The sequence below is a fragment of the Niveispirillum sp. genome (assembly GCF_017996735.1).
In the GTDB taxonomy this organism is placed as follows: Bacteria; Pseudomonadota; Alphaproteobacteria; order Azospirillales; family Azospirillaceae; genus Niveispirillum.
The window spans coordinates 1-46757 of sequence record NZ_JAGOGJ010000046.1; the positions used below are offsets into that span (position 1 = coordinate 1).

The 46757-nt window shown below is 64.5% G+C and carries 36 protein-coding genes; 16 read left to right on the forward strand and 20 right to left on the reverse strand.

The window, feature by feature from the left end:
- A partial coding sequence (locus tag KBA48_RS15640) for a DUF4347 domain-containing protein (protein ID WP_292907987.1) occupies positions 1–5470 on the reverse strand: 5470 nt, incomplete at its 3' end.
- A 922-nt stretch (positions 5471–6392) separates the two neighbouring features.
- Between KBA48_RS15640 and KBA48_RS15645 the strand changes: the two genes are divergently transcribed.
- Positions 6393–7004, forward strand: a complete 612-nt coding sequence (locus KBA48_RS15645; RefSeq protein WP_292907989.1) for a helix-turn-helix transcriptional regulator — start codon at positions 6393–6395, stop codon at positions 7002–7004.
- A 47-nt stretch (positions 7005–7051) separates the two neighbouring features.
- On the opposite strand, the gene KBA48_RS15650 is transcribed toward KBA48_RS15645, so the two are convergent.
- Positions 7052–7819 carry a helix-turn-helix domain-containing protein gene (locus KBA48_RS15650; RefSeq protein ID WP_292907991.1) on the reverse strand — a complete coding sequence of 256 codons (768 nt, stop codon included), beginning with the start codon at positions 7817–7819 and terminating at the stop codon, positions 7052–7054.
- Positions 7820–7995: 176 nt separating this feature from the next.
- Between KBA48_RS15650 and KBA48_RS15655 the strand changes: the two genes are divergently transcribed.
- The 4 genes from KBA48_RS15655 to KBA48_RS15670 all read left to right on the forward strand — a co-directional run bounded on the left by KBA48_RS15655 (position 7996) and on the right by KBA48_RS15670 (position 15007).
- Positions 7996–8955, forward strand: a complete 960-nt coding sequence (locus KBA48_RS15655) for an alpha/beta hydrolase (protein ID WP_292907993.1) — start codon at positions 7996–7998, stop codon at positions 8953–8955.
- Between the two features lie 264 nt (positions 8956–9219).
- A complete protein-coding gene (locus tag KBA48_RS15660) occupies positions 9220–11445 on the forward strand; it encodes a TonB-dependent receptor (RefSeq protein WP_292907995.1) in 2226 nt (741 codons plus the stop codon).
- A gap of 20 nt (positions 11446–11465) precedes the next feature.
- A complete protein-coding gene (locus KBA48_RS15665) occupies positions 11466–13628 on the forward strand; it encodes a S9 family peptidase (RefSeq protein ID WP_292907997.1) in 2163 nt (720 codons plus the stop codon).
- Entirely contained in the window at positions 13625–15007 is a 1383-nt protein-coding gene (locus tag KBA48_RS15670; RefSeq protein ID WP_292907999.1) for an amidase family protein, read from the forward strand. The genes KBA48_RS15665 and KBA48_RS15670 overlap by 4 nt, the downstream gene beginning before the upstream one ends.
- 144 nt (positions 15008–15151) lie before the next feature.
- Here the strand turns inward: KBA48_RS15670 and KBA48_RS15675 are convergent, their stop codons facing one another.
- From KBA48_RS15675 to KBA48_RS15690, 4 genes are read right to left on the reverse strand one after another with little or no spacing between them, the layout of a single operon-like run.
- A complete protein-coding gene (locus KBA48_RS15675) occupies positions 15152–18718 on the reverse strand; it encodes a hydantoinase B/oxoprolinase family protein (protein ID WP_292908001.1) in 3567 nt (1188 codons plus the stop codon).
- Entirely contained in the window at positions 18718–19737 is a 1020-nt protein-coding gene (locus KBA48_RS15680; protein WP_292908003.1) for a DUF2891 domain-containing protein, read from the reverse strand. Before KBA48_RS15680 ends, KBA48_RS15675 begins: the two co-directional genes overlap by 1 nt.
- Positions 19738–19745: 8 nt before the next feature.
- The gene (locus KBA48_RS15685; protein WP_292908005.1) at positions 19746–20693 is read right to left on the reverse strand and encodes a DUF979 family protein; all 948 of its coding nucleotides are present in this window, start codon (positions 20691–20693) and stop codon (positions 19746–19748) included.
- On the reverse strand, positions 20690–21424 hold the full coding sequence (locus KBA48_RS15690; protein WP_292908007.1) for a DUF969 domain-containing protein: 735 nt from the start codon (positions 21422–21424) through the stop codon (positions 20690–20692). Before KBA48_RS15690 ends, KBA48_RS15685 begins: the two co-directional genes overlap by 4 nt.
- An 80-nt stretch (positions 21425–21504) precedes the next feature.
- Here KBA48_RS15690 and KBA48_RS15695 point away from each other — a divergent pair, with 80 nt between their 5' ends.
- Complete coding sequence (locus tag KBA48_RS15695; protein WP_292908008.1) at positions 21505–22017, forward strand: winged helix DNA-binding protein; 513 nt, start codon at positions 21505–21507, stop codon at positions 22015–22017.
- Positions 22018–22092: 75 nt separating this feature from the next.
- Here KBA48_RS15695 and cydX read toward each other — a convergent pair whose 3' ends face one another.
- The 12 genes from cydX to KBA48_RS15755 all read right to left on the reverse strand — a co-directional run bounded on the left by cydX (position 22093) and on the right by KBA48_RS15755 (position 35772).
- Entirely contained in the window at positions 22093–22203 is a 111-nt protein-coding gene (gene cydX, locus KBA48_RS15700) for a cytochrome bd-I oxidase subunit CydX (protein ID WP_292908010.1), read from the reverse strand.
- An 18-nt stretch (positions 22204–22221) separates the two neighbouring features.
- Positions 22222–23376, reverse strand: coding sequence for a cytochrome d ubiquinol oxidase subunit II (gene cydB / locus KBA48_RS15705; RefSeq protein ID WP_292908012.1), 1155 nt, complete (start codon positions 23374–23376; stop codon positions 22222–22224).
- A gap of 5 nt (positions 23377–23381) precedes the next feature.
- Positions 23382–24956, reverse strand: coding sequence for a cytochrome ubiquinol oxidase subunit I (locus tag KBA48_RS15710; protein ID WP_292908014.1), 1575 nt, complete (start codon positions 24954–24956; stop codon positions 23382–23384).
- Between the two features lie 91 nt (positions 24957–25047).
- The gene (locus tag KBA48_RS15715; protein WP_292908016.1) at positions 25048–26724 is read right to left on the reverse strand and encodes an amino acid ABC transporter ATP-binding/permease protein; all 1677 of its coding nucleotides are present in this window, start codon (positions 26722–26724) and stop codon (positions 25048–25050) included.
- Positions 26721–28292 carry an ABC transporter transmembrane domain-containing protein gene (locus KBA48_RS15720; protein WP_292908018.1) on the reverse strand — a complete coding sequence of 524 codons (1572 nt, stop codon included), beginning with the start codon at positions 28290–28292 and terminating at the stop codon, positions 26721–26723. Before KBA48_RS15720 ends, KBA48_RS15715 begins: the two co-directional genes overlap by 4 nt.
- Before the next feature lie 103 nt (positions 28293–28395).
- Positions 28396–29373 (reverse strand): PDR/VanB family oxidoreductase, encoded by a 978-nt coding sequence (locus tag KBA48_RS15725; protein WP_292908020.1) that lies wholly within the window; start codon positions 29371–29373, stop codon positions 28396–28398.
- 26 nt (positions 29374–29399) lie between these two features.
- Positions 29400–30131 carry a GntR family transcriptional regulator gene (locus KBA48_RS15730; protein WP_292908022.1) on the reverse strand — a complete coding sequence of 244 codons (732 nt, stop codon included), beginning with the start codon at positions 30129–30131 and terminating at the stop codon, positions 29400–29402.
- A 12-nt stretch (positions 30132–30143) separates the two neighbouring features.
- Positions 30144–31187 carry an aromatic ring-hydroxylating dioxygenase subunit alpha gene (locus tag KBA48_RS15735; RefSeq protein ID WP_292908024.1) on the reverse strand — a complete coding sequence of 348 codons (1044 nt, stop codon included), beginning with the start codon at positions 31185–31187 and terminating at the stop codon, positions 30144–30146.
- A gap of 118 nt (positions 31188–31305) precedes the next feature.
- Positions 31306–31770, reverse strand: coding sequence for a MarR family winged helix-turn-helix transcriptional regulator (locus KBA48_RS15740; RefSeq protein WP_292908026.1), 465 nt, complete (start codon positions 31768–31770; stop codon positions 31306–31308).
- Positions 31771–31818: 48 nt separating this feature from the next.
- On the reverse strand, positions 31819–33372 hold the full coding sequence (locus tag KBA48_RS15745; protein WP_292908028.1) for an AMP-binding protein: 1554 nt from the start codon (positions 33370–33372) through the stop codon (positions 31819–31821).
- Positions 33373–33468: 96 nt separating this feature from the next.
- Positions 33469–34284 (reverse strand): p-hydroxycinnamoyl CoA hydratase/lyase, encoded by an 816-nt coding sequence (locus KBA48_RS15750; RefSeq protein ID WP_292908030.1) that lies wholly within the window; start codon positions 34282–34284, stop codon positions 33469–33471.
- A gap of 27 nt (positions 34285–34311) precedes the next feature.
- Positions 34312–35772 (reverse strand): aldehyde dehydrogenase, encoded by a 1461-nt coding sequence (locus tag KBA48_RS15755; protein WP_292908032.1) that lies wholly within the window; start codon positions 35770–35772, stop codon positions 34312–34314.
- Between the two features lie 295 nt (positions 35773–36067).
- On the opposite strand from KBA48_RS15755, the gene KBA48_RS15760 reads away from it, so the two are divergent.
- Positions 36068–37267 carry an MFS transporter gene (locus KBA48_RS15760; protein WP_292908034.1) on the forward strand — a complete coding sequence of 400 codons (1200 nt, stop codon included), beginning with the start codon at positions 36068–36070 and terminating at the stop codon, positions 37265–37267.
- Between the two features lie 21 nt (positions 37268–37288).
- Here the strand turns inward: KBA48_RS15760 and KBA48_RS15765 are convergent, their stop codons facing one another.
- Positions 37289–38170, reverse strand: coding sequence for a helix-turn-helix domain-containing protein (locus KBA48_RS15765; RefSeq protein ID WP_292908036.1), 882 nt, complete (start codon positions 38168–38170; stop codon positions 37289–37291).
- Positions 38171–38295: 125 nt separating this feature from the next.
- Here KBA48_RS15765 and pobA point away from each other — a divergent pair, with 125 nt between their 5' ends.
- The 9 genes from pobA (at position 38296) to pcaC (ending at position 46111) form a co-directional block, all read left to right on the forward strand.
- Positions 38296–39465, forward strand: coding sequence for a 4-hydroxybenzoate 3-monooxygenase (pobA, locus tag KBA48_RS15770; protein ID WP_292908038.1), 1170 nt, complete (start codon positions 38296–38298; stop codon positions 39463–39465).
- 40 nt (positions 39466–39505) lie between these two features.
- Positions 39506–40228: a CoA transferase subunit A gene (locus KBA48_RS15775; RefSeq protein WP_292908040.1), complete on the forward strand. Its 723-nt coding sequence runs from the start codon at positions 39506–39508 to the stop codon at positions 40226–40228.
- A gap of 3 nt (positions 40229–40231) precedes the next feature.
- Complete coding sequence (locus tag KBA48_RS15780) at positions 40232–40882, forward strand: 3-oxoacid CoA-transferase subunit B (RefSeq protein WP_292908042.1); 651 nt, start codon at positions 40232–40234, stop codon at positions 40880–40882.
- Positions 40879–42084: a 3-oxoadipyl-CoA thiolase gene (gene pcaF / locus KBA48_RS15785; protein ID WP_292908044.1), complete on the forward strand. Its 1206-nt coding sequence runs from the start codon at positions 40879–40881 to the stop codon at positions 42082–42084. The genes KBA48_RS15780 and pcaF overlap by 4 nt, the downstream gene beginning before the upstream one ends.
- A 14-nt stretch (positions 42085–42098) precedes the next feature.
- Positions 42099–42803 carry a protocatechuate 3,4-dioxygenase subunit beta gene (gene pcaH, locus KBA48_RS15790; RefSeq protein WP_292908046.1) on the forward strand — a complete coding sequence of 235 codons (705 nt, stop codon included), beginning with the start codon at positions 42099–42101 and terminating at the stop codon, positions 42801–42803.
- 3 nt (positions 42804–42806) lie between these two features.
- A complete protein-coding gene (pcaG, locus tag KBA48_RS15795; RefSeq protein ID WP_292908048.1) occupies positions 42807–43448 on the forward strand; it encodes a protocatechuate 3,4-dioxygenase subunit alpha in 642 nt (213 codons plus the stop codon).
- Between the two features lie 125 nt (positions 43449–43573).
- Entirely contained in the window at positions 43574–44926 is a 1353-nt protein-coding gene (gene pcaB / locus KBA48_RS15800; protein ID WP_292908050.1) for a 3-carboxy-cis,cis-muconate cycloisomerase, read from the forward strand.
- Positions 44926–45711, forward strand: a complete 786-nt coding sequence (pcaD, locus tag KBA48_RS15805; RefSeq protein WP_292908052.1) for a 3-oxoadipate enol-lactonase — start codon at positions 44926–44928, stop codon at positions 45709–45711. The genes pcaB and pcaD overlap by 1 nt, the downstream gene beginning before the upstream one ends.
- 4 nt (positions 45712–45715) lie before the next feature.
- Positions 45716–46111, forward strand: coding sequence for a 4-carboxymuconolactone decarboxylase (pcaC, locus tag KBA48_RS15810; RefSeq protein WP_292908054.1), 396 nt, complete (start codon positions 45716–45718; stop codon positions 46109–46111).
- Here pcaC and KBA48_RS15815 read toward each other — a convergent pair.
- Positions 46077–46757 (reverse strand): type II secretion system protein GspD (locus KBA48_RS15815; RefSeq protein WP_367273839.1); only part of this gene is annotated, 681 nt, incomplete at its 5' end. The two genes, pcaC and KBA48_RS15815, sit on opposite strands and share 35 nt — an antisense overlap.

The following is a 46757-nucleotide window of genomic DNA, read 5'->3' on the forward strand; positions in this document are numbered from 1 at the left end:
CGAAATAGACGTCGTAATCCGTGCCGGCGGTCAGGCCGGTGATGGCGCTGAAGCTGCTGTCGAAGCTGCCCGTGGTGGCGGACGAGTTGCCGGACTTCAGCGCCGTGGCGCCCGTGGAATCCTGGCCTGCCTTCACCTGCGACGCAGAGGGGGCGCCGGCATTGTTGGCGACGACGACATAATAGACGGTGCCGGCCTCATCAATGCTGGCCGATGGCGTGAAGCCGCTGCTGGTGGCGCTGCCGACCGAGGGGGCGACGTCGAAGGTGGGGGGCGTGGTGTCGCCGCCGCCGACGACATTCAAAGTCGCTACAGCGCTGCTGGAGGTGGCGTCGTCGGTGGCCTGCAAGGTGACCGTGCGGGCCCCGGTTGAAATGGTGGTGGCCGTGTTCTTGTACTGGATATTGCGCAGCACGGTCTGGAAAGCAGCATCAGTGGCGCCGCCTTCCAGGGTCAGGCTGGACGTGCCGTTACCCGAAACACGGATTCCGGCCGTGTGCGCGCTCAGCAGGTCCGCATCGGACAGGAAAAGCTCCTCGTTGCCCGTGTTCAGGATACCGCTCAGCGTGGCGGTCACCTTCCAGACACGGCCTTCGCCGTCCGTCACCGTGGCCGCACTGCTGCTGCCCGTTACCAGAACGCCCGAACCGAAACCGGTCGTTGCCGGGTTGGTGTAATCGACCCCCGACGTGCCACCATTCAGGTCGACCGACGGTGCCGTGCCATTGGTCCAGCTTTCATAAGCGCCGATATCGACGCCGCCATTGCGGACACGCAGCAAGCCGCGCACATCCAGATCACCGATGACGTAGAAGGCGTCACCCTGGTTCAGCGCATTGGAGGCCGTGGAGGCCAGACGATAATCCCCACCTGCGGAATTGACGAAATTCACAGACGAATTCGTCGTGATGCTGTTGATGGTGCTTATTGTTCCTGTTGCATTTGCAGATATATTGTCAGTGATGATTGAATTTCGCACCACATATGAGGACGACGTCGAGTACCCGTCGCTCAGAAGAACGCCATTGCTGTTTCCGGCGACGGTCGAGTTATTAATGGACAGCTTTAAATTCGCAGCAGCGGCGCCGATGAACGAATTTATTGCGGGCGTGGTTGATGAGCCGTTGGTGTAGAACGCAGAATTGTTAATAGATACAGAAGCCGCAGTCGTATTGCTGTTGCCGACATCAAAGTAAACACCTGCTGCCGTCCCGGTGCCGCCGTCGCCGGCATTTCCAAAGAACGTCCCATTATCGACCTGGAAGGACAGTTTCGCGCCCGCCCGGGCGGCTTGTCCCATGACTGGGCCGAAATAGACGAAGGTGCCCGCCTGGCTGTTGCTGACTGTCACATTCCTGATGGAACCGGACGCATTCGAATTATCCGCGCCGACCCCGACATAGACCGCACTGGCACTATTGCCGGACTGGTCGCTGAAGTTTGTCAGGATACCATTCTGAAGGGCAAATCTGGATTCAACGCCAATAAAGAAGAAACCTGCCTTGGAACCGCCATCGACGGTAAAGCCATTCAGATCTACCAACAAACTTTTGGTCAGGCTTATCAGTGTGGCGTCGCTTCCGGGGTCTCCGGTGAGATCCCCGCTCAACGTGACATTGGTTGCCAGCTTGATGGTGTCGGCATCGTTGGTTTGCTCCGCCCAGTAGAGGGCCTCGCGCAGGCTGAGGCCGCCGCCATCATTTATGTCCGTGGTCAGATCGGCCCCCACCGTATCGGTGTCGGTCCCAACCGTGACGGTCAGCGTGCTGGCGCTGGCCATCACATTGACAGTATTGGCAATGTTGAGCGAGGCGGTATTGTTGCTGCCGCCATTGTCGCTGATGCCGGTCAGCGTCACGGTGCGGGTGCCGGCAGTGACGCTGGCATCGCTGTTGAAATACTGGATGCCATCGATGAGGCCCGCCATCTGGTCGTCGCTGGCGGTTATGCCGCTCAGCGTGACGGTGGCGGTGGAGCCGCTCATGGAGACGGCATAGTTGCCGACACCGCTGATGCTGCCGCTGGTGCCGTTGGTCAGGGCGATCCTGGTCCCGGCCACCACCAGATACTCAGTCGTGTCGGCGACATTGGTGACGGTCAGGGTAGCGCCGGCAAAGGTCTGACCAACATCGTTGGTCGCGGCCGTCACCCCGGAGAACAGGTCGACACCACCGGATTCACCTTGGATGAATCCCGTCGGGACATGCGTGGCTGACAGCGTTGGGGTCGTGCCGGACGCACCTGCACTGGTGCTGGCATCCACCTTGACCGGCGTGGTCATCAGGTTGGTGGCGCTGTCCTCTGCCACGAAATAGACGTCGTAATCCGTGCCGGCGGTCAGGCCGGTGATGGCGCTGAAGCTGCTGTCGAAGCTGCCCGTGGTGGCGGACGAGTTGCCGGACTTCAGCGCCGTGGCGCCCGTGGAATCCTGGCCGGCCTTCACCTGTGCCGCCGTGGGGGCGCCGGCATTGTTGGCGACGACGACATAATAGACGGTGCCGGCCTCATCCAGGCTGGCCGATGGTGTGAAGCCACTGCTGGTGGCGCTGCCGACCGATGGGGCGACGTCGAAGGTGGGAGGTGTGGTGTCCCCGGACGAGGCAGAGACGGTCACGGAGGAAGCGGCGACACTGGAACTGGTGTCGTCCGTTGCGGAGACAGTCACCGTGCGAATGCCTGCCGTGGGGGATGCGGCCGTGTTCTTGTACGCGATCAGCCCCAGAATGGTCTGGTAGCTGACAAGCGAGCTGCCGCCGGTCAGGGTTAAGGTCGCACTGTTATTGCCGGTAACGCCGATGCCAAGGGTGCGGGCGGTCTGCACCTGCGCGTCGGTGAGGAACAGGACCTCGGACGTTGAGTCGGCCAAGCCACCGCTGATCGTGGCAACCATCGAGGTGATACGGGTGTCCGCGTCCAACTGACCAACAGACGGCGCGGGCGCGATTGCACCGCCGGTTGACGGCACACTAATGGTCACCGACGCATTGACGCCGCTGGTTCCGGTGTCAAGATCAACCGTGGGCGCGTTGCCAGCGCCCCAGACGACCTCATAGGCACCCAGATCGACTTTGGTGCCGCGGATACGTTCCAGCCCGCGGATGTCGCCATTGCTGGAATAATAGGCCGCGTCGCTATCATCGCCTGCGTCAATAAAATCTGTGGCACCATCAGCCGGTCGGTAATCCGCAGTACTACCAGTTGTCGCATTCACGAACTTCGCGGTGGTTCCATTGGTCGCGCCGATGAAGTTCTCACCCAAACTCGTAAGAGTAGCCGCCCCGGTTGCCTTTGCAACACCGTTGATGCTTACAGAGTCTGAGGCGCTATCTCTTTTATAGGAGATGCCATCCGCATTCGTAACGCTGGCAGAGCTGCCATTCTTGAGGGTGTTATTCGCTATAATCGAATTATGGATACTAACGTCGGCCGACCCGTAAACGTTCGAAGATACGTTCGCAGCTATGCCGATGGCGAGACCTGAATTAATGGTGAAAGTTGCATGTGTATTGTTGGCGTAGTTGTCAGCGATGGTCAATCCATTTCCGGTAAAGGTAATTGGCCTTCCAGATCCGACCAACTGAATAAGGCCGATGTTTGTCTGATCTTGATTCGGGTTGTAATTGATGGTGTTATTTACAATAATCACATTCTCAAAATTATGCGTACCACCCTGTATGCGGAATGGCGCCAGCCAGGCTGTGGGGCTTGTTGTAGAGCTGACATTGTCGCGGACAATCGTATTGGAGATATTGGATCCGCTGCCTCTGATGAGGCTTATCTGGCCCATATTATCGTGGAACACTGAATTCGAAATCGTAAGCGTTCCTGCCGTGGCAGTGATGACACCGGTCGTGGCAACCGCCCCGCCATAGAACCGCTCGAAATTCAAGCTGTTCAGTGTCAGATCCGCACCGGCCGTGAAGGCGGCCACATCGGTGGATGTGGTTGTGTTGCTGTTGTCCTTATCACCGCTGAGCGTGATATCGGCAATACCATCGCCGTCCACATCACCATCAATGATCAGCGCCTGTGAGGCACTGACAGCCATGGCCGACGAAAATTTAATCGTCGAGCCCTTCAGGACGCTGGAGAAGGTAATCTTATCCAGCCCGGCGGTGTTATTGGCCCAATAGAGAGCCTCCCGCAAACTGAGGCCGCCGCCATCGGTGATATCTGCCGACAGGCTGGCGCCGTTGGTGGCGTCGTCACCACTGTCAAGGCTGGTTGTGACCACCAAGGCTGCGTTGGCCGACACAGTCACCGTGGCGGCCAAGCCAGGGCTGGCGGTGTTATTGCTGGCGCCACTGTCGGTAATGCCGGCAAGGGTGACCGTGCGTGTACCAGTGGTAACGCTGGCATCGCTGTTCTTGTACGTCATGCCATCGACAAGCACCGCCATCTGGGCATTGCTGAGGGCCATGCCAGACAAGGTAAGGGTGGCTGTGCCGCCGCTGACGCTCACAGAATAGCTACCGACATTCGCAATGGTACCGCTGGCGCCATTGGTCAGCGCCACATCAGTCCCGCCAATGGTCAGATATTCGGTTATATCGGCAACATTGCTGACCGTGATGCTGGCACCCGCAAAGCTCTGCCCGGTGTCCTCTGTGCTTGCGACAACATTCCGGAAAAGGTCTACGCTGACCGTACTACCCTGGTTCACGAAGCCGGTGCCGGCCGTGGCCGTCAGGGTGGGAGAGGTGTCTGCGGCGCCAAGAAGCTGTGAGTAGCCTCTCTGTGCAACAGCTTCGATAACATCTCCGCTGTTAATAATGCCCGCCGATGCTTCCAATTCCCAGTCGCCACCCAGCCGCGTTGCCCCCGTCGCATCGTCCGACGCTGCCACGTCCGCGCCCGTACGCGCCGCCATCACAGAAATGAAACCTTTGCCTTCGCCGGACGCGACTGAGCAACCATACAGCAGCAGATCGCCGTCAGCCGTCAGTGCGGCGCCCAGTGCCGACAGATCGGCACTTCGCGCACCGGCTGTGGCGGTGTCGAGTGTCAGAGCGCCGAGTTGCACCTGACCTTCCGCCCCATGGCTCAGCACATGGATAGCGTCATACCCGCTTTTACCCTCAGCCCATTCTGCCATCTGGGCCAAACCGTCCTTGCTGCCATCCAGCAGGACAATTTCCACCCCTTCCTTCACGCCATCGCGCAGGGTCTGCCAATCGGTGACGGAGGTGTCGATGAAGGCCACCTCACGACGGGCAGGTTCTGCCGCGCTTGCCGCCGGTGTGGGCGAGACGTCGGTCAGGCTTGCCAGAAGACTTGTCACCGCGGGGTCATCAACGGTGTGATCGGGCAAGGGCTTTGTCGCTGCTTCCTGTACGACATCGGCCGCCGTGGCTACCGCCGCCGCATCGAACATCATGCGCGGTTCAAGGGCAATACTGTTGGCCACGCGCTTTGAACGACGGGGGGAGGGGGTCTTGGTCTTACCGCCGTTACCCTTGTTGGTGGCCATCAGAAAATCTCCTCAGGAAGCGACATGAACCGGCCGGGCCGGATCGGTGTTGAATTGCAGGTCAGGATTGCAGTTTTGGCGGCGCGGCCAGTTCAATGGCGCGCCGCCGATACTCTTCAGAAAGGTGGGCCGAATGGGGCATGGCCGTCGGCGAATACATTCAACAGCTTTCCGCGACAAACCAAGTATGGGGTCGTCCAGCCGTTAATATGGTTAGGGTGATATTCCAACTGAACCATTTTTCCCTCGACTGGACCCCAATTCGCCGGGAGTATAAAAAATCAATAGCTGGAAAAAAAGAGATATATGCATGTAGAGTGAGGATTTTGCATTAATGTGGCGTTAATATGACCGGTTAAGCAAACATGTTAATATGGAATTACTGTAAAAAATCTTAAAATAAAGATCCCCACAAGGGACGCTTCAGGTTCCTTGTGGGGATTTTCATGATTTCAGTGGATTGATGCAGATGGTGTATTGTTTCATCTGGATAAGTAATTTAACGAAAGTCATTTAAATAGTAATGTTACTTCTTTTGTAGTGCGAAAGTCATATATGACGCATCCAGTCTTTATATGCAACTTAAACAAATAGATCGCTGAAAAATTCAGATAATATGGATAAATTTAAGACCAATAAAGATGATGTGTAATCAAGTACGAGATAGGTCATGATGATTTGGAAAAAAATGCTTTTTGCGACTTTGAGTTTCCTCCTTGTGCTGGGTCCCGTCTGAAACCCGTGATAACCCACCGCCCTTTTTATGCTGGTCAGACGTTACACGTATCTTGTGATCCACGGAAAGCCTGTATGTGTAACAGCATTTTAATAAAATGCTGTATAATGTTAACCTTTACGTGGCCTGTTTGCCTGTGGCAGCGTGAAGACGGGTCGGGGACATGGGTATCCGGGGCGATGTCCAATGGATGATTGGTCAAGGCTGTTGGCAGTCGCGCGCCGTATGGCGAATCTCACGCAGGAGGATTTTGCATCTGACCTGGGTGTTGGACGTGCAACCCTTGCCCATTGGGAAAATGGCCGCCGGCCGGTGCCCGCCAAGGTGAAGCGGTGGATCCTGGATTTTATGGGCGGATATTACCGCGACAGGGCCGATTTCAAGAATATGCTGGCCGTGGCGGAGGCGTCCGATGGTTTCGTCACGCTGTATCGCCCGGGACTTATCATTCAGGGGGCCACGTCCTATGCACGGCGCACCTGGAAACAGGCCATGAACACCGAAATGGTGGGGCAGCAGGTACTGCCCTTGATGCGCCGGGACATGAAGTTCCTGGAGTTTTACGAAAAATACTACAGGACCATGCTGAGTGGCCAGAGTGAGGTCGTCTCAGTCTCCTATGTTGATGAATCTCTTCTGTTTCCCGGCCGCTTGGTGAAGGCGTCTGTCACTGCGGTGGACGTCGGGGAGGGGCGTATCCTGCGTATGGAGAATGCCTATCTGCCCGACCTTCCGGGGCGTGCGCCGCCGGATCAGGGTGTGAACATCATCACCATGGACGATGTCGGATACAATTGACCCCTATGGCAGGGTTTAAGGACCGATCGCCGCGGGATATTTGACCGTCAGGTCCCTTCGCGCATCTGATACAGGCTGGGCGGCACGCCGAAGGTGCGATGGAACATGGCGGTGAAGGCGCTGGGGCTGTCATAGCCGACATCGAAGGCGACCAAGGTCACGGGCCGCCCGCTGGCCAGCAGGGACAGCGCCTCCATCAACCGCACCTGCTGGCGCCATACGGCGACCCCCATGCCGGTTTCCTGCTTGAACTGTCGGGTGAAGGTGCGTCGGCTCATGCTGGCAAGCCGGGCCCAGTCGTCCAGATCGCGGTTGTCCGCCGGATCGGCCAGGATGGCGCGGCAAACGCGCAGCAGCCGGTCATCCGCCGGCATCCGCACCTCATACGGCGCGTTGGGCATGCGTTCGATCTCGTCCAGCAACAGCGAGACGATGCGGCCTTCCCGACCCTCCAGATCGTAATCGGGCGGAAAACCGGCGGTTTCCAGGATCAGCGCCCGCAGGAAGTCCGACACCTCGATCACACGGCACCCGCCCGGCTGCCGGTCGCGCGCCGGGTCGATATAAAGGGTACGCAACGACACAGGCCCCCGGCATGATACCTCATGCGGGGTGCCGGCCGGCAGCCAGAGTGCGCGTTGCGGCGGCAGCACAAAGGAGGTGCGGTCCGTCACCACCGACATCACCCCGGCCGAGGCGTAGAGAAGCTGCGTGTGCTGATGGCTGTGGAAGGGATCAACGAAGCCGGCGGGATATTCATCCTGCAGCGCGATGACGGGCCGCTGGGTGACCAGATAGTCGGCGCTGCGTTTCATCGAAAATCCCCCGTCCATGGCCCGGATGCGTCAGTAGAATGTGGATCGTGGCACACGGGTCAAGATTGTCTGTCAGGAACGGCCCGCGCGCGGCAGTGATTGGCCCGGTGCGGCAAGCAGAGCTGCCATCCGCTCCCGTAGCATTCCGGGCATGACGACAGCCGGGAGTTTGGTTCGTGAGTGAAGTGATCAAGGCCGCCGACGATCTGGACCCCGATATCCGTCGCTTCCACCATGCCATCAATAGCGGCTATGCAGCATATCCGCCCCATCCCGGCCAGACCCTGGCCGACCGCCGGCAGGTGGCGGAAATCGTGCGGGCGCCCTGGACCCAAGGCGGACCGGTCATGGCCCGGACGCGGGACCTGTATCTGGGCGATCGCGGCGTGCATGTGCGTATCCATGAGCCGGTTGCGGACGGAGACCTGCCGGTCATGCTTTACATCCATGGCGGCGGCTGGATGCTGTTCAGTCTGGATACGCATGACCGGGTAATGCGTGAATATGCTGCCCGGGCCGGCGTGGCGGTGGTGGGTGTCGATTACAGCCTGTCGCCCGAAGCGAAGTTTCCCACGGCGCTGGAGGAGATTGTCGCGGTCGTGGACGCCATCCGTGCCGGGCAGGCTGACCCCGGCCTTGATCCCACCCGCATGGCCATCGGCGGCGACAGCGCCGGGGCCAATATGGCTGTTGCCGCCAATCTGCTGCTGAAGGGGCAGGGCAAGCCCGTGCTGGATGCCATGGTCCTGAATTATGGCGCCTTTGACCATGCCGTCACCGCATCGCATGAACGCTACGGTTCCGACGGTTACATGCTGAACAGCGCCGAAATGGTGGTGTTCTGGGATGCCTATCTGCGCGGGGCGGAGGATTATGGCAACCCGCTGGCCGTGCCGCTTCGTGCCGACCTGTCCGGGCTGCCGCCCGCCTTCCTGTGCATCGCCGCCTGCGACATCCTGACGGATGGCAATCTGGTCATGGCGGCATCCCTGCGTGCCGCCGGGGTGCCGGTCAGCGCCAACCTTTATGAAGGCGCCAGCCACAGTTTCCTGGAGGCGGTGTCCATCTCCCCGCTGGCCGACCGCGCCTTCACCGAGGCCGCGGCGTGGCTGAACCACACCCTTGCCCGTCGCTGATGCGTTGCACCATTTGTGGGTGTATTTTTCCGCTGCACCAGAAAAATGTTGAATGCTATCAAGTCATTGATCGGTTTGGTGGCATGCGGGGTTATGTGTTGCACCGCAATCGCCCGGCCTGGACACGCCAAACTCGTCCTATTGGCCCGATCGCGAGAGTAAATGACCTACCCGGGTGTGCCGGGCCTTCGCGAAGGGCATAGGCTGAAACCTGAAGAAAGGCCGGGATACGGCCCCGACCACGAACAGAACAGGGACCTCGACATGACAAAGACCCGTTGGTACCGCACCTTCATTCTGTCCTGCGCCGCCACCCTGGCGCCCCTGTCGGCAATGGCGCAGGAGGCAGCGCCGGCCGATAGAGGCATCCTGCTGGAAGAAATCATCGTCACCGCCACCAAGCGGCAGCAGAGCGCCCGCGACGTTTCCGGCTCCGTTTCCGCCGTGTCCGGCAAGCAGTTGGAAGCCATCGGCGCACAGAGCTTCGCCGACTATATCCAGCGCACGCCAGGCGTGGTGTTCAATGAATTCCAGCCCGGCACCTCCCACGTCGTGATCCGTGGCGTGGCCACCAATTCCGGTAATGTGCAGGGCCAGGGCACCACGGGTTATTACATCAACGAGGTGCCGCTGACCGAACCCGGCTGGACCATCGTCATCCCCGATATCGACGCGTTTGACGTGGACCGGGTGGAGGTGATGCGCGGGCCGCAGGGGTCGCTGTTCGGCTCCGCCTCCATGGGTGGTGCCGTCAACTATATCGCCAACAAGGCCGATGCGTCCAAGGAGGATGCGGCCCTGGAAACCACCTTGTCGCGCACCCGCAATGCCGATATCGGCTGGACCGGCAAGGCCATGCTGAACATGCCGCTGGTGGAGGATAAGCTGGCGGTACGTGCGGTCGGCAGCTTCCGCCGCGACCCCGGCTATCTCGACAACGCGGGCACGGGGGTGAAGGGGTCCAGCAACATCGATGTCGGCGGTGGTCGCCTGTCGGTGGTCTGGACGCCGGACGATCTGACCGAACTGTCCTGGCTCAGCCTGTATCAGAAGACGGCGGCGGATGACGCGCCTTATCGCAACCCCACCTATGGCAGCTTCGGCCGCTCCAGCGCCCTGCCGGAAACCAACGATACGGACGTTGAAATCCACAGCCTGCGCCTGGATCGCGATCTGGGCTTCGCGACCCTGACGGCGCTTGGCGCGTATCAGAAGAAGAGCCAGGGCTTCGTCTTCGACTTCACCCCCTATCGTGCCGCCTATAATGCCGATCTGGGCCTGAACATCACCAACCCGCTTTATGTGCGGTCCGGTGGTGACAGCGACGGCAAGAGTGCGGAACTGCGTCTGGCGTCGAACGGCGGTGGTGCCTTCGAATGGCTGCTGGGCGGCATGTATTTCGAAAGCGACAAGTATCTGTATGAACAGTTGGGTGCCAATGGGGCCGCCGCCGCCTTCGACGCCTCGCCGAATTACGGCCCCGGCAAGGGGGCGATCATTGCCCCCGATGGCCACATCTTCAACGCCTTCTACACCGACCTGAAGGGGGAGGAGAGCGCCCTGTTCGGCGAGGCTTCCTACTACCTGACGCCAGAGATCAAGTTTACGGCAGGTGGCCGCCTGTTCAAGACGGAGGTGACCAGCACCTCCACCACCGTCGGCTTCTCGACATATCCCGGCAATCCGCTGGTGGAACGCACCCAGACCAAGGAAGACGGCTTCTCCCCGAAATTCTCCCTGACCTACAAGCCCAGCGACACGCTGATGGTCTATGGTCTTTATTCCGAAGGTTTCCGCTTCGGCACGCCCAACGGGTCCGGCCTGTCGGCCTTTCCCATCCCCAGCGGGTCGAAGAGCGACAGCCTGAAGAATTACGAGGCGGGGCTGCGCGCCACCCTGGCCGATGGTCAATTGCTGCTGGACGCCACGGCCTTCTATGTCGATTGGACCGATATCCAGTTGCGCCTGCTGACGCCCGACAATTTCAACTATGCTTCCAACGGGGCGGCGGCCTCCATCAAGGGGCTGGAAATGTCGGCCACCTGGCAGGCGACGGCCAACCTGGATATCCAGAGCAGCGTCACCTATATGAAGGCGCGGCTGGATGAGGATCTGTTCATCCTCTGGTACGGCACGGCGCCGAAGGGGGCGCGTCTGGCCGGCTCGTCCGACTGGTCGATCGCCAACACCGCCATCTACACGTTTGATGCCCAGTACGACCCCACCGTCACCTTTGCCCACCGTTACCTGTCAAAGGGGATCAGCGACATGAATTCCGCCGTCCCCGGCATCGCGGTCAACGGACAGGGCGGGTACAATCTGTTCGACCTGCGTGTTGGTGCGACCTTTGGCACGACGACGGCCACCGTCTTTGCCAACAACATCACCGACAAGCGTGGTGTCACCCGTACCGTGCCGGAGGCCAACGGCCTGAGCCAGGGTCTGGTGCGGCCGCGCACCTACGGTGTAACGCTGCACTGGTCGATGTAAGGGGGGGCTGTATGGGGAGCATGATGATGCAGCGTCGGTCATTTCTTCTGGCGGCTGGCGTCGCCTTGCTCCCCCTGCCCGGCATCGCGGCGGACGGTCCACCGTTCCCGCCGCGCCCGCCCAAACGGCCCAAACGCATCGTGCAACTGGGCCGCACACGCATCGACAATTACGCCTGGCTGCGCGATCCCAACTGGGCCAAGGTTTCACGTGATACCAGTCTGATGGACCCGGAAATCCGCGCGCATCTGGACGCGGAAAACCGCTATGCCGGTGCCTTGCTGGCCCCGACGGTCACAGCGCAGGCCGCTATCGTGGCGGCGATGCAGGCGCTGACGGGCGCGGAGCAGGCGGCCCCGCCCGTGCCCGATGGGCCGTGGGACTATTACACCTATGTCCGGCCCGGACAGGATCACAAGGTTTATGCCCGCCGCCCGCGCGGCGGCGGTGCGGAACAGGTGCTGCTGGACGGGCAGGAGCGGGCGAGCGGCCACGCCTATTTCCGCGTGACGGAGGCGGAGCACAGCCCCGACCACAGGCTGTTCATGTGGGCGGAGGATGTGGAGGGCGGGGACCGTCACCGCATCTGTGTACGCGATCTGGAAACCGGTGCGGTCAGCACGACGCCCAATGCCGATGCCTATGGCTGGCACGGCATCGCCTTCTCCCCCGACAGCCAATATGTGTTCTGGATCTGGCGTGATCCCCTGTCGCGGCCCGTGAAGGTGTTCCGCCGTCCGGCACGGGGCGGGGATGATGTACTGGTCTATACCGAGCCCGATCCCGCCCTGTTCATGGGCCTGTCGCGCACCGCCTCCAACAGCCATGTCGTGATCCATATCCTGGGTCCCGATGTGGATGAGGTGCGGCTGATCCCGGCTGCCGACCCGCTGGCCGAACCGATGCTGGTGGAACCGCGCCAGCCCGGCCTGCATTACCGGGTGCAGGAATGGGCGGGTGACCTGATCATCCTGACCGATGCCGATGGCGCCCTGGATGGCAAGCTGATGCGTGCCAGCCTGACGCAGCCGGGCCGTGCCCACTGGCAAGACTGGGTCCCCCACCGGCCCGGCTGCCATATTCTGGAGACATTGTCCTTCCGCGACCATTTCGTGCGGTTGCAGCGGGTGGACGGGCGTCTGGAACTGGTGGTCACGGGCCGCGACGGGCGCGAAGACAGCGTTGCCTTCGATGAAGCCGCCTATACCATCACCCTGGCCCCGGTACAGGAACCGGATGGCGGCATCCTGCGCCTGATCTATGAAAGCCCGCGTACCCCACGCCAGTGGCTGGATTATGACATGGTCAGCCGCACCCGCCGTACCGTACAGCAGCAGGCCACGGGCAAGGGCTTCGATCCCGCCCGGTATGAGGTGCGGCGCCTGATGGCCCCGGCCTCTGATGGGGAACAGGTGCCGGTCACGGTGCTGATGCGCAAGGGTATGAAACTCGACGGGGCGGCACCGCTGCTGCTTTACGCCTATGGCGCCTATGGCGTGCCGTCGGAGGCGGAATTCTCCATTCCCGCCCTGGCGCTGGTGGACCGTGGCTGGACCTATGCCATTGCCCATGTGCGCGGCGGGTCGGAAAAGGGGCGGCGCTGGTTCCTGGATGGGCGGCGGTTCAAGAAGAAGAATACTTTCACCGATTTCATCGCCTGTGCCGAGCTTCTGATCCAACAGGGTTACGCCGCGCGCCGCCGCATCGTCGCCTATGGGCTGTCGGCGGGGGGCCTGTTGATGGGTGGGGTGACCAACCTGCGGCCCGACCTGTGGGGCGGGGTGATCGCGCAGGTGCCCTTTGTTGATATGCTGAACACCATGAGCGACGGGGACCACCCGCTGGTTCCGGCCTTCCGGCCCGATTGGGGTGATCCGCTCGCCGACCCGCAGGCCTATGATTACATCGCCTCCATCTCGCCATATGAGAATGTACACGATGCAGTCTATCCGCCGGTGCTGGCCACGGCGGGCATCCGTGATGACCGCGTCTCCTATTGGGAAGCGGGCAAATGGGTGGCAACCTTGCGCGACCATAACAAGGGTCCGTCGCCCATCCTGTTCCATGTCGACATGGCGGCCGGGCATCAGGCGGGGGCCGGCCTGACCGACCAGTTCAAACAAATGGCCCTGTTCTGGGCCTTCGCCGAACAAAGCCTGATCTGGAGCAAGGGTCTGAAATGAAGCTGTCGGATGCCATCGCCATCGGTCGCCTGGATGCACACGCACAGGCCGGCCTGATCCGGTCGGGTGAGGTGTCGGCCCCGGAACTGACGGAAGCCGCGATCCTGCGTATTGAAGCGCTGGACCCCGCCCTGCAATCGGTCAGCTGCCCTGCCTTCGAGCTGGGCCGGACGAGGGCTGCCGGGCCGCTGCCCGACCATGCGCTGGCCGGCGTGCCCTATCTGTTGAAGGACAGTCTGGATTATCCGGGCCTGCCCAGCCGGGGCGGATCGGCGTCCAAGCCGCTGACGCCGGTCACATCCGGCCATGAATATATAAGGCGGCTGGATGAGGCGGGGCTGGTGCCGGTCGGCAAAAGCGCCATGCCGGAATTCGGTCTGCTGGGCGTGACAGAGCCGAAGATCGGCCCCGTCACCCGCAACCCCTGGTCCGCCGCCCATTCACCGGGCGGGTCCAGCGGCGGGGCGGGTGCGGCCGTGGCGGCAGGTCTGGTGCCGCTGGCCCATGGCAGCGACGGGGCCGGGTCCATCCGTATCCCCGCCTCCTGCTGCGGCATTGTCGGGCTGAAGCCCGGGCGGGGCACCACGGTGCGCGTCCGGGCCCGGCATGTGGTGGAAGACCTGCTGGTTGGTGACAGCCTGATGGCGCGCAGCGTGCGCGACGTGGCCGCCGGCTTCGCCTTGGCCCATCCCGGCCGGCCCGCGCCCATCATGGCGCCGTTCCATGGAAAATTGCGCATCGGCATGGTGCTACCCTGCCTGTCGGGCCGTATGCCGGAGGTGGAACCGCTGGTCGCGGTCAGTGCCGCCGCCGTGCTGTGTGGTGACCTGGGGCATCAGGTCACCTCCATCGGGTGGCCGTTCGATGGGCCGGCGGCGGATCGGGCGGAACGGACCCTCTGGTGCCATATCGGTGCTGATTGCGTGGATGCAGCACGGGCGCGGGGGCAGGACCCCGAACAGGTGCTGGAGCCCTGGACCCTGGCCCTGGGCCGAATGGCCGATGGTTTGCACACCGATGATCTGGAATGCGCGTGGCGGCAGGTTGCGACATTGCCGCAGCTTTTGTCCGAATTCTTCCGCGACCAGTACGATGTCATCCTGACACCAACACTGGCGGAGCCGCCGCCAACGCTTGGTTTCATGGCTCCGGATGTGGAGCCGGACCTGTTGATGGAGCGCATGTTCCGCTGGCTGGGCTACACCCCGTTGCAGAACCTGTCCGGCACGCCTGCCATCTCCCTGCCGTTGCACTGGTCCAAGGACGGGCTGCCCATCGGTGTGATGTTTGCCGCCGACCGGGGCCGTGAAGATCTGCTGCTGTCACTGGCTTACGAGTTGGAAGCCGCCCGTCCGTGGGCCGACCGGTGGCCGGGGTGATAACAGGGCTTTATCGCGCATGATGCGGTGACAGGGCGGGAACAGCCCTGGCATGACGCCGAACTGGGCCCGCGCCATGATACGATGCCACCTGCTGAACAACCTGCCGGACATCGGCCTGATCGAACGTATGCGCCGGTTCAATCAGGGGCGGCCATAGCCGCCCCCGCCCGGTGTTTCGATAACGAACAGGTCGCCCGGCACCAGTTCGGCCCGGGTGACGCCGGGCAGGATGGTTACCCGCCCGTCGGCATGTTCCACCCGCTGCTGCCCGCAGGCACCCGGCTCCCCACCTTCCAGACCGAACGGCGGGACGGTGCGGCGAGAGCCGACGAAGGTGACGGTCATCGGTTCCAGGGCCCGCACGGCCCGCACCGCGCCATCGCCGCCCCGCCATTGCCCGTCGCCGCCCGATCCGCGCCGGATGGCGAACCGTTCCAGCCGCACCGGGTAGCGCAGTTCCAGCACCTCCGGATCGGTGATGCGGGTATTGGTCATGTGGGTATGGACGGCGCTGGCCCCGTTGAAGCCCGGCCCGGCGCCCGATCCGCCGCAGATCGTCTCATAATATTGGAACCGGTCGGCCCCGAACAGGAAGTTGTTCATGGTGCCCTGGGCACTGGCCGAGACACCCAGGGCGCCCAGCAAGGCCGTGCAGACGGCCTGACTGATTTCCGTATTGCCGGCCACCACCGCCTTGCCGGGCGTGGGGGACAGGAAGCAGCCTGACGGCAGCACGATCTTCAACGGCGCCAGACACCCCTCGTTCAACGGCAGGTCATCGCCGATCAGGCAGCGGAAGGCATAAAGCACCGTGGCGCGGGTCACGGCGGGCGGGGCATTGAAATTGCCAGCATCCTCTGCCGCTGTGCCGGTGAAATCGATCACGGCCTCGCGCCTTGCATGGTCAACGCGCACCGTCACCTTCAGCGCGGCGCCATTATCCATGCGGTAATCGAAATGCCCGTCGCCGATCCGGTCCAGCACGCGGCGGATACTTTCCTCCGCATTGGCCATGACATGGCCCATATAGGCGGATACGCCGGGCCAGCCATAGCGATCGACCAGGGCCGATAATTCGCGCACACCCGCCTCGTTGGCGGCAAGCTGCGCCTTGATGTCGGCGACATTCACATCGGGGCTGCGCGCCGGCCAGGGGGAGGCGGCCAGCAGGTCGCGGAAATCCTGCTCGCGGAACCGGCCATTTTCGACCAGCAGGAAATCGTCGATCACCACCCCTTCCTCCGCCAGGGTGCGGGAGTCGGGCGGCATCGAGCCGGGCGTGACGCCGCCAATGTCGGCATGGTGGCCACGATTGGCCACGAAGAAGCGCAGTTCCGCGCCGTCCGGCCCGAAGACGGGCGTCACCACCGTCACGTCGGGCAGGTGTGTGCCACCATTATAGGGATTGTTCAGCACCACCGCGTCGCCGGGGCGCAAGCTGTCGCCCCGGCTGCGGATGACGGTGCGCACGCTTTCGCCCATGGCGCCCAGATGGACCGGCACATGCGGTGCATTGGCGATCAGATTACCGGCCGCATCGAACAGGGCGCAGGAGAAATCCAGCCGTTCCTTGATATTGACGCTGGTGGAGGTGTTGCGCAGCACCGCCCCCATCTGTTCGGCCACCGCCATGAAACGGTTGTTGAACAGTTCCAGCAGGGCGGGGTCGGCCTTTTCCCCCGTCACGGCGGCACGGGCCAGTGGTTCGATGCGGGTCAGCAGCAATTCCCCGCCCGCCAGCACTTCCGATTGCCAGCCCGGTTCCACCACGGTCGTGGCGATGGCTTCGCGGATCAGGGCAGGGCCGGTGATGCGGCTGCCGGCGGGCAGCTTCTCCCGGTCGAAGACGGGGGTGGGGTGCCGGGCGCCGGCGCTCCACATCTCCACCCGGTCGATGGGGGACGGGGTGTCGCCGGAGGCGGGCGCCAGGGGGCGCACGGTTTCGCCGGGCCGTACAGCCTCTGCCACCAGGCTTTCCACCATGATGGCGCGTTCCGGCGTGGCGAAGCCGAAGCGGCGGATATGGGCCTGGGTGAAGGCCGCGCGCATGGTGTCGGCGTCGCCGTACGGCACCGACAGGGCGGTATCCGTGCCTTGATAACGCAGATGCGCGCTGACATTGGCCGTGATGCGGCCGTCGCCCGCCCCTACCGACAGGGCCGCGATGGCATCGCGGCCCAGGGTATCGGCCAGCGGCGACAGGTCGGCGGCATCCGCCAGCGGGCGTTCCACCGCCTGCTGGCGTGTGGCCGTCTGGTCCGCCAGCCCCATGCCATAGGCCGACAGGACGCCCGCGAACGGATGGATCAGCACCCGCCCCATGCCCAGTTCGTCGGCCACCAGACAGGCATGCTGCCCGCCGGCCCCGCCGAAACATTGCAGGGTGAATTCCGCCGCATCCTCCCCCCGTTCCAGGGCGGTACGCTTGATGGCGGCGGCCATGTTGGCGACCGCGATGCCCAGGAAACCCTCGGCCACCTGATGCGGGCTGCGCCCGTCACCGATGCGGGCGGCCAGTTCGGCGAACTTGTCCGTCACGATATCGGCATCCAGCGGCAGGTTGCCATCGGGGCCGAAAATGGCGGGGAAATGCCGGGGCACGATCTTGCCGCACATGACATTGGCATCGGTGACGGTCAATGGCCCGCCCCGGCGATAACAGGCCGGACCGGGGTTGGCCCCGGCGCTGTCCGGGCCGGCGCGGAAACGTGATCCGTCGAAATGCAGGATGGAGCCGCCGCCCGCCGCCACCGTTTCGATGGCCATCATGGGTACGCGCATCTCCACACCCGCCACCTCCGTATCGAAGGCGCGTTCGAACGATCCGGCGTAAAGCGCCACATCGGTGGAGGTGCCGCCCATGTCGAAGGCGATGATGCGGGCCTCTCCCGCCGCCTCTGCCGTGCGGGCGGCACCCACCACGCCACCGGCCGGACCCGACAGGATGGCATCCTTGCCCTGGAAATCACGCGCCAGGGCCAGCCCGCCATTGGACTGCATGAAATAGAGCTTGGTATCCCCCAACTCCCCGGCCACCCGGTCGACATAGCGGCGCAGGACCGGCGACAGATAGGCATCCACCACCGTCGTCCGCCCGCGCGAGACCAGCCCGACCAGCGGGCTGATGACATGGCTGGGGGAGACCTGTGTGAAGCCGGCCGCGCGCGCCAGTTCGGCCAGACGCTGTTCGGCGGCGGGATATTTCCAGGCATGGACCAGGGCGATGGCCACCGCCTCGTACCCTTCCGCCCGGCGGCGGGACAGCAGGGCGCGGGTGGCGTCCTCGTCCAGCGCTTCCAACTCCGCCCCGTCCACGCCGACACGGCCGCCCACCTCCTCCACCGCGTCATAGAGCGGGGTGGGAAGACGGATATCCAGGTCGAACAGGCGCGGGCGCGTCTGGTGCCCGATGACCAACAGGTCGGCAAAGCCCCGGTTGACCAGCAGCAGCGTACGCGCGCCCTTGCGTTCCAGCAGGGCATTGGTGGCCACCGTCGTGCCCATCTTCACCTGATCAATGATCTCCACTGGCAACGGTGCGTCCAGGGCCAAGCCCAGGGCGGTGCGGATGCCGGCGGTGGCGGCATCGCTGTAGCGTTCGGGGTTCTCGCTCAACACCTTGGCAGTGGTCAGCACGCCATCGGGGCTGCGCGCCACCACATCGGTGAAGGTGCCACCCCGGTCGATCCAGAATTGCCAGCCGCTCATTATGCATTCTCCCGGTCGCCGGCCACGGCCAGCAGCACAAAACTGGCCAGCCAGTGCTGACCCATATAATCCTCGGCAATGTGCGGCAGGGCCGCCGCCACATGCCGTTCGGCCGCCGCAAGGGCTTGCGCGCGGCGTGGGTCATCGGCGGCAAGGCTGCCGGCCAGACCATTCAGGCACCAGGCACGCGCCAGACTCAACCCGTCCAGATGCGCGATCTTGCCATCGCTGCGGTCGGTGACCAGCGGCGGTTGCAACAGAACCGGCGGCAGCCCGTCCGGCAGATAGGCATCGAACCAGCGGGCGAAATCGGCGGGGGGCAGGGCGCGGCGCATTAACTCGGCCACCTGCAGCGCCGGAGACAGGAACTCATCCTGCGACGGTTCCCACACCTGCGCGCCGCGATCCTGCCCATGCCAGGACAGGGCCTTTTCCCGGCAAAGCGTAGCCAGATCGGTATCGCCCACCAGATCGGCATATTCGATGGCGAACCGCAGGGCCAGGCCCGTGTTCATATGGGTGCCGACCCGCACCGGATAGGGCGATTTCGGCAGGAACCGCTTGAACCTTTCGGCGAAGGCGTCGGCCAGGGGTTGCAGGGTGGCGGCCCAGCGCCGCCCCTCCGCGCTGTCATGGCGGCGCAGTTCCGCCGCCAGCATCAACAGCCAGCCCCAGCCATAGGGTCGCTCGAACCCAGCGCTTTCCGGGCGGTTCAGATAGGTAACCTCTCCCGCCACGCCGTCTGCTGTCAGCATTCGGTCCGCCAGGGCACGGATGGAAGCCGCTTCCGGCAGGGCGGGGAACAGCCGGTATAGCGTCATCAGGGTCCACCAGCCATGGACGCAGGAATGCCAGTCGAAGCTGCCGTAAAAGATCGGGTGCAGGTCCTTCGGCGACCGCACATCGCCGGGGCCGCCCATCACATGGTCCAGCTTGTTGGGATATTCCCGCGTCACATGGTCCAGGGGGGCGGCGGCCAGATGGCTGGCCAGGGCGGCGGACAGGGTGGTGCTGTTCATCGATGGCCTCAGAACGCCAGGAAATACATCAACAGGATATTGGCGATCAGGATCACCAGGGCACTGGGTGCCTGCGCCCGGATCACGCCGTTGAAGGGGCGGTCCCGGTCCGGCAGGCCCAGCAGATTGGCCGGCACCACGTTAAAATTCGCTGCCATCGGGGTCAGCAGCGTGCCGCAGAACCCGGCCAGCATGCCAATGGCGCAGACGATGGCCGGGTCACCACCGAACCGGTGGACGATGAAGGGCAGGGCGATGGCGGCCGTCATCACGGGAAAGGCGGCAAACGCATTGCCCATGATGATGGTGAACAGGGCCATGCCCAGGCAGTAGACGGTGACGGCGATGAATTTTGTGTCGAGGGCGAAGGCGCTGCTGACCAGATCACCCACCACGCCGCCGACATTGGAGGCCAGGAATACCGCCCCCAATGCCGCCAGCATCTGTGGCATCAGGGCCGCCCAGCCGATGCCTTCCATCAGGCGCCGTCCTTCCCGCACGGGCGCCAGGGCCGGCGGGCGCAGCCACAGCATGCTGCCCACCAGGGTCAGAAGGCAGGCAAGGCCCAGCACGATCAGCGTTGTCTGCCGGTTGCTGATCAAAAGCCGGCCCATTTCCGTATGCTGGGCGGCCAATGTGCCCGCGACCGTCAGGAAGGGAACGGCAACGGCCAGCACCGCCAGCTTGTATCCCGGTGCCGGTCCCTCCGTTGCGGGCAGGGCGGGGATGCGGCTGGCGCCCGGACCCCCGATGGCGACGATGATGACCAGGGCCAGGACCAGCAAGCCATTGCCCAACCCGCCCAGCAGGCTGCCGAACAGCATGGACACCGCCAGAAGCCCCCAGAAAAGAACGCCCAGCAGCCGCTTGGGGTGCGATGGGTCGCGCAGGGTCAGCAGGCTGAACCCCGCGAACATGGCGCCCAGCAGCAGATAGGCGTGATCGACATTGATCATGATCCCACCCTTTCCGTCGCCGGTGCCGCCGGGTCGACGGCTTGGTGTTCAAGCGTCCGGTCGAACAGCAGCAGCCGCGCGCCATGAACAAGGAAGGCGATAACGGCCGTGGGGATGGCCCACAGCGAGACATGCAGCGCCTCGATATGGAAACCTGCCTGTTCCATGAATCCCACGATCAACACGATGGAGCCGATGGCGATGAAAATATCCTCGCCAAAGAACAGGCCGATATTGTCGGTGGCCGCCGTCATGCCGCGGATGCGGAAGCGGGTCCGGTCCGGGATCGATCCCAACTGTGCCTCCGCCGCTCCTTCTGCCATGGGCGCGACCAGGGGGCGCACCATCTGCGGGTGACCGCCAAGCGAGGTAAGGCCCAGGGCCGATGTCGCCTGCCGCACCGCCAGATAGGTCAGCAGCACGCGGCCCGGCGTGGCGGCCCCCGACCGGGTGATCAGCGCCTTGGCTTTTTCCTGCAACCCCGCCCGTTCCAGCAGCCCGATCAGGGGCAGGATCAGCCAGGTGATGTGGAAATAGCGATTGTCGTTGAAGGCCGTGCCGAACCGGGCCAGCGTGTCCAGCGCTGCCTGTGGCAGGTCCTGCACCGGTACGCCCGCTGAAAAGGCCGCCGCCACGCCCGTGGCCACCGCCCCCACCAGGATGGTCGGCAACGGGTTGGTGCGCAGGGCGAAGCCCGCCACCACGATCAATATGCCCACGAGCACCAGCATGGCGTCCCCCGGCGGAATACGATATGATTTCGTCGATAAGACACTAACAATTTATCGATATCATATCAATGAGGGCTGTCGTGACTGAGCAATCCAAATCGCCGATCGTGTCCTCGGCCCATTTGGCCCAGGGCGGATCGCCCGCCCTGTCGGAACTGGAATTCAGCCTGACCTTGGCGGCATCGGCGTTTCAGCGCTGGATCGTGCGTTGTGCCGCCGCCACGGGCGCGCAACTGACACCGCTGGAGGTGCTGATCCTGCACACGGTCCGCCATCGCGGCCGACCGAAACGCTTTGTCGACATCATGCTGGTCCTGCATATCGAGGACACGCATCTGGCCAATTACGCGCTGCGCAAGCTGCTGTCGGCCGGCCTTATCCAGACCTATCGACAGGGCAAGGAGAAACTGATCGAGGCGACGGAGGACGGGGTCGCCTTCTGTGAAAAATACAGGGCCATCCGCGAACAGCTTCTGGTGGAAAGCGTCAAGGCCAGCGGCCTGAGTGAGGAGGCCTTGTCGCAATCGGCGGCAAGGCTGCGGGCGCTGTCAGGCATCTATAACGAAGCCGCGCGCGCGGCGGCTACGCTTTAACCAGGCGTGTCCTGTGCCGTCAGGGCGGGTTTCCCCCGTTCCACCGCGGCGGTGGAACGGGGAAGGTGGGGTCACCTACTCCTCCCGCCTTTCCTTCAGATCCTCCCGCATCTCGAACCACATGGCGTTCAGGACGGCGAAGGCGGCGGCCAACGGCAGGCCCAGCATCCAGGCGAAATACCACATGATGCGCTCTCCTTATTCTCAGTAATGGTGACCCCGGCCGGCGCGGATGGCGTCTGCGTCGACCTTGCCCCACAGGATGCGATAGGCCCAGGCCGTGTAGGCCAGGACCAGCGGCAGGAAGATGCCGGTCACCACCAACATGATGAACAGCGTCTGGTGCGAGGATGAGCTGTCCCACACCGTCAGGCTGCTGACCGGATCGATGGAACTGGGCAGGATGAAGGGGAACATCGACACGCCGACCGTCGCGATGATCCCGAACAGCGACAGGCCGGAAATGACCAGGGTCACCCCTTCCGTCCGTGCCTTCAGCCCGGCCCAGACCAGAAGCGGCCCGGCCAGACCCAGCACCGGTGCGATCAGCAGGAACGGGTAGGCGGCGTAATTGCTGAACCACAGGGCCGGCGCCGCCGCCACCTCCTTCAGCAGCGGGTTGGACGGGCCGTCCGTCACCACGGCGCTGGTGATGTGATAACCATCGACCCAGAGATAGAGCGCCAGCCCGGCCAGCGCGAACAGGGTGGGCGTCAGCAGGGCGGTGACCAGCCCCACGGCCCGCGCCCGGTTCGCCACATCGCCGCTTGTCTTCAACGCCACCCAGGCGGCCCCGTGGGTGACCAGCATGGAAACCGACAACAGGCCGCAGAGCAGGGCGAACGGGTTCAGCAGGCCGAAGAACGATCCTTCGTAAAAGGCCCGCAGATCGCCATCCAGACGGAACGGCACGCCCTGCAGCACATTGCCGACCGCCACGCCGAAGATCAGCACCGGCACGAAGCCACCCGTGAACAGGGCCCAGTCCCAGGCTGACCGCCAGCGCGTATCGTCGCGCTTCGACCGGTATTTGAACGCCACCGGCCGCAGGATCAGGGCCGCCAGCACCACAAACATGGCCAGATAGAAGCCGGAGAAGGACACGGCATAGAGCGGCGGCCAGGCGGCGAAGATGGCGCCGCCGCCCAGGATGAACCAGACCTGGTTGCCTTCCCAGACCGGGCCGACGGCATTGATGATGGTACGGCGTTCGACATCGTCCCGGCCGATGAAGGGCAGCAGGATGGTCGTGCCCATATCGAACCCGTCCGTCGCCGCGAACCCGATCAGCAGCACGCCCAGCAGCACCCACCAGATCAGGCGCAGCGTCGTGTAATCCAGAAGTTCATGCAGGATCATGATGATCACTCCGCAGCCTGAAGCGTGGCGTGGGGGACGGGGGCCGGATGATCATCCGGCTCGGGCCCCTTCCTGATGGCGCGGACCATCAAGGTCACCTCCACCACGAACAGCACGCTATAGAACAGGGTGAAGCCGGCGATGGTGATCAGCAGGTCGGTGACCGACAGGCTGGACACCGCCATGGCCGTCGGCAGCACGCCTTCGATGATCCAGGGCTGGCGACCGAACTCCGCCACGATCCAGCCCATCTCCGCCGCGATCCAGGGCAGGGGGATGGCCAGTACCGCCACTTTCAGCAGCCAGCGCGGCTGCCCTAGCCGTCCCGTCGCCGACTGCCAGAAAAAGGCCGCCATCAGGGCGATGAAGAAGAAGCCAAGCCCCACCATAAGGCGAAAGGCCCAGAACAGGGGTGCCACCTGCGGCACCAGATCCCAGGCCGCCTTGTCGATCTGTTCCGCCGTGGCCTGGCGCGGATCATCGACATAGCGTTTCAGCAGATAGGCATAACCCAGGTCATGGCCATTATTTTCGAAAGCTTGCTTCACCTCCGCCGCCACCTTGTCCACGCCCCTGGCGGCGCGGATGGATTGCAGGGCGTCATAGGCGATGATGCCGCGTTCCACCCGCTGCTTCCCGCGCGCCACCAGATCGTTGATGCCGGGCACTTCCGTGTTCAGCGACCGGGTGGAGATCAGGCCCAATGCCCAGGGGATCTGCAGCACATGGTGCGTCTCCCGTGCCGCCTGGTTGGGAAAGCCGATGGCGGTGAAGGCGGCGGGGGCGGGTTCCGTCTCCCACATGCCCTCGATGGCGGCCAGCTTCATCTTCTGGTGTTCGGTCGCCAGATAGCCGCTTTCATCGCCTAGCACGACGACCGACAGCGATGACAGCAACCCGAAGGAACAGGCGACCGCCATGCTGCGCTTGGCCAGCAGGACGTGCCGCCCCTTCAGCAGGTAATAGGCCGAAACACCCAGCACAAACACCGCCGCCGTGACATAGCCGGCTGAGACGGTGTGCACAAACTTGGCCTGCGCCACGGGGTTGAAGATCACGGCATAGAAATCCTCGATCTCCATACGCATGGTTGCCGGGTTGAATACGGCCCCGACGGGGTTCTGCATCCAGCCATTGGCGATCAGAATCCACAGGGCGGAGAAGTTGGAGCCGATGGCCACCGCCCAGGTGGCGGCCAGATGCTGCAGCTTCGTCATCCGGTCCCATCCGAAGAAGAACAGGCCGACAAAGGTGGCTTCCAGGAAGAAGGCCATCAGCCCTTCAATGGCCAGCGGGGCGCCGAAAATGTCGCCGACATAATGGCTGTAGTAGGACCAGTTCATGCCGAACTGGAATTCCATGGTGATGCCCGTGGCCACGCCCAGCACGAAGTTGATGCCGAACAGCGTGCCCCAGAATTTTGTCATCTGCCGCCAGATCGGGCGGTCGGTCATGACATAGACCGTCTCCATGATGGCCAGGATGATCGACAGGCCCAGGGTCAGGGGCACGAACAGGAAATGGTAAAGGGCGGTCAGGGCGAATTGCAGGCGTGACAGCCCGACAATGTCCAACTCCATGCGTCATGTCGCCGGCTGCCACCGGCGCCTCCTGAACGCGAGCCCCGTCCCGATGGCGGGGCTTCATCCTCCGGGGCGTCGGTCAGGATTATCAGTCGGGGCGCAGGGTGGACAGGGCCTGATCAAAGGCCGGGTCGCCGCGCGCCACATCCATGACCACCCGGCCGCGGGACAACCGGATGATCCGGTCGGCCAGGGCCGCCTCACGCCTCAGATGCGTGACCAGCAGAATAGTTCGTCGGGCAGCCGATGCTTTGATTTTTGTCAAAATCATGGCTGCGACAGAAAGGTCAATGCCCTCCGTCACCTCGTCCAGCAGCCACAAGGGCTTGTCCTGCAACAGGAACCGGGCCAGGGCCAGACGGCGCCGCTGTCCCGATGACAGGCCGGTTCCCCCTTCGCCCAGCGGGGCATCCAGACCGCCCGGCATATCCCGGACGACTCGCGCCAGCCCGGCCTGATCGAGAACCTCCCACAGGCGGATGTCGGTGGCGGTGGGATCGGCCAGCAGCAGATTGGCCCGCACGCTGTCCTGGAACAAGGCTGCCTCCTGGCCCAGCAGCGCCCAGCCGGGCAGACAGATGGTCCCCGCCTGCGGTGCGGCTTCCCCGGTCAGCATCGCCAGAAGGCTGGACTTGCCGGCCCCGCTGTCGCCGATGATGGCCACATGTTGTCCGGCCGGGATGGACAGATTAAATCCGTCGAACAGCGGGGTCAGGGTGCCTTCGTGCCCGAAGCGGATGTCCGACAGGACAAGATCGGTCGTTTTCCCGTCTGGCCGCATCTCCCCCGTTGGTGTGGAAAGCGCATCCCCCACCCGGCGCACCGCCCGCAGGCTGCGCCCCAGTTCCACGGCGCCGCGCCGCAGCGCGCCCAGCGGTTCCATCATGCCCAGCAGGACCAGCACGAACAAAGCCACCGCCGGCCCGCCGAACAGACCGCGCTCGACCAGGGCCGCGCACAGCATGACGCCGCCCGACAGCAGCGCCGTGCCCGCCAGCCCCTGCCAGAGGGCCAGACGGCTGTCCAGCCGGTTCAGCCTGTCATCGGCGCGTACAAGCCGTGCTTCCGCCGACAAGGCCAAGCCTTCCGCCTGTGCCTGCCGCCCCGCCAGCCGCCAATCCACCCGTCCGGCAACAAGGTCCAGCAGGCGCAGGCGCAACGCCTCCAGCGCTGCCGCCCGCAATCCCCCCGCCGCCATGCCGCCCCGTCCCCCCAGGATCAGCATGCCGATGCCGGTCAGCAGCAGGAACAGGCCGGGCAGCAGACCGGCCCATCCCGTCAGCAGGGCCAGCCCCACCATGCCGGCCAGCGCCAGCACAAGCAGAACGGAGGCCGGCACCAGCAATCGCAGATACAGCGTATCCAGCGCGTCCAGATCGCCCGAGATCCGGAACAGCAGCCGCCCCGGCCGCAGGGTCATGGCCCGGCCCAGCCCGGGCCGCGCCATGGCCCGGAACAGCCGAACCCGCAGGCCCGCGATGACCGACAGAGTGGCGTCATGCGTCACCAGCCGTTCGCCATAACGCGCACCGGTGCGCAGGATGGCCAGTGCCCGCACCCCGGCACCGGGCCGGAACACATCAAAGACCAGGGCCGCCCCGGCCGACAGGCCGGCAATGCCCGTGGCGGTAATGAACCAGCCCGACAGGCCCAGCAGACCAGCCCCCGCCAGCGCCGTGGTACCGGCGATCGCCAAGCCCCATCCCAGCTTGCGTCCCGCCGCCTGCCGGAACAGGCGCAATAGCAGCAGCAGATGCGCCCTCATGTCCCGACCTCCACCACGCGGTCCATGCGCGCCGCCAGCCGTGGATCGTGGGTGGCGACCAGCAGGGCGCGGCCCTGGGCCGCGTCCAGCAGCGCCTCGATCACTTCGCCCGCCGTGAAGCTGTCCAGATGGGCCGTCGGTTCATCGGCCAGGATCAACGATGCATCGGGATCGGCGATGGCACGGGCCAGCGCCAGTCGCAACGCCTCGCCCCCCGACAGGCCCGCCCCGCCTTCGCCCACGCGCCGCGCCGGATCATGGCCGGGCAGCAGGCGTCGCAGAACCGGCCCCGCATCCAGCCCCGGCCGGCCCAGGGTGACATTGGCCGCCAGCGATGCATTCATCGTGAAGGGCCGGTGCCCGATCCACCCGACCTTGCCGGTACGTGCCACCAGTCCCTGGTCGGGGGCCAGCAGACCCGCCGCCAGCGCCAGCAGGGTGGATTTCCCCCCGCCACTGGGCCCGAACAAGGCCACCTTCTCCCCGCGCTTCAAAACCAGATCGATATCCTTCACCACCGGGGCCGCCCCCGGATAGGCGAAACCGACAGCGTCCAGGCGCAGCACGGACCCATCCGCCGGCGCAACCGCCAACCGTTGCGCCTTTGACGCCGCGCCGTTCAGGCCCGCCAAGGCCCGCAAAGCCGCCTCGCCGCTGGCCCGGTCATGCCAGATGGCGGACAATTCGCGTAGCGGCTCGAAAAAAGCGGGGGCCAGCAACAGGATGAACAGCCCGTTGGCCAGCCCCAGCGTGCGGCCCCAGGTTCCGAAATCGATCTGACCCAGCAGGGTAAAACCGACATAGACCGCGACCAGCGCCACGCCCAGGGCGGAAAACAGCTCCAGCGTCGCCGATGACAGAAAGGCGATGCGCAGCACCGCCATGGTCCGCCGCTTCACATCGGCGGCCAGGGTGTCGATACGGTCGGCCACGCTCCCCTCGGCCTTCAGCGCCCGAATGGTGGACAGTCCGCGCAGCCGGTCCATCAGCAGGCCGTTCATGCTGCCCACCGCCGCCAGTTGGTCCTCGCTGGCCTTTTTGGCCCGGATGCCGATCAGGGCCATGAACAGGGGGATCAGGGGCGCGGCGACCATCAGGATCAGGGCCGCCGCCCAGGAATGCCATGCCACCACCGGCAGGATCACCCCCGGCACCAGCATCAGACGCCAGCGCACGGGCACATAGCGCTGCAGGTAGGGAACCACGGCTTCCGCCTGCTCGGCCAGCAGGCCCGCGACCTCGCCCGATGGCGGCAGAGTCGGGTCCAGTGGCGACCGCGCCCCCAGCGCCGCCACGGCCTCGGCGCGCAGGCGCGACAATTCCCCCCGCGCGGCCTGAAACGCCAGCCGCCCGCCCCAGGCATCCAGCACGGAGCGCAGCAGGCCTAATCCGGCAAAGACCCAGGCCAGCGTCACCGCATGGCCCGGCAAAGTATATGAACCGGTCAGCCAGAAGACGGCATCGGCCAGCAGCCAGGCCTGCGGTACCCAGAGCAGCGCCGCCGACGCCTGGACCAGGGCGGCCAGACGCAGGCGGGGTGAAACGGGGGGGCGGGCTTTTCTCGACATGGTCGCGGAAAATACCCACCCTGCGGCCCGGACGATAGCGCAAAGCGCAGCTATAAGGCTTCTTGCGTCGCCCTGTCCCACCTGTTGGACAGGCGGGTGGGGATCACCGCTGCGGCCGGTACCCGGTATCGATCAACGCCGTGCCGCCCGCGATGCGCGACACACAGGCGCAGAGTTTGGTGCCCTCGCCCTTTTCCGCGTCGGACAGGAAGACATCGCGATGGTCGATCTCTCCGCTATGGTCCAGCACATCGACGGCGCAGAGGCCGCATTCACCCCGGCGGCAATCATGGATCATGGGAATGCCGGCATCGTCCAACGCATCCAGCAGCGACCGGTCGGACGGCACCGTCACCTCCCGGTCATAGCCGGCAACCCGTACCGTGAACGGTGCCTCGGTGAAGCGGCCGGTATCGCCGAACACTTCGTACCGGAAACGGCTGGTCGCGCGCCCGGCCTTCGCCCAGGCCCGCTTGGCGGCTTCCAGCATGGGCAGCGGGCCACAGATGTAAAGTTCCCCCTCCGGCGACAGACGGGCAATGGCCGCATCCAGATCGATCATCGCGCCCTGATCCTGCGCATGTACCGCCAGCCGGTCGCCCAGCAGCGCGCGCAGCGGGTCCAGGAACGGCATGGCCGCCAGGCTCTGCCCACCATATTCCATGCGCAGATCGGTGCCGCGCGCCGCCAGCGCCTGTGCCATGCCATAGATCGGCGTCACGCCGATGCCGCCGGCCAGCAGCAGATAATCCGGCGCTCGCCAGGACAGGTCGAACCGGTTTTCCGGTGTCGTGATCCGCACCCTGTCCCCGACCTTCAGGTCGAACATGAAGCGGGAACCACCCCGGCTGTTGGGATGCAGCTTCACGCCGACCGCCACGCGGCCGGCGGCGGCGTCGGGCAGGCAGGAATAGGTGCGGATGGCATGGCCATCGCCGATGGCGGCGCGGATGGCAATATGCGATCCGGGATCAAAGGCCGGCATGGGCGCGGCGGTGGCAAATTCAATGCGGCGCACCCCATCGGCGATATCATCGGCGGCGGAGATGGTGGCGTCCATCCAGACGGCGTCATTCTTCATTCTTTATGTCCTCCCGATGGAGATGTTCAACCGGCGACCAGCGCCAGGGCGGGGAAACGGCGCAGCGCGGCATTGCCGCCTTCCATGACCTGTTCCAGATTGCGTCGCGCCAGCCTTGCATGTTCACGCGCCACGGCCTCGGCCCGTGCCCCCTCGCGCAGGCTGATCGCTTCAATCATTGTGCGGTGCTGCGCCTGGGCCAGGACCAGGGAATGCGGCACCACGGCCGATCCCGGCTTGTCCAGAAAGGCGCTGGGCGAGGCGAAGGGCAGGCGGGTGATGCGATCGATCTCCCGCTCGATCGTCTCGCTGCCCGACAATCCGGACAGCAGCTCATGGAACTCCGCATTCAGCGCGGTATAGCGGTCCAGGGGCGGGTCGGCCGGATGCAGGGTGATCACGGCGTCGATGGCGTCCAGCACGCGGTTGATGGCGATCATCCGTCGCGGCTCCACCCCCCGTTCCGCCGCCAGTCGTGCCGCCGTGCCTTCCAGCACGCCGCGCAACTCGATGGCATCGATGGCTTCCTCCAGCGTGAAGCGGCGGGGCATGTGCCCGCCCGCCGGCACCCGTTCCAGCAAACCCTCCTGCTCCAGCCGGGCCAGGGCCGCCCGGATGGGTGTGCGGGAAATGCCCAGCCGTTCGGCCAGCGCCGGCTCCGACAGACGTTCTCCCGGCTCCACATCCCCGCGCAGGATCAAGTCACGGATGCCGGCCAGCGCCCGCACCGTCTGTGCCGCGTCCTTGTTATAGCTCATCAGGGCCGCTCCCTATTCGGCGGCCAGGGCCGGCCGCGTTTCCCGGTCGATCATCCGGTCGATCAGGCGCCGCGCCCACATTGATCCGGCATCGATATTCAGGTTGTAGAAGATATGGCCGGGATTGGCGTCGATGGCCTTTTGCTGGGCTTCCAGAATATGTTCATCCTCGCGGAAGATGCCGGACACGCCCTCGCGGATCTTGTGGGTGCGGGCCTGGTTGCGGATGTCGAAATTCCGCGCGAAGGCCCAGAAATAATGGCAGGTGGTCTCCGTTTCTGGCGTCAGGCAGTTGATGACCCGGCCATCCACGCCCTTGGACCGGTCGCCTTCGGGTGCGCCTGTGCCCGTGGGTGCCACGCCCACCTCGATGATGATGGTCGAGGGGGCGGTAAAATTGATGATCTGCCAGCGGTCGACATGGTGCTTGCGACCCAGATTTTCGGCCCAGAAGGGCGGGGCATCGATATCCACCATCCAACGGGTGATGGTCGCGGTCGTATCGGAATGGGTGGCCGTGAACGGCGCCTCCGCCACGGCCTGATTGCCGATGGAACTGCCATGCACGAAGGTTTCGTGGGTCAAATCCATCAGATTATCCACGACCAGACGGTAATCGCACTTGGCATGGATCACCTTGCCATCGGCGGCCCAGGCGGGATCATTGTTCCAATGGATATCGGGGATCAGCGCCGGATCGGCCAGCGCGGGATCGCCCGGCCAGATCCACAGGAACCGGTAACGTTCGACCAGCGGGTAGCTTTTCACGCAGGCCGACGGGTTGATGGTATGTTGAGACGGCATGTATACACACCGGCCGGTATCGTCATAGGCAAGGCCGTGATAGCCGCAGACCACCCGGTCCTCTTCCAGCCGCCCCAGTGACAAGGGCAGCAGCCGATGCCAGCAGGCATCGGCCAGCGCCACCGCCGAACCGTCCTGTTTCCGGTACAAAACCACATGTTTGCCGCAGATGGTGCGGGCCAGAAGCTTGCGCCCCACCTCCACATCATACGCAGCGACATACCAGGCGTTCAGCGGAAAACTCTGGGCCATGTTTTCTTCTCCCCTAAGTCTGTATCTTGATTTTGATATCTGTATACAGCTTTTCTGGGCATGAGTCGATGGGGCGGTTGGCTGCCCGAATGATTTCTGTCATATCAGGTCTGGTAGCTCAGCCTTCCCCGTCGCCATCGCCGCCGGCAAACTGGAACCCATCCAGCAGAGCCAGCAACGCGCCGCGTCCCGCCGGCCCAAGGGAGGCCGTCAGTTCCTGTTCATAGGCGTCGTGCCGGGCCTGGATTTCCCGCATCCGTACCTGGCCATGATCGGTCAGGTGCAGGCAGTAGGACCGGCGATCGGCCGGGGAAGGGGAGCGGACCAGCAGATCGCGCCCTTCCAGCCCATCCAGCAAAGGCACCAGATTGGCGCGTTTCAAACCCAGCGCGTCGCTGATCTGCGACTGGCTGAGACCGGGATTGTCGCGGATCACGGTCAGAATCGCGAACTGTGTCGGGCGGATATCGAATTCCGACATGAACTGCGTGAACAGGGTGAAGGCTGCGATCTGCGCCCGCCGCAACCTGTATCCAACAGATCCCTGCAGGGTCGAAAGATCGATGCCGCTGCGATCATCCATTCCGCTCACTCCACCATTACCCGTTCGCAGCCGCAAACTATCGTCATGTCACGCGGAATTCGAGGGATTCGTGTCGTCCGCCGCCTGTTGGCGCAACACGTGCTTCTGAACCTTGCCGGAACCGGTGCGCGGCAGGGTGTCGGTGATGATCACGCGCTGCGGCCGCTTGTACCGGGCGCAGCGCCCGTCCAGATGCGCGGTGATCTGCTCCGGTGTCACGGCATGGCCGGCGCGCGGCACGATATAGGCCCAGCCTACCTCGCCCCAGCGCGCGTCGGGCACGCCGATCACGGCCACTTCCGCCACGCTGTCCAGTTCCAGGACGGCGGCTTCAACCTCGGCCGGATAGACATTCTCCCCGCCGGAAATGAACATGTCCTTCTTGCGGTCGACCAGATAATAGAACCCGTCCGCATCGCGCCGGGCGGCATCGCCGGTGCGCAGCCAGCCGCCCTGCTGCACCAGGGTCGGCAGTTCCGGCCGGTTCCAGTAGCCGGGCGACAGGTTAGGCCCGTTGATCCAGATTTCACCCACGGCGCCATCCGGTACATCCTGGCCATCATCATCGACCAGACGCAGGCGCAGGGTGGGGCCGGGAATGCCGGCGGACCCGGCCTTGGCCACGATGCGGGCACGGTCGGAAATGGGCATGCCCAGGACGGTTCCCGCCTCGCTCATCCCATATCCGTCGGCGATGGTGATGCCATCATCGCTGAACCGCTGGATCAGGGCGGCGGGCATGGGGGCGCCCCCTGTACACAGGGCGACCAGACGGCGCAGGCGGACCGGATCGTAATCGGGATGCTGGCGCAGGGTCTGCGCCATCTGCGGCACGCACATGTAATGGGTGACACCCATCTCCGGGTCGGACAGGCGGGCAAGCGTCACCGCCGGGTCGAACCCCCGCGACAGGATCAGGGTGCCGCCCTGGACCAGGGGTGTGCGCACCATGGTGACCAGCCCCACCACATGAAACAGCGGCATGTCGCACAGCACGACACTGTTCGCATTCACGCGGTTCATCAGGCTGAAATTCACGTTGGTAAAGAACAGGTTGCTTTCGGTCAGCAAGGCCCCCTTGGGCCGGCCCGACGTGCCCGACGTGTATAGAAGCGTGGAAGGACGGTCCACCGGCAGTATGCCGGCCGGCCGCACAGGAGCCATACCGCTCCAGGCCGTGAACGCCTCGGCCATGTCCATGACCCGCGTATCGGTCTGTCCCGCCGCCGACCGTTCCGCGGTTTCCAAGAATTCCGCGTCGGTCAGCAGCAAGGCAGGGGCGGCATCCGCCACCTGAAAGGCCAGTTCCGGCACGGTCAGGCGCCAGTTCAGCGGCACGAAGATCGCCCCCAACCGGGCCGCCGCCAGATGCAGGATCGGCATGGCGATGTCATTGCGGCCAAGCACGGCAATCCGCTGCCCCTCCGCATCACCAAGCAGGCTGGACAGCCAGGTACAGCACCTGTTCACCGCCTGATCCAGGTCGGCATAGGTGAAACGGCGCCCCCCGACCAGATCGACCACCGCGATCCGGTCGGGCTGTGCCGCCGCCTGAAACGCCAGCGGATCGGGGGTGGGAAGGTGGGTGGCAGACATGGACATGGCTTCTCTTTGCGCAGAGAGAGGTCAACAGATCAGAAGTCCAACCGTCCCGTCATCCCCGGCTTTCACCGGGATGACGGAGAGGGATGACGACCATTATCCGCGCTTGTACGCGCCCAGGCCGGGCTTGTAGCTCTTTTCGTCGATGAACTGACGGATGCCTTCCTTGCGACCGTCATTGTCGTAGGAATTGGCGGCTTCCTGCGCACGGACCAGATAGTCCTCAGCATTGTCGTAGGTCATTTCCTTGACCCGCCGCACGGCATCCTTGGTGGCCTTCAGCGCTACAGGGTTCTTTTCCAGCAGGACCTTGGCAATCTCGGTCACACGGTCCTTCAACTGGGCCAGCGGCACCGCCTCATTCACCATGCGCCATTCGGCGGCCTTCTTGCCGTCGATGGCCTCACCCGTCATGGCGTGATACATGGCGTCGCGCAGGGGGATCAGGTCGACGACCACCTTCGTGGCGCCGCCGCCGGGCAGGATGCCCCAGTTGATTTCCGACAGGCCGAACTTCGCCTCTTCCGCCGCGATGGCCAGATCGCAGGAATAAAGCGGGCCGTAACCGCCGCCGAAGCACCAGCCATTGACCATGGCGATGGTCGGCTTCTGGTACCAGCGCAGGCGCCGCCACCAGCCATAAGCCTCGCGCTGGGCCTGACGCGTGGCGCCCAGACCCTTGGCCTCCGTTTCGCGGAAATACTCCTTCAGATCCATGCCGGCCGACCAGGCCGTGCCTTCGCCCGACAGGACCAGGACGCCCACATCCTGACGGAATTCCAACTCATCCAGAACCTCCATCATGCGGCGGTTCAGGGTCGGGCTCATGCAATTGCGCTTTTCCGGGCGGTTGAAACGAACCCAGGCGATGCCATCAACGACATCGAACGCGACAGTGTCTTCGGTGCTCATGTTGTTCTTCCTGAAAGGGAACGTTCATCAGATCGGGAAATGGCCGGGCAAGGTTTCCAGGGTGATCCAGCGCAGTTCGGTGAAGGCATCGATTCCGGCCTTGCCACCGAACCGGCCATAGCCGCTGTCCTTGACGCCACCAAACGGCATCTGCGCCTCGTCATGGACGGTGGCGCCGTTGACATGGCAGATGCCGGACTGGACACGCCGGGCCAGACGCAGGCCACGTGCCGCATCGCGGGTGAAGATGGAGGCCGAGAGGCCATATTCTGTATCGTTGGCGGTGCGGATGGCCGCATCCTCCCCATCCACACGCACGATGGTGGTGACGGGGCCGAAGCTTTCCTCGGCATAGATCCGCATGGCCGGCGTGACATGGTCCAGGATGGCGGCCGACATCAGCGTGCCCTTGGTCGGGGTGGGCTGATACAGCTTGGCCCCCTTGGACACGGCATCGTCGATCAGGGACTGGATTGTCGTCACGGCATGCGGATCGACCACGGAACCCAGCGGCGTCTTGCCCTCACGCGGGTCACCGGCGACCAGGGTGGCGGCCTTGGTGGCGAATTTCTCGACAAAGGCGTCGGCGACCTTGTTATCCACCACGATGCGTTCGGTGGACATGCAGATCTGGCCGGAATTGAAGAAGGCGCCAAAGGCGGCGGCCTTCACGGCCTCGTCCAGGTCGGCATCGTCCAGCACCACGAATGGTGCCTTGCCGCCCAGTTCCAGCAGGACCGGCTTCAGATTACGGCCCGCACGCTCGGCAATGATGCGGCCGACACGGGTGGAACCGGTGAAATTGATGCGCCGGACGGCGGGATGATCGATCAGGGCGCCAACAATGGCCCCGGCATCTTCCGGGGCGTTGGTGATGACATTCACCACGCCCGCTGGGAAGCCGGCATCGGCCAGCGCCGCGCCGATCAGGGCATGGGTGCGCGGGCACAGTTCAGATGCCTTCAGGATCACGGCATTGCCACAGGCCAGCGCCGTCGCCACGGCGCGCACACCGAGGATGACAGGCGCGTTCCAGGGCGCGATGCCCAGGATCACACCCACCGGCTGGCGTACCGCCATGGCGATACAGCCCGGTTTGTCGGACGGGATGACCTCGCCATTGATCTGCGTGGTCATCGAGGCTGCTTCGCGCAGCATGGAGGCGGCCAGGGTCACGTTGAATCCGGCCCAGCCGGCCGTAGCGCCGGTTTCGGCGGCCATGGCGGCGATGAAGTCCTGCATGCGCGCCGTCAGCGCTTCAGCCGCCTTCAGCAGCAGGGCGCGGCGTGCGTTCGGGCCGGTTTCCGACCAGGCGGCAAACGCGGCGGCGGCAGTATCGGCCGCTTCCTTCGCGTCGTCGATGCTGGCGGCGGCAGCCGTGCTGGCAACCTCACCCGTCAGCGGGTTCAGGCGGGTAAAATTGCGGCCATCTGTGGCCGGACGGGTCTTGCCGCCGATCAGCAGGGCGGCATCCAGATGCGTGCTCATGCGCCATTTCCTCCCGGAAGGGCCATCGGCCCGTTATTTAGTTATGTTGTATAACAATATTGACGGCGATGCAAGAGGGAACGTTCCGTTGACGTCGCCTGCCGTTGCCGGGTGCGTTGCACCCGCTCGCGCCATCCCGTTGGATGGCAAGGCGCCTCGAAGCTGCCGAGGCAATTAGAAACATCAACACTAACACTTGTCCAATAAAATGATTATGTATGATAACGAGATTCTGTATAGTAGGGTGAGTTCATCGAAAGCCCCCGGGACGAGGGGATGATACGGGAGGTTACCTATGGGCGCACCCGCCCGATCCGTGCCGCGCGGCGGCACCACGCTGTTCCTCTGCTTTCTCATCGCGTTGCTGGAAGGCTTTGATATTCAAGCCATCGGTGTCGCCGCCCCCTATCTGATCCCCCAGCTTGGCCTGTCCCCTGGACAGGCGGGCGTGGTTTTCGGGGCGGGCATGGCGGGTCTGGTTCTGGGTGCCGTAACTGGCGGCTGGCTGGCCGACCGTATGGGGCGCAAGGGCTTGTTGATGGTCTGCGTCGCCATCTTCGGCCTGTTCACGCTCGCCACCCTGGTGGCTGGTGGACCTGTATCGCTGGGGGCCTACCGGTTCCTGGCCGGGGCTGGCATGGGGGCTGCGATGCCCAGCCTTGTGGCCGTGGCGCTGGAAATCGCACCGCCGGAACGCCGCACCCGCACTGTCACGCTGATGTTCTCCGGCATGCCGGCGGGTGGGGCGTTGGCGGCGTTGTTCGCGGCGGGCCTGCTGGAACAATATGGCTGGCACTCGATTTTCCTGGCCGGCGGTCTGCTGCCGCTGCTGCTGTTGCCCGCCATGTGGGTTCTGATGCCCGACAGCCGGTCGTCCGCCGCTTCTCATGCCGGCGGCGCCAGCGCCGTGACGACGCTGTTCGGGGAAGGACGGTTGCTGATCACACTACTGGCCTGGTTCACGTTCGGCATGACGCTGCTGGTCCTGTATCTGCTTCTGAACTGGCTGCCGTCGCTGGTCGCGGCCAAGGGGCTGGGCGGGGTTGGCGGTGCCGGTGCGGCCTTTGCCTTCAATGCGGGCAGCATCGTCGGTGCCCTGGGAATCGGCTTTCTGGTCGACCGGTTGGGGCCGCGTATTCCCATTATCGCCGCCTATCCCTGCCTGGCGCTGGCCATGTTCGGTTTGGCCGGGGCGGAAAATCTGGGGCCGGTGCTTATCCTGGCCGGGCTTGCGGGGTTCTTCCTGCTGGGTGCCCAATATTCCCTCTACGGCATCATCCCGCTTTATTATCCGGGCCCGGTGCGTGGTCTGGCCACGGGGGCGTCCATCGCCGTCGGCCGGCTGGGTTCCATCGCCGGTCCGCTGGTGGCGGGTCATCTGCTGGGGCAGGGATGGGGACCGGCCGGTGTCGCCATGGCCATGGTGCCGGTAGTGCTGACCGCCGGCGTCTCGGCCGCCGTGATGACCATCCGGGGCCGGTATATCGATGCGTGAAGCGGGACAGGCAGGGGGTGGCTATCCGGCCGCCCCCTGCCGGAACCGTCCGGGGGAGCAGCCGACCCGGCCGGTGAAGAAGCGATTGAAATAGGCAGGGTCGCTGAAGCCCAGTTCGAACGCCACCTCCGCCACGCCCAGGTCACTATACAACAGGCTGCGTTTGGCCTCTGCCAGCAGCCGGTCATGCAGGAGGTCGATGGGCGGATGCCCGGTCACGGCGATACAGGCTGCGCGCAGCCGCCCCGGTGTGACGCCCAGTTCATCGGCGAACCGTGCCACGCCCCAGCCGGCGCGGTACTGTTCCTCGATCAGGTCCCTGTAACGCGTGACCAGCGCCGCCCGTGGCCCGCGCGACGCTCCACCACCGCCCGCCGACAGGCGGGCCGCCCGCCAGGCATGGACCAGCAGCGCCGTCAGCGCCGCCTCCACCAGCAGCGACCGGCCCACACCACCGGCGGCCATTTCCGCCTCCAGCAGCGTTGCCAGACGCAGGCAGTCCGCCCCGTCATCCCCCAGCGGCACCGCCGCCGCCCGGCCGAACAGTTCCGCCAATCCCGGCTCCCGCCGCGCCAGCCCGCGCAGCATCGGTTCCACAAAGGTGATCACATGTCCCTGACTGTCGGCGTCCCAATGAAACCCGTGCACTTCGCCCGCCGGGATCAGCAGCAGGCAGGGTGCCGCGAACGCTTCCCGTTCCCCGCCAGCCAGCAATTCGCCGCCCCCTGTGGCGATGACAAAGACATGGTTCAGGTCGGCATGGGCATGCGGCTGGATCTGCCAGCCGCTGGGCTGGCTGCGCCGTTCCAGGGTTTCGGCATGGATGAAATGTTCATCCGCCTTGGCCTCCGCCTCCCCGTACAGGAAGAAGCGGGGCACGGGATTGCTGGCTTTCCGGTTCATGCGGTGCAGCATGGCAAAGGGGCGATGAAAAATCCAATTTTTTGATGGATGCGTGTCCTGTGCCAATGGTTCACCGACGCTATCATCCCGCCAACAGCCAATAAACATTAGGGAGTAGGACCGCGATGCGCACACAGGTTGCCATCATCGGCGCCGGGCCCGCCGGATTGCTTCTGGCCCACCTTTTGTACAAGGCGGGCGTGGAATGCGTGATCCTGGAACGGCGTGACCGCGCCTATGTCGAAAGCCGGATTCGGGCCGGCATCCTGGAACAGGTGACGGTCGATCTGCTGCGTCAGGTCGGGGTTCATGAGCGCATGGACCGCGAGGGCCTGCCGCATGAAGGGTTCGCGCTGTCCACCGATGGTGACAATACCCGCATCGACATGAAGGCGCTGACCGGCAAATCCGTCATGGTCTATGGCCAGACGGAGGTGACACGCGACCTGATCGACGCGGCCCTGCACCGTGATATCCCGCTGCTGTTCGACGCACAGGATGTGGCCCTGCACGACATCACCAGCGCCCGTCCCCGTGTCACCTTCCGGCATGACGGGGTGGATCGCACGCTGGACTGCGATTTCATCGCGGGCTGCGACGGGTTCCACGGTGTGGCCCGGGCCAGCATCCCGGCCGATGTGCTGCGCACCTTTGAACGTGTCTATCCGTTCGGCTGGCTGGGCGTTCTGGCCGATGTGCCGCCATGTGATCATGAACTGATCTATGCCAGCCATGAACGGGGCTTTGCGCTTGCCTCCATGCGCTCCAACACCCGCTCGCGCTATTATGTGCAGGTGGCGAACACGGAGAAGGTGGAGGATTGGTCGGACGAGCGGTTCTGGGACGAACTGTGCCTGCGCCTGGGGAACGAGGTGGCGCCGCGGGTCACGCGCGGCCCGTCGATTGAAAAATCCATCGCGCCGCTGCGCAGCTTCGTGGCCGAGCCGATGCGCCATGGAAATCTGTTCCTGGCCGGCGACGCCGCCCATATCGTGCCGCCCACGGGGGCCAAGGGGCTGAACCTGGCCGCCACCGACGTCGCCTATCTGGCGGACGGGCTGGCCGATCATTACCGGGGCAACAGCGCCGGGATCGACGCCTATTCCGCCCGGGCGCTGGCGCGTGTCTGGAAGGCCGAACGTTTCTCCTGGTGGTTCACCAGCCTGATGCACCGGTTCCCGGAGACCGACGCGTTCGGCCGCCGCATGCAGATCGCCGAACTGGGCTATCTGCGCGGGTCGCATGCGGCCCAGCAGTCGCTGGCGGAAAACTACGTGGGCCTGCCGCTGCACTGACCCGCACACCCCGATCATTCGTTCATAGGAACCCATTGATATGGCTGGTAAGATTTACCCTGACGCCAAGTCGGCGCTGGACGGTCTGCTGTTCGACGGCATGACCATCATGTCGGGCGGCTTCGGCCTGTCCGGCAACCCGGAACATTTGATCCCCGCCATCAAGGAGGCGGGTGTCAAGGGCTTGACCATCATTTCCAACAATTGCGGGGCCGATGGTTTCGGCCTCTGGCAATTGCTGAACAATGGCCAGATCAGGAAGATGATCAGCTCCTATGTGGGGGAGAACAAGCTGTTCGAGCAGCTTTACATCTCCGGCCAGTTGGAACTGGAACTGAACCCGCAGGGGACTTTGGCCGAACGTATTCGTGCCGGCGGGGCCGGCATTCCCGCCTTCTACACCGCCACCGGTGTGGGCACCGTCGTGTCGGAAGGCAAGGTGGTGGAGGAGTTCGAGGGCAAGCATTACGTGCGCGAGACCTGGCTGCGCTCCGACCTGTCGATCGTGAAGGCCTGGAAGGCCGACACGGAAGGCAACCTGATCTATCGGAAAACGGCGCGTAACTTCAACCCGGTGATGGCAACCGCCGGCAAGGTGACCGTGGCAGAGGTGGAGGAGATCGTGCCTGTCGGCAGCTTCGATCCCGACCATGTTCATACTCCCGGCATCTATGTCGACCGTGTCATCAAGGGCACGCAGTACGCCAAGCTGATCGAAAAGCGCACCACGCGGCCGCGTCCGGCCGCCAGCCAGGAGGGCTGAGCCATGCCCTGGACCCGTGATGAAATGGCCGCCCGCGCCGCCCGTGAGTTGCGCGACGGTTTCTATGTGAATTTGGGTATCGGCATCCCGACCCTGGTCGCCAACTATATCCCCGACGGCATGCAGGTGCTGTTGCAGTCGGAGAATGGCATGCTGGGCATCGGGCCTTTCCCGTTCGAAGGGGAAGAGGATGCCGACCTGATCAATGCCGGCAAGCAGACGATCACGGAATTGCCCTCCTCCTCCTATTTCAGCAGCGCCGACAGCTTTGCCATGATCCGGGGCGGCCATATCGACCTGACGGTGCTGGGCGCCATGCAGGTGGCCGGCAATGGTGACCTGGCCAACTGGACCATTCCCGGCAAGATGGTAAAGGGTATGGGCGGCGCCATGGATCTGGTGGCCGGCGTCAAAAAGGTCGTGGTGGTCATGGAACACCAGGACAAGAATGGCGGGTCCAAGCTGTTGACCGAATGCAATCTGCCGCTGACCGGCGCCGGGGTGGTCGACATGGTCATTACCGACCTCGGAGTCTTCACCATCGACAAGAATGGTGATGGCGGCATGGCCCTGATCGAACTGGCCCCTGGCATCAGCGTGGAGCAGATCACAGCCGCCACGGGCGCCCCCTTCCGGGTGGAGCTTGCAGCATGAGCGCCGCCTATATCTGTGACGGCATCCGCAGCCCCATTGGCCGGTTCGGCGGTGGCCTGTCCCGCCTGCGACCCGATGATATGGCAGCACAGGTGATCCAGGCCCTGCTGGCCCGCCATCCCGGCCTGAACCCGGCCGCCATTGAAGAGGTGTTCCTGGGTTGCGCCAATCAGGCGGGGGAGGATAACCGCAATGTGGCCCGCATGGCGGCGCTGCTGGCGGGCCTTCCGGTCTCGGTCCCGGGCACCACCATCAACCGCCTCTGCGCGTCAGGTGCCGATGCCGTGGGTACGGCGGCGCGCGCCATCAATGCCGGTGCGCTGGACCTTGTCATTGCCGGCGGTGTGGAAAGCATGACCCGTGCCCCGCTGGTCATGGGCAAGGCCGAAAGCGCCTTTCAGCGCAGCGCCCAGATTGAGGATACGACCATCGGCTGGCGCTTCATCAATAAGGCGATGAAGGAACGTTACGGTACCGATAGCATGCCGGAAACGGCGGAGAATGTGGCCGTCGATCACGGTGTCGCCCGTGAGGACCAGGACACGTTCGCCCTGTCCAGTCAGCAACGTACTGCCAAGGCCCAGGCCGACGGTTATTTCGAAGGCGAAATAACCCCGGTTACCGTCCTGGACGCCAAGGGCAAGCCAACCACGATCAGCGTTGATGAGCATCCCCGCGCCGATACCACGGCAGAGGCGCTGGGCAAGCTGAAACCCGTGGTCCGTGCCGGCGGTACCGTCACGGCGGGCAACGCCAGCGGCGTCAATGACGGTGCGGTGGCCCTGCTGATTGCTTCGGAGTCCGCAGTAAAAGCCCATAACCTGACTCCGCGTGGCCGTATCCTGGGCATGGCGACGGCGGGCGTGGCACCGCGCGTCATGGGCATCGGCCCGGTGCCGGCCTCGCAAAAGCTGATGGACAAGCTGGGCCTGACCATCGGGGATTTTGATCTGATTGAGTTGAACGAGGCCTTTGCCTCGCAAGTGATCGCATCCATGCGCGCGCTGGGCGTTGATCCGATGGCCGATCATGTGAACCCGCATGGCGGGGCCATCGCGCTGGGCCATCCGCTGGGCGCGTCGGGTGCCCGTCTGGCTCTGACGGCGTTGCGGGGTCTGGAACGGCGCGGGGGCAAGCGGGCGCTGGTGACCATGTGCATCGGCGTGGGCCAGGGTCTGGCCCTCGCCATCGAAAAAATCTGAGGGAGGAACGAGAAATGACACTGATCCTGCCCTATAACCGGGAGGAGGAGGGCGCCCATCCGTCCTTCCTGTCACCCGACTACAAGGCCACCATCAAACGGTCGCCGCAGCAGCCGCTGATCCGCATTCCGCAGACATTGACGGAATTGACGGGGCCGGCCGGCCGCTGGGACCGGCTGATGGGTCCCGCCGTCGCCGATCTGACCAAGGTCGGCAAGGGCGAGGCCATCGGCCAGCGCATCATCGTTTCCGGCCGCGTGCTGGACGAGGATGGGCGTCCCGTGCCCAACACCATTGTGGAGGTCTGGCAGGCCAACGCCGCCGGCCGCTACATCCACAGGAAGGATCAATGGAACGCGCCGCTGGACCCGAACTTCACCGGGTCGGGCCGTGTCATCACCGATGATCAGGGGCGGTACCGCTTCCTGACCGTCACGCCCGGCGCCTATCCCTGGGGCAACCATTATAACGCCTGGCGCCCGGCCCATATCCATTTCTCCCTGTTGGGTCCGGCCTTCGCCACCCGGCTGGTGACTCAGATGTATTTCCCAGGCGATCCGCTGATCCCGCTGGACCCGATCGCCAATGCCGTTCCCGCCCATGCCCTGCCGCGCATGATCAGCCGGTTCGATATCGAAACGACGCAGGAAGCCCTCGCGCTGTCCTTTATTTTCGATATCGTGCTGCGCGGGCGTGACGCCACGCCGATGGAGGATTGATCCATGACCGGACAAACACCCTGGCAAACGGTCGGCCCCTATTTCCACTATGCCCTGCCGTGGAAGGGCGGTGCCGATCTGGTGGAAGGCAAGGGCGATGCCGGTGCGCGCATGGACCTGCTGCCTGACGGCCATTACACGCTGAACCCCAATAATCAGCCGCGCGGCGTGGCCAGGGGGCAGGTGGTGACAATCACCGGCACCGTGTTCGACGGCGACGGCGTGCCCATCCCCGACAGCTTTGTCGAACTGTGGCAGGCCAATGCCGCCGGCCGTTATGACAGTCCCGACGATGCGCGGGAGGAGCTGGCGCTGGACCCGGACTTCATCGGTTTCGGCCGTGCTTCCGCCGATGCCGACGGTGTTTTCACCATCCGCACGGTCAAGCCCGGCCGCGTGCCCGGCCCCGGCAACAGCCTTCAGGCCCCGCACATCGCCATTTCGGTGATGGCGCGCGGCGTCATCAAGCGGATGGTCAGCCGCATCTATTTCGCAGATGAACCCAGCAACGCCGAAGACCCGATCCTGGACCTCGTCCCCGCCACCCGCCGCGCCACGCTGCTGGCCGTGCCCGTGGGGGAGGGGCAGTACAGGTTCGACATCCGCCTTCAGGGCGAGGGTGAGACGGTGTTCTTCGACGTGTGAGGGCTTTCTTTGCCCGACAGTGCCTCCCCCGCTGTCACGGGGGAGGCAAGGAATGGCCGAAATCATTCCTCAAGACGCCACGGCACCCCTATCATCCGCTTATCCCCATTACCCGGTCTGGCTCCATGACATCCGCACTGTTCACGCCTTTGTTCCGGACGTCTTCCATGTCGGCCCTGTTCGATGATCGGGCGGTGCTGGCCGCGATGTTGCGGGTGGAGGCGGCGTTGGCCAGTGCGCAGGCCAGCATCGGCATGGTGCCCCCCGCTGCCCTGGCCCCGATCCACGCCGCCTGCGACCCCGACCTTTATGACATCGCGGAACTGGGCCGGGCGACGGCCCTGGCCGGCAATCCGGCGATCCCGTTGGTCAAGGTACTGACGGCCAAGGTCGCGGAAATTGATCCCGCCGCTGCCCGGCATGTGCATCGCGGCGCCACCAGCCAGGACATCATCGATACCGGTTTTGTCCTGCGGGCGGTGCAGGCGGTGGCGCTGCTCCGCGCCGATCTGGACCGTGCCATCCATGCCCTGGCCGACCTGTCCCGACGCCACGCCGGCACCCCCATGGCCGGCCGTACCTTGTGGCAGCAGGCATTGCCCACCACCTTCGGGCTGAAGGCGGCGGGGTGGCTGTCTATGCTGCTACGGATCCGCAGCCGTTTGACCGATGCGGGCAGGGCGGCGGCCAGCCTGCAATTCGGCGGGGCCGCCGGCACGCTGGCCAGCCAGGGCGTCCACGGTTTGGCGGTGGCCAAGGCGCTGGCCGCCGAACTCTCCCTGACCCTGCCCGACACCCCCTGGCACAGCCAGCGTGACCGCATCGCCGATCTGGGGGCGGCCCTGGGCCTGCTGACCGGCGGGTTGGGCAAGATCGCCCGCGACATCGCCCACCTGATGTCGTCGGAAGTGGCTGAAGCGTTTGAGCCGGCGGCGGCTGGCAAGGGCGGGTCATCCGCCATGCCGCACAAACGCAACCCCGTGGGCACAACCATCGCCCTGTCGGCGGCCGCCCGTGCCCCCGGACTGGTCGCCACCCTGTTCAGCGCCATGGTGCAGGAACAGGAACGCGGGGTCGGCGGCTGGCATGCCGAATGGCCGACCCTGGCGGAACTGTTCGCACTGACCTCCGGCGCCATGGCTCATATGGTCGATACCTTGTCCGGCCTGGAACTGGACCCCGCCCGTATGCGGACCAATCTGGACCTGACCCAGGGCCTGATGATGGCCGAGGCGGTAACCCAGGCCCTGGCCGAGGCATCGGGCCGCCATGACGCGGGTAAGATTGTAGAGGCCGCCTGCAAGCGCGCCGTGGCCGCCGGCCATGGGTTGCTGGAGGAACTGGCCGCCGATGTGGCGATCACCACCCATCTGCCGCGTGAACGGCTGGTGGCGTTGATGCGGCCGGAAAGTTACCTCGGGTCAGCGTCGGACTTCGTGTCCGCCGTACTGACCACCTATGAGCGGGAGATGAAGTGATGGCGGACTATGTGACCCTGGCCGATGGAGGCCGCCTGCATTGGCGCCTGGACGGGCCGGAGGGCGCGCCTTTTCTGCTGCTGTCCAATTCGCTGGGCACCAATATGGACATGTGGGCGCCGCAGATGCCTGAGCTGACCCGGCATTTCCTGGTTCTGCGTTATGACAGCCGGGGACATGGAATGTCCGATGCGCCCGCCGGCCCCTACAGCATCGACCTGCTGGGCCGCGATGCGGTGGGGCTTCTGGACGCGCTGGGGATCGAGAAGGTGCGCTTTGCCGGCCTGTCCAAGGGCGGCATGGTGGGGCAGTGGCTGGGCGCGAACGCGCCGGAGCGGCTGTCGCATCTGGTCCTGTGCAACACCGCCGCCGAAATGGCACCGCCCGAGCCGTGGAATGCCCGCATCGCGCTGGTCAAGGCCCAGGGTATGGGCGCCATCGTTAATGGCGTGGTGGAGCGCTGGTTCACCGAACCCTTCCGGACCACCCATCCCGACGCCATCGCCCCCATCACTGCCATGCTGCACGCCACGCCGGTGGAGGGCTATACCGCCTGCTGTGCCGCCGTGCGCGACATGGATCAGCGCGCCTCGCTGCCCCGCATCACCGTGCCGACCCTGGTGATCGGCGGCCGCCAGGACCCGGCCACCCCCATCGCCAAAAGCCATGAGATGGTGGCGTTGATCCCCGGTGCCAAAATGGTGGAACTGGACGCGGCGCATTTGTCGAATATCGAGCAGGCAGAGGCGTTCACCGCCGCCCTGCTGTCCTTCCTGAAAGATTGAGATCATGGATGAAGCCGAACGCAAGGAACGGGGCTTCACCGCCCGGCGTTCCGTCCTGGGTGACGCGCATGTCGACCGCGCCATCGCCAATACCACGGAATTCACCGCCGAATTCCAGGACCTGATCACCCGCTATGCCTGGGGGGAGATCTGGACAAGGCCTGGCATCGACCACACAACCCGCCGTCTCATGGTGATGTCGATGATGATCGCCCTGAACCGGGAAGAGGAATTTATCATGCATGTCCGTGCCGCCGTGACGCACGGGGTGTCGCGCGACACGATCAAGGAACTGATCCTGCAGGCCGCCATCTATTGCGGTGTACCGGCGGCCAACAGCGCCTTCCACGCCGCCTCGCGCCTGTTCAAGGAGATGGACGCGGCGGCTGGATCGATCTGAGGCGGGAGACCATTTCTGCCGTCACCGCCTCCGCCTCGCGCTCATCCCGGATGACGCGCGGCGTGATGAAGACGACCAGTTCGGTACGCACCGAACTGGTGCGTTTTTCGCCGAACAGTGCCCCCACGCCGGGCAGGGACGACAGGACGGGGATGCCATCGCGCCCCGCCTGCTGTTCTTCGGAAATCAGGCCGCCCAGCACGACGGTCTGACCGCTGTCCACCGCCACGTTTGACGTGATCTGCCGCTGGCTGATGGTGGGGGTCAGGTTGCCGGAATTGCGGGTGCCGGAGACGTTGGAGATTTCCTGATAGACCTCCATCGTCACCTTGCCGCTCTGGCTGATGCGCGGCACCACGCGCAGGATGACGCCGGTATTCACATAATCCACCTGCGACACGATGGGCGCATCGGGATTATCCACCGACTGGGCCGTGCGCGTCAGGATCGGCACCCGGTCACCGACCAGCAACTGTGCCACCTGACTGTCCATCACCACCACCTGGGGGGAGGAGACGACGCGCACATCCGTCACCTCGTCCAGCGCCGACAGCACGACCCGCGGATCGCCATTCTGTGAAAACACCAGATTGAACCCCGGCACCTGCGTGACGGGCCGCATGCTGCCCGTGGCATTGTTCAGGGT

What these genes read in the sequence shown, in the direction of transcription:
- KBA48_RS15650 (WP_292907991.1), bottom strand. Translation starts at nt 7,819, where the DNA reads ATGAAACGCAGCGCCGACTATCTGGTCACCCAGCGGCCCGTCATCGCG.
- pobA (WP_292908038.1), top strand. Translation starts at nt 38,296, where the DNA reads ATGCGCACACAGGTTGCCATCATCGGCGCCGGGCCCGCCGGATTGCTT.
- KBA48_RS15680 (WP_292908003.1), bottom strand. Translation starts at nt 19,737, where the DNA reads ATGAACAGCACCACCCTGTCCGCCGCCCTGGCCAGCCATCTGGCCGCC.
- KBA48_RS15775 (WP_292908040.1), top strand. Translation starts at nt 39,506, where the DNA reads ATGGCTGGTAAGATTTACCCTGACGCCAAGTCGGCGCTGGACGGTCTG.
- pcaH (WP_292908046.1), top strand. Translation starts at nt 42,099, where the DNA reads ATGACACTGATCCTGCCCTATAACCGGGAGGAGGAGGGCGCCCATCCG.
- pcaD (WP_292908052.1), top strand. Translation starts at nt 44,926, where the DNA reads ATGGCGGACTATGTGACCCTGGCCGATGGAGGCCGCCTGCATTGGCGC.
- KBA48_RS15745 (WP_292908028.1), bottom strand. Translation starts at nt 33,372, where the DNA reads ATGTCCATGTCTGCCACCCACCTTCCCACCCCCGATCCGCTGGCGTTT.
- KBA48_RS15765 (WP_292908036.1), bottom strand. Translation starts at nt 38,170, where the DNA reads ATGAACCGGAAAGCCAGCAATCCCGTGCCCCGCTTCTTCCTGTACGGG.
- KBA48_RS15645 (WP_292907989.1), top strand. Translation starts at nt 6,393, where the DNA reads ATGGATGATTGGTCAAGGCTGTTGGCAGTCGCGCGCCGTATGGCGAAT.
- KBA48_RS15720 (WP_292908018.1), bottom strand. Translation starts at nt 28,292, where the DNA reads ATGTCGAGAAAAGCCCGCCCCCCCGTTTCACCCCGCCTGCGTCTGGCC.
- KBA48_RS15750 (WP_292908030.1), bottom strand. Translation starts at nt 34,284, where the DNA reads ATGAGCACCGAAGACACTGTCGCGTTCGATGTCGTTGATGGCATCGCC.
- KBA48_RS15685 (WP_292908005.1), bottom strand. Translation starts at nt 20,693, where the DNA reads ATGATCAATGTCGATCACGCCTATCTGCTGCTGGGCGCCATGTTCGCG.
- KBA48_RS15725 (WP_292908020.1), bottom strand. Translation starts at nt 29,373, where the DNA reads ATGAAGAATGACGCCGTCTGGATGGACGCCACCATCTCCGCCGCCGAT.
- KBA48_RS15730 (WP_292908022.1), bottom strand. Translation starts at nt 30,131, where the DNA reads ATGAGCTATAACAAGGACGCGGCACAGACGGTGCGGGCGCTGGCCGGC.
- pcaF (WP_292908044.1), top strand. Translation starts at nt 40,879, where the DNA reads ATGAGCGCCGCCTATATCTGTGACGGCATCCGCAGCCCCATTGGCCGG.
- KBA48_RS15735 (WP_292908024.1), bottom strand. Translation starts at nt 31,187, where the DNA reads ATGGCCCAGAGTTTTCCGCTGAACGCCTGGTATGTCGCTGCGTATGAT.
- KBA48_RS15670 (WP_292907999.1), top strand. Translation starts at nt 13,625, where the DNA reads ATGAAGCTGTCGGATGCCATCGCCATCGGTCGCCTGGATGCACACGCA.
- KBA48_RS15760 (WP_292908034.1), top strand. Translation starts at nt 36,068, where the DNA reads ATGGGCGCACCCGCCCGATCCGTGCCGCGCGGCGGCACCACGCTGTTC.
- pcaB (WP_292908050.1), top strand. Translation starts at nt 43,574, where the DNA reads ATGACATCCGCACTGTTCACGCCTTTGTTCCGGACGTCTTCCATGTCG.
- KBA48_RS15715 (WP_292908016.1), bottom strand. Translation starts at nt 26,724, where the DNA reads ATGAGGGCGCATCTGCTGCTGCTATTGCGCCTGTTCCGGCAGGCGGCG.
- KBA48_RS15665 (WP_292907997.1), top strand. Translation starts at nt 11,466, where the DNA reads ATGATGATGCAGCGTCGGTCATTTCTTCTGGCGGCTGGCGTCGCCTTG.
- cydX (WP_292908010.1), bottom strand. Translation starts at nt 22,203, where the DNA reads ATGTGGTATTTCGCCTGGATGCTGGGCCTGCCGTTGGCCGCCGCCTTC.
- KBA48_RS15660 (WP_292907995.1), top strand. Translation starts at nt 9,220, where the DNA reads ATGACAAAGACCCGTTGGTACCGCACCTTCATTCTGTCCTGCGCCGCC.
- KBA48_RS15780 (WP_292908042.1), top strand. Translation starts at nt 40,232, where the DNA reads ATGCCCTGGACCCGTGATGAAATGGCCGCCCGCGCCGCCCGTGAGTTG.
- pcaG (WP_292908048.1), top strand. Translation starts at nt 42,807, where the DNA reads ATGACCGGACAAACACCCTGGCAAACGGTCGGCCCCTATTTCCACTAT.
- KBA48_RS15690 (WP_292908007.1), bottom strand. Translation starts at nt 21,424, where the DNA reads ATGCTGGTGCTCGTGGGCATATTGATCGTGGTGGCGGGCTTCGCCCTG.
- KBA48_RS15675 (WP_292908001.1), bottom strand. Translation starts at nt 18,718, where the DNA reads ATGAGCGGCTGGCAATTCTGGATCGACCGGGGTGGCACCTTCACCGAT.
- KBA48_RS15710 (WP_292908014.1), bottom strand. Translation starts at nt 24,956, where the DNA reads ATGGAGTTGGACATTGTCGGGCTGTCACGCCTGCAATTCGCCCTGACC.
- cydB (WP_292908012.1), bottom strand. Translation starts at nt 23,376, where the DNA reads ATGATCCTGCATGAACTTCTGGATTACACGACGCTGCGCCTGATCTGG.
- KBA48_RS15740 (WP_292908026.1), bottom strand. Translation starts at nt 31,770, where the DNA reads ATGGATGATCGCAGCGGCATCGATCTTTCGACCCTGCAGGGATCTGTT.
- KBA48_RS15755 (WP_292908032.1), bottom strand. Translation starts at nt 35,772, where the DNA reads ATGAGCACGCATCTGGATGCCGCCCTGCTGATCGGCGGCAAGACCCGT.
- pcaC (WP_292908054.1), top strand. Translation starts at nt 45,716, where the DNA reads ATGGATGAAGCCGAACGCAAGGAACGGGGCTTCACCGCCCGGCGTTCC.